The sequence below is a fragment of the Cyclobacterium sp. 10D3-21 genome (assembly GCF_055809755.1).
The window spans coordinates 6,784,727-6,842,397 of record NZ_CM147924.1 but is presented as its reverse complement, the minus strand read 5'-3'; the positions used below and the strand labels follow the sequence as shown (position 1 = coordinate 6,842,397).

At 38.3% G+C, this 57,671-nt stretch carries 51 protein-coding genes and 1 tRNA gene (2 of these 52 running past the window's edge); 31 read left to right on the top strand and 21 right to left on the bottom strand.

Annotation, left to right across the window (positions count from 1 at the left end; translation table 11 throughout):
* Window positions 1–590: the start of a DNA repair protein RadA gene (gene radA / locus AC0L7T_RS26730; RefSeq protein ID WP_473339770.1), read on the bottom strand. It extends 787 nt beyond the left edge of the window; 590 of the gene's 1,377 nt are visible here — the first part of the coding sequence; the start codon lies at window positions 588–590; its stop codon lies beyond the left edge, outside the window.
* 117 nt (window positions 591–707) lie between these two features.
* Window positions 708–3,524, bottom strand: coding sequence for a DNA polymerase I (gene polA, locus AC0L7T_RS26725; RefSeq protein ID WP_473339769.1), 2,817 nt, complete (start codon window positions 3,522–3,524; stop codon window positions 708–710).
* Window positions 3,525–3,770: 246 nt separating this feature from the next.
* On the opposite strand from polA, the gene AC0L7T_RS26720 reads away from it, so the two are divergent.
* Window positions 3,771–4,085, top strand: a complete 315-nt coding sequence (locus AC0L7T_RS26720) for a hypothetical protein (protein ID WP_473339768.1) — start codon at window positions 3,771–3,773, stop codon at window positions 4,083–4,085.
* A 216-nt stretch (window positions 4,086–4,301) separates the two neighbouring features.
* On the opposite strand, the gene AC0L7T_RS26715 is transcribed toward AC0L7T_RS26720, so the two are convergent.
* The 3 genes from AC0L7T_RS26715 to AC0L7T_RS26705 form a co-directional block, all read right to left on the bottom strand.
* Complete coding sequence (locus AC0L7T_RS26715) at window positions 4,302–4,748, bottom strand: hypothetical protein (protein ID WP_473339766.1); 447 nt, start codon at window positions 4,746–4,748, stop codon at window positions 4,302–4,304.
* A 70-nt stretch (window positions 4,749–4,818) separates the two neighbouring features.
* Window positions 4,819–5,271, bottom strand: a complete 453-nt coding sequence (locus AC0L7T_RS26710; RefSeq protein ID WP_473339764.1) for a hypothetical protein — start codon at window positions 5,269–5,271, stop codon at window positions 4,819–4,821.
* Between the two features lie 332 nt (window positions 5,272–5,603).
* Window positions 5,604–6,212 (bottom strand): hypothetical protein, encoded by a 609-nt coding sequence (locus AC0L7T_RS26705; protein ID WP_473339762.1) that lies wholly within the window; start codon window positions 6,210–6,212, stop codon window positions 5,604–5,606.
* A 139-nt stretch (window positions 6,213–6,351) separates the two neighbouring features.
* Between AC0L7T_RS26705 and gltX the strand changes: the two genes are divergently transcribed.
* From gltX to AC0L7T_RS26685, 4 genes are all read left to right on the top strand, one after another.
* Window positions 6,352–7,887 carry a glutamate--tRNA ligase gene (gene gltX, locus AC0L7T_RS26700; protein WP_473339760.1) on the top strand — a complete coding sequence of 512 codons (1,536 nt, stop codon included), beginning with the start codon at window positions 6,352–6,354 and terminating at the stop codon, window positions 7,885–7,887.
* Window positions 7,888–7,923: 36 nt separating this feature from the next.
* A complete protein-coding gene (locus AC0L7T_RS26695; protein ID WP_473339758.1) occupies window positions 7,924–8,127 on the top strand; it encodes a hypothetical protein in 204 nt (67 codons plus the stop codon).
* Between the two features lie 4 nt (window positions 8,128–8,131).
* Window positions 8,132–8,773: a porin family protein gene (locus AC0L7T_RS26690; protein ID WP_473339756.1), complete on the top strand. Its 642-nt coding sequence runs from the start codon at window positions 8,132–8,134 to the stop codon at window positions 8,771–8,773.
* Between the two features lie 463 nt (window positions 8,774–9,236).
* A complete protein-coding gene (locus AC0L7T_RS26685) occupies window positions 9,237–9,368 on the top strand; it encodes a hypothetical protein (RefSeq protein ID WP_473339754.1) in 132 nt (43 codons plus the stop codon).
* A 6-nt stretch (window positions 9,369–9,374) separates the two neighbouring features.
* Here AC0L7T_RS26685 and queG read toward each other — a convergent pair whose 3' ends face one another.
* Both queG and ruvB read right to left on the bottom strand, forming a co-directional pair.
* Entirely contained in the window at window positions 9,375–10,301 is a 927-nt protein-coding gene (queG, locus tag AC0L7T_RS26680) for a tRNA epoxyqueuosine(34) reductase QueG (protein WP_473339753.1), read from the bottom strand.
* Window positions 10,302–10,332: 31 nt separating this feature from the next.
* Window positions 10,333–11,370 (bottom strand): Holliday junction branch migration DNA helicase RuvB, encoded by a 1,038-nt coding sequence (gene ruvB / locus AC0L7T_RS26675; protein ID WP_473339751.1) that lies wholly within the window; start codon window positions 11,368–11,370, stop codon window positions 10,333–10,335.
* 157 nt (window positions 11,371–11,527) lie between these two features.
* Here ruvB and AC0L7T_RS26670 point away from each other — a divergent pair, with 157 nt between their 5' ends.
* Complete coding sequence (locus AC0L7T_RS26670) at window positions 11,528–12,595, top strand: FAD:protein FMN transferase (RefSeq protein WP_473339749.1); 1,068 nt, start codon at window positions 11,528–11,530, stop codon at window positions 12,593–12,595.
* Between the two features lie 12 nt (window positions 12,596–12,607).
* A complete protein-coding gene (locus AC0L7T_RS26665; RefSeq protein ID WP_473339747.1) occupies window positions 12,608–13,342 on the top strand; it encodes a ZIP family metal transporter in 735 nt (244 codons plus the stop codon).
* 806 nt (window positions 13,343–14,148) lie between these two features.
* On the opposite strand, the gene AC0L7T_RS26660 is transcribed toward AC0L7T_RS26665, so the two are convergent.
* The 5 genes from AC0L7T_RS26660 to AC0L7T_RS26640 form a co-directional block, all read right to left on the bottom strand.
* Window positions 14,149–15,660, bottom strand: coding sequence for an ArnT family glycosyltransferase (locus AC0L7T_RS26660; protein WP_473339745.1), 1,512 nt, complete (start codon window positions 15,658–15,660; stop codon window positions 14,149–14,151).
* 207 nt (window positions 15,661–15,867) lie between these two features.
* The gene (locus tag AC0L7T_RS26655; RefSeq protein ID WP_473339743.1) at window positions 15,868–18,291 is read right to left on the bottom strand and encodes an alpha-glucuronidase family glycosyl hydrolase; all 2,424 of its coding nucleotides are present in this window, start codon (window positions 18,289–18,291) and stop codon (window positions 15,868–15,870) included.
* Window positions 18,292–18,336: 45 nt separating this feature from the next.
* Window positions 18,337–18,957, bottom strand: a complete 621-nt coding sequence (locus tag AC0L7T_RS26650; protein WP_473339741.1) for a DUF6134 family protein — start codon at window positions 18,955–18,957, stop codon at window positions 18,337–18,339.
* A 92-nt stretch (window positions 18,958–19,049) separates the two neighbouring features.
* Complete coding sequence (locus AC0L7T_RS26645) at window positions 19,050–19,826, bottom strand: alpha/beta fold hydrolase (RefSeq protein WP_473339739.1); 777 nt, start codon at window positions 19,824–19,826, stop codon at window positions 19,050–19,052.
* A 203-nt stretch (window positions 19,827–20,029) separates the two neighbouring features.
* Window positions 20,030–20,659 carry a GDSL-type esterase/lipase family protein gene (locus AC0L7T_RS26640; protein WP_473339737.1) on the bottom strand — a complete coding sequence of 210 codons (630 nt, stop codon included), beginning with the start codon at window positions 20,657–20,659 and terminating at the stop codon, window positions 20,030–20,032.
* 101 nt (window positions 20,660–20,760) lie between these two features.
* Here AC0L7T_RS26640 and AC0L7T_RS26635 point away from each other — a divergent pair, with 101 nt between their 5' ends.
* Together AC0L7T_RS26635 and AC0L7T_RS26630 are read left to right on the top strand one after the other, a co-directional pair.
* Window positions 20,761–21,606 (top strand): UbiA prenyltransferase family protein, encoded by an 846-nt coding sequence (locus AC0L7T_RS26635; protein ID WP_473339736.1) that lies wholly within the window; start codon window positions 20,761–20,763, stop codon window positions 21,604–21,606.
* A gap of 28 nt (window positions 21,607–21,634) precedes the next feature.
* Window positions 21,635–22,315 carry a class I SAM-dependent methyltransferase gene (locus AC0L7T_RS26630; protein WP_473339735.1) on the top strand — a complete coding sequence of 227 codons (681 nt, stop codon included), beginning with the start codon at window positions 21,635–21,637 and terminating at the stop codon, window positions 22,313–22,315.
* Here AC0L7T_RS26630 and AC0L7T_RS26625 read toward each other — a convergent pair.
* The 6 genes from AC0L7T_RS26625 to AC0L7T_RS26600 form a co-directional block, all read right to left on the bottom strand.
* Window positions 22,249–23,592, bottom strand: coding sequence for a neutral/alkaline non-lysosomal ceramidase N-terminal domain-containing protein (locus AC0L7T_RS26625; RefSeq protein WP_473339733.1), 1,344 nt, complete (start codon window positions 23,590–23,592; stop codon window positions 22,249–22,251). The genes AC0L7T_RS26630 and AC0L7T_RS26625 overlap by 67 nt on opposite strands.
* Window positions 23,593–23,616: 24 nt before the next feature.
* On the bottom strand, window positions 23,617–24,786 hold the full coding sequence (locus tag AC0L7T_RS26620; protein ID WP_473339732.1) for an AIR synthase related protein: 1,170 nt from the start codon (window positions 24,784–24,786) through the stop codon (window positions 23,617–23,619).
* Window positions 24,787–24,831: 45 nt separating this feature from the next.
* Window positions 24,832–26,781, bottom strand: a complete 1,950-nt coding sequence (locus AC0L7T_RS26615; protein ID WP_473339730.1) for a CHU_0125 family OmpA-like outer membrane integrity protein — start codon at window positions 26,779–26,781, stop codon at window positions 24,832–24,834.
* Window positions 26,782–26,803: 22 nt separating this feature from the next.
* A complete protein-coding gene (locus tag AC0L7T_RS26610; protein WP_473339728.1) occupies window positions 26,804–27,292 on the bottom strand; it encodes a hypothetical protein in 489 nt (162 codons plus the stop codon).
* A gap of 169 nt (window positions 27,293–27,461) precedes the next feature.
* Complete coding sequence (locus AC0L7T_RS26605; protein WP_473339726.1) at window positions 27,462–28,256, bottom strand: (Fe-S)-binding protein; 795 nt, start codon at window positions 28,254–28,256, stop codon at window positions 27,462–27,464.
* Between the two features lie 12 nt (window positions 28,257–28,268).
* Complete coding sequence (locus AC0L7T_RS26600) at window positions 28,269–29,600, bottom strand: 4Fe-4S dicluster domain-containing protein (RefSeq protein WP_473339725.1); 1,332 nt, start codon at window positions 29,598–29,600, stop codon at window positions 28,269–28,271.
* A gap of 88 nt (window positions 29,601–29,688) precedes the next feature.
* Between AC0L7T_RS26600 and AC0L7T_RS26595 the strand changes: the two genes are divergently transcribed.
* The 8 genes from AC0L7T_RS26595 (at window position 29,689) to AC0L7T_RS26560 (ending at window position 35,564) form a co-directional block, all read left to right on the top strand.
* Window positions 29,689–29,761: transfer RNA gene (locus AC0L7T_RS26595), tRNA-Phe, on the top strand.
* A 322-nt stretch (window positions 29,762–30,083) separates the two neighbouring features.
* A complete protein-coding gene (locus AC0L7T_RS26590; RefSeq protein WP_473339723.1) occupies window positions 30,084–30,569 on the top strand; it encodes an RNA polymerase sigma factor in 486 nt (161 codons plus the stop codon).
* Window positions 30,559–30,981: a hypothetical protein gene (locus AC0L7T_RS26585; RefSeq protein ID WP_473339722.1), complete on the top strand. Its 423-nt coding sequence runs from the start codon at window positions 30,559–30,561 to the stop codon at window positions 30,979–30,981. Before AC0L7T_RS26590 ends, AC0L7T_RS26585 begins: the two co-directional genes overlap by 11 nt.
* Before the next feature lie 2 nt (window positions 30,982–30,983).
* Window positions 30,984–31,514: a DUF4252 domain-containing protein gene (locus AC0L7T_RS26580; RefSeq protein WP_473339721.1), complete on the top strand. Its 531-nt coding sequence runs from the start codon at window positions 30,984–30,986 to the stop codon at window positions 31,512–31,514.
* A 25-nt stretch (window positions 31,515–31,539) separates the two neighbouring features.
* On the top strand, window positions 31,540–32,028 hold the full coding sequence (locus AC0L7T_RS26575) for a DUF4252 domain-containing protein (RefSeq protein ID WP_473339720.1): 489 nt from the start codon (window positions 31,540–31,542) through the stop codon (window positions 32,026–32,028).
* A 230-nt stretch (window positions 32,029–32,258) separates the two neighbouring features.
* Window positions 32,259–32,873 (top strand): superoxide dismutase family protein, encoded by a 615-nt coding sequence (locus AC0L7T_RS26570; RefSeq protein ID WP_473339719.1) that lies wholly within the window; start codon window positions 32,259–32,261, stop codon window positions 32,871–32,873.
* Window positions 32,874–33,261: 388 nt separating this feature from the next.
* Complete coding sequence (locus tag AC0L7T_RS26565) at window positions 33,262–34,416, top strand: N(5)-(carboxyethyl)ornithine synthase (protein WP_473339718.1); 1,155 nt, start codon at window positions 33,262–33,264, stop codon at window positions 34,414–34,416.
* A gap of 80 nt (window positions 34,417–34,496) precedes the next feature.
* Complete coding sequence (locus AC0L7T_RS26560) at window positions 34,497–35,564, top strand: methyltransferase (RefSeq protein WP_473339716.1); 1,068 nt, start codon at window positions 34,497–34,499, stop codon at window positions 35,562–35,564.
* 4 nt (window positions 35,565–35,568) lie between these two features.
* On the opposite strand, the gene AC0L7T_RS26555 is transcribed toward AC0L7T_RS26560, so the two are convergent.
* Together AC0L7T_RS26555 and AC0L7T_RS26550 are read right to left on the bottom strand one after the other, a co-directional pair.
* On the bottom strand, window positions 35,569–36,561 hold the full coding sequence (locus AC0L7T_RS26555; RefSeq protein WP_473339714.1) for an integrin alpha: 993 nt from the start codon (window positions 36,559–36,561) through the stop codon (window positions 35,569–35,571).
* Window positions 36,558–36,878 (bottom strand): integrin alpha, encoded by a 321-nt coding sequence (locus tag AC0L7T_RS26550; RefSeq protein ID WP_473339713.1) that lies wholly within the window; start codon window positions 36,876–36,878, stop codon window positions 36,558–36,560. The genes AC0L7T_RS26555 and AC0L7T_RS26550 overlap by 4 nt, the downstream gene beginning before the upstream one ends.
* Before the next feature lie 275 nt (window positions 36,879–37,153).
* Between AC0L7T_RS26550 and AC0L7T_RS26545 the strand changes: the two genes are divergently transcribed.
* The 14 genes from AC0L7T_RS26545 (at window position 37,154) to AC0L7T_RS26480 (ending at window position 55,795) form a co-directional block, all read left to right on the top strand.
* The gene (locus AC0L7T_RS26545; RefSeq protein WP_473339711.1) at window positions 37,154–38,902 is read left to right on the top strand and encodes a gliding motility-associated C-terminal domain-containing protein; all 1,749 of its coding nucleotides are present in this window, start codon (window positions 37,154–37,156) and stop codon (window positions 38,900–38,902) included.
* A 39-nt stretch (window positions 38,903–38,941) separates the two neighbouring features.
* Window positions 38,942–39,307 (top strand): VOC family protein, encoded by a 366-nt coding sequence (locus AC0L7T_RS26540; RefSeq protein WP_473339709.1) that lies wholly within the window; start codon window positions 38,942–38,944, stop codon window positions 39,305–39,307.
* Between the two features lie 775 nt (window positions 39,308–40,082).
* A complete protein-coding gene (locus tag AC0L7T_RS26535; protein ID WP_473339707.1) occupies window positions 40,083–41,339 on the top strand; it encodes a DNA cytosine methyltransferase in 1,257 nt (418 codons plus the stop codon).
* Complete coding sequence (locus tag AC0L7T_RS26530; protein WP_473339706.1) at window positions 41,336–43,567, top strand: ATP-binding protein; 2,232 nt, start codon at window positions 41,336–41,338, stop codon at window positions 43,565–43,567. Before AC0L7T_RS26535 ends, AC0L7T_RS26530 begins: the two co-directional genes overlap by 4 nt.
* On the top strand, window positions 43,564–44,673 hold the full coding sequence (locus AC0L7T_RS26525; protein WP_473339705.1) for a response regulator: 1,110 nt from the start codon (window positions 43,564–43,566) through the stop codon (window positions 44,671–44,673). Before AC0L7T_RS26530 ends, AC0L7T_RS26525 begins: the two co-directional genes overlap by 4 nt.
* A gap of 53 nt (window positions 44,674–44,726) precedes the next feature.
* Window positions 44,727–46,154: an ATP-binding protein gene (locus tag AC0L7T_RS26520; RefSeq protein WP_473339704.1), complete on the top strand. Its 1,428-nt coding sequence runs from the start codon at window positions 44,727–44,729 to the stop codon at window positions 46,152–46,154.
* On the top strand, window positions 46,147–48,930 hold the full coding sequence (locus AC0L7T_RS26515) for a Z1 domain-containing protein (RefSeq protein ID WP_473339703.1): 2,784 nt from the start codon (window positions 46,147–46,149) through the stop codon (window positions 48,928–48,930). Before AC0L7T_RS26520 ends, AC0L7T_RS26515 begins: the two co-directional genes overlap by 8 nt.
* Entirely contained in the window at window positions 48,917–49,912 is a 996-nt protein-coding gene (locus tag AC0L7T_RS26510; RefSeq protein ID WP_473339701.1) for a PD-(D/E)XK motif protein, read from the top strand. Before AC0L7T_RS26515 ends, AC0L7T_RS26510 begins: the two co-directional genes overlap by 14 nt.
* A gap of 8 nt (window positions 49,913–49,920) precedes the next feature.
* Window positions 49,921–52,245, top strand: a complete 2,325-nt coding sequence (locus AC0L7T_RS26505; protein WP_473339699.1) for an AIPR family protein — start codon at window positions 49,921–49,923, stop codon at window positions 52,243–52,245.
* Between the two features lie 89 nt (window positions 52,246–52,334).
* Window positions 52,335–52,625: a hypothetical protein gene (locus AC0L7T_RS26500; protein ID WP_473339697.1), complete on the top strand. Its 291-nt coding sequence runs from the start codon at window positions 52,335–52,337 to the stop codon at window positions 52,623–52,625.
* A 34-nt stretch (window positions 52,626–52,659) separates the two neighbouring features.
* Complete coding sequence (locus AC0L7T_RS26495) at window positions 52,660–53,130, top strand: DUF7000 family protein (RefSeq protein ID WP_473339695.1); 471 nt, start codon at window positions 52,660–52,662, stop codon at window positions 53,128–53,130.
* A 350-nt stretch (window positions 53,131–53,480) separates the two neighbouring features.
* Entirely contained in the window at window positions 53,481–53,933 is a 453-nt protein-coding gene (tnpA, locus tag AC0L7T_RS26490) for an IS200/IS605 family transposase (RefSeq protein WP_473339694.1), read from the top strand.
* A 291-nt stretch (window positions 53,934–54,224) separates the two neighbouring features.
* A complete protein-coding gene (gene tnpA / locus AC0L7T_RS26485; protein WP_473339694.1) occupies window positions 54,225–54,677 on the top strand; it encodes an IS200/IS605 family transposase in 453 nt (150 codons plus the stop codon).
* A gap of 485 nt (window positions 54,678–55,162) precedes the next feature.
* Window positions 55,163–55,795, top strand: a complete 633-nt coding sequence (locus AC0L7T_RS26480; protein WP_473339692.1) for a hypothetical protein — start codon at window positions 55,163–55,165, stop codon at window positions 55,793–55,795.
* A gap of 1,596 nt (window positions 55,796–57,391) precedes the next feature.
* Here the strand turns inward: AC0L7T_RS26480 and AC0L7T_RS26475 are convergent.
* Window positions 57,392–57,671 carry the final stretch of an outer membrane protein assembly factor BamB family protein gene (locus tag AC0L7T_RS26475; RefSeq protein ID WP_473339690.1) on the bottom strand. It continues 980 nt past the right edge of the window, so only the last 280 of its 1,260 coding nucleotides appear in the window; the start codon falls outside the window, past its right edge; its stop codon occupies window positions 57,392–57,394.

Here is a 57,671-nt window from a genome sequence, read left to right as displayed (position 1 = left end):
CATTCTCTGACCTGACTGACCGAGCCTGCTGGCGATTCTACATATTGGCTGTGGAGGGTTTGGATAGAATCGATGACCAGGAGGTCTGGCTTCAGCAATTCAATCTGCTGAAAAATATGTTGGGTTTTGGTCTCTGAAAGTACAAAGCACTCATCGGAATGGTGCTGCATGCGCTCACTACGCATTTTTATCTGGGTTTCGCTTTCCTCTCCGGAGACGTATAATACCTTGGTATTTGAAAGCATCAAGGCAATCTGCAGCATGAGTGTAGACTTGCCGATCCCGGGTTCTCCCCCTATCAATACGAGTGATCCCGGGACTATTCCACCGCCCAGTACCCGATCCAGTTCAACATCCCCTGTCATCAGGCGAGATTGTTCCTCAAAGGTTATTTCTCGAAGAGGTTTAGGTTGGTTGGCTTTCTTTGCGCTTTTACTACTTGCTTTCCAACTTCCTCTTTGGACTTCTTCTTTCTGGACAACCTCCTCTACAAAAGTGTTCCATTCTCCACAGGAAGGGCATTTTCCTGTCCATTTGGCGCTTTCTACACCACAGTTTTGACAAAAAAAGGCAGATTTAATTTTAGCCACAGTAATGATTGTTGATGAGCTTTTGGTAATTCAATAAATATATTGGGAATCCGATCCCCTAGGTCTTTTAATTCTAGCACTAAGTTTCAATACTGAACTTAGGTATTTAAAGCGGGATTAATGGGCTTCCAGCCAGTCCTTGCCTACACCTACCTCAACATCCAGTGGTACGGTAATTTTTATGGCATTGGCCATTAGTTGGGGAATTTCTTTTCTTAAAAGTTCCACTTCATCATTATGCGCATCAAAAACCAATTCATCATGTACCTGAAGGATCATTTTGGACTTGAGTTTTTCCTTTATCATCCAGTCCTGAACATGGATCATGGCCAATTTGATCATATCGGCTGCGGATCCTTGAATAGGGGCGTTGATGGCATTTCTTTCGGCAAAACCCCTCATGGTTGCATTTCTGCTATTGATATCTCTGAGGTATCTTCTTCTACCTAAGATGGTTTCCACATATTCGTTTTTTCTCGCTTTCTCTATGCATTGATCCATGTAATCCTTTACTGCAGGGAATTCCTTGAAATAGGCATCAATAATTTCTTTGGCTTCTCCCCTAGGGATCTTAAGCCGTTGGGACAATCCAAAGGCGGATATGCCATAAATGATGCCAAAATTGGCCGTTTTTGCTTTTCTTCGCATGTCTCCTGTCACCTCTTCAAGTGGCACTTGAAATATTTTGGCCGCAGTAGTTGCATGAATGTCACGCCCTTGTTTGAATGCTTCGATCATTGATTCATCCTGAGAGAATGCCGCCATTATGCGCAATTCTATCTGGCTGTAATCTGCTGCCAGAATCGAATGGTTTTCATCTCTTGGGACAAATGCTTTTCGAATTTCTCTACCTCTTGCGGTTCGGATAGGGATGTTCTGAAGGTTGGGGTTGTTGGAAGAAAGCCTTCCTGTGGCTGCGACAAATTGATTGTAGGTGGTGTGAATTCTGCCTGTTTTCGGATTGATCAAAGCAGGAAGTGCATCAACATAGGTGGACTTTAGTTTTACCAATTGTCTATAGTCCAAGATAGCCTGTGCAATTTCATGTTCGCCCGCAAGTCTGCTGAGTACCTCCTCACCGGTAGCATATTGGCCGGTTTTGGTTTTTTTGGCTTTTGCATCCAGCTCAAGTTTGTTAAAAAGTATTTCTCCCAATTGTTTTGGAGAGGCAAGGTTAAAAGTCTCCCCAGCCAATTCATAGACCCTTTTTTCTATTTCCTTGCTTTCTGTTTCCAAGGCTACAGACATCTCTTTCAAGCTTTCTACGTCTATTTTCACCCCTTCAAACTCCATGGCTGCCAAAACACCGATCAGAGGGCTTTCCACTTCTAGCAAGAGTTTTTCGAGATGGTTTTCTTTGATAATGGGATCTAATTTGGTTTTTAATTGCAGGGTGATGTCTGCATCTTCCGATGCATATGGAACCACTTCCTCAGGGTCAACATCTCGCATATTCCCTTGGTTTTTTCCTTTTTTGCCGATTAGGCTCTCTATAGAAACTGGCTTGTAATTAAGGTATTGCTCTGCCAACCAATCCATAGAATGTTTTCCTTCTGGCTCTATCAGGTAATGGGCCAGCATGGTGTCATAGCGTTTTCCTTTTACAGCTATTCCATAATTCATCAGTACAAGGATGTCGTATTTGATATTTTGCCCGATTTTTAGAATATCCTCCGATTCAAATACAGGTTGAAGCTGTGCGAGAATTTTATCCGCAGCCTCTCGTCCCTCAGGGAATGGAATGTAGTAAGCCTCCGAAGTGATGTATGAAAATGAAATACCTACCAACTCTGCCTTATTTGGATTAAGAGAGGTCGTTTCGGTGTCAAAGCAAATTTCCGGTTGTTTCAAAAGGTAACCAACCAATTCAGCAATGGCTGTTTCACCTTCTACTTTGTGGTAATCATGTGGGCGGCTGTAAATTGTGTCCAGGGCCTCAGTGCCAGCTATAGGAGGATCTTGTTCTGTGTCATTGTTGGAAACTTCCTCAGGTTTGTCATTTCCCGTAAAGAGACCCAATTGTTCATCTACTTTTATTTTGGGTTTTTTTAGCCCCTCACCGAACACTCGTTTAGAGAGCGTTCTGAACTCCAATTCAGCAAATAATGCTTTTAAGGTTTCTTCATTTGGAGGTTCATAGGTGAAATCATCTGCATGATATTCTATGGGCACATCTATCATGATGGTAGCCAATTCTTTGGACAGAACTCCCTGTTGGGCAAAGTTTTCTACATTTTCCTTTTGTTTCCCTTTTAATTGGTCTGTATTTTTTATCAACTCTTCGACGGTTCCATATTGTTTGAGCAGCTTAACCGCGGTCTTGGCACCAATTCCAGGGATTCCTGGGATGTTGTCAACCGCATCTCCCATTAATCCCAGCATATCCCTTACCTGGTCCACATTTTCGATGTCCCATTTTTCGCAAATTTCCTTGGGGCCCATAACATCCACTGCATTTCCCATAAATGCAGGTTTGTAGAGGAAAATATGGTCGTCTACCAACTGCCCATAATCCTTGTCTGGGGTCATCATGTAGACGGTATAGCTGCTTTTTTCAGCTTGTTTTGCGAGGGTACCGATGATGTCATCTGCCTCATAGCCGTCCAATTCAAGGGTTGGAATATTAAAAGCTTTAACAATTTGTTTTACCCATGGTATGGCTACATAGATGTCCTCGGGTTGTTCCTGTCTATTGGCCTTATAAGCTTCAAACTGTACATGCCTAAAGGTAGGGGCAGAGGTGTCAAATACTACCGCTATATGGGAAGGTTTTTCTTTTTCTAAGATCTCCAACAAAGTATTGGTAAAGCCCAGCATGACGCCGGTGTTTAACCCTTTGCTATTGATTCTCGGATTTTTGCTGAAAGCAAAATGTGCCCTGTATATCAGCGCCATAGCATCCAGTAAGAATAGTTTTTTATTGCCTTTAGACATTTCTAGGTATGTTTTTGAAGTTTTGCGCTACTATTATTAGGTAAATATACAAACAATTTTAGCCTAAGTTAATTAATTTTAGGGAATGGATGAGCTGGTAAAAATGATGATTTCCATGTCCTTCTAGGATAAGATCAAGGAAATCATTTAAATTGGTAGGATTATTGATAAATAAATGTTTTGTGCCAGATCATTAATGGAGGATTAAATAATTATTAATAAGGTTTAAACAATAAATTTAACAAAATGAAAAAGATAGCTTACTTTTTATCGTTGGTGTTACTCGTTACATCTCTGGCACCTGTAGCCATGGCAAAAGACGGAGAAAAAAATACAGAGAAAAAGGAATTGAGCCCTGAAGACCAGGCAAGATTGGACGAACTGGATAGCCGAATTTTGGAAATCAAAGCCATGGATTTTAAATCAATGGATAAAAGTGAAAAGAAAGAAATTCGCAAAGAACTGAGAGAGATTAACAAAGAAGCTAAGGAGCGTGGAAGTGGGATCTATATTTCTACAGGAGCCATCATCATTATCTTATTGTTGATCCTTATTTTGTAATTGGATACTACACGATTGAATTAAAAAGGTTGCGTTTTTACCATAGAGCGCAACCTTTTCTTTGTCTGCCTAATGGCGTGTTTTTGCCAGTGCTAAATACGAAGGGTGAAATAATTGTGGAAATTCAAGATAATACCGATTCACAGCATTTGGAGTTGGCAAATAAATGCGGAAGTGAGTTGTATAGCATCTAAATTCCGAATCAAAGATTGTTGGTTATTCAGGGAGTGTTTTTAGATATTTTTTTACTTCCCATGCTTTCCACAGCATTATACCTACAAGTACTAGACAGAGGATTTCATTAAAGAAAAGGTGGAAAGCAATCCGTTTGTTCCATTCTAAATCTGGCATATAAAGAAGAAGGAAGGTAAGGAGACTTACAAGTTTTCCAAACCATCCAAGGGCAGTAAGGTAAATCCAGCTTATGGGATAAAAGGCAGACAGTAAAATAATGATTCCTGATATTATGCCAACAATTCCATAAAACCCGGTGGGCATAGTGGTCTCAAAATCAATCCGCATTGACAGCCATGAAAACAATTGTGGACCGAACCATTTGAAAAGAGCAGCCCAAGCAGCGGTATAGATTCCACTTAAGAGCAATATGCCTCTGTTTGACATGGTGAACATTGGGAATTCTTTTGTACTTGAGGGATTATTCATAGCCAAATTTAAAAAGGATACTTTGATAAAAATCAGCTTTTTTGATTTTAATGCAAATAGGGTATAGGTTCTAATTTTTGACTGTATTGGAAAAGTACCTAAAGGACCATAGCGTTTCACTGATGAGGTTGATGGGAGAGCTGGTGTCTTTGATGTTTTTGGGGACAAAGGGTTCCAACGTAATCCGCAAATTTTTAAAGCGGTCCTTTTCCACGATCAATGAAAAGCGGGAGGTAAGTTTGAGTAGTTCTTTTGGGAAAAATATACGCTGTTGCATGTTTATTGTAATAGGAATGCCAAATCTTTTTTGGCTTGCAGCATAAGTTTCCACCGCCATTTCAAACGATTCTGGCCCTATACTCAAACTGGATTGTGCTGTAAAGCGGGGATTAAATGAATGCGTCAGCTTGATTTTGTTTTTTGCAAATACATAGAGCACCTTATTATCGATTTCTTTTTTTAGAAATAGTTGATTTTGAGTTGCAAAGAAATGCCAAAGATTGTCAATTCTTTTTAATTCCATAGCTAGGTTAATTTTGGGTCATTTGATACCTTAATTCGAAATATGAAATAGATTTTCTATAACGAGTAGATCCGCTCAGTTGGCAAAATCAGTCTATTGAAGCCGCTTTTAATTCTACATAGCTTAAATCTTAAATAGCCTGATTTTCTTATGTATACAATATTTAAACAGAAGTAAAACCAGAACAGGCTGAGACAGATCAGGGAATCCTATTGCATATTATTATAAGTTAATAAAAATGTAGTCAATCACAAGGGGATTAAAGAACACCTGAAGCAGTTTGGTTTCATTTTTTACCCTTTTGAAGTTGGATTTTTGTCCTAAATCTTGGGTTACTTATTTGCTGTGATTTTGAGAAAGTCATTGCAGGTGTCAATAAATGCTTCTTTCTGCTTTTTTTCAGGATATAAGGTTAGCCATTTTTCGTTGGTAGAGACTTCTAAAAAGCCATTTTCTTGTTGAAGCCATTCAGCAATTGTTTGTGCAGCTGCTAAGTGTGCGTTTCTGTCAGCAGCCCCGGGTTTAAGTATTAGGGTGTCTTGAACTGGTTGGTTTCCATTTCTTAATTTTAAGGTTTCAAGATTGCTATAATTCCCAAGTGGCTTTAAATAGAGGAAGGCAGTTTGTTTGTTTTTATTAAGGATCAGGTCTAACTGGAAGTTATTTTTGGTGCTGTCCCTATCGAAAGAAGTATTGGTATAGATTTCTATTTTGGCTTCAGGCAAGCGTTGGACTTGGTAATCGATCCTTCTGACGTTGTAAAAAAACAGTAGGCCTGCGTCTTTAATTGTGAAAGTTGGGTCTTCTCCAGAGTTATTGGCCCGATGACCATCGAAAAAAGAAAGAATAAGAACCAGACCCAGAGATGTAAAGCCGAAAATTTTCAGAAGGCGGAACATTTCCTTTTGGGAGTTGTCATTATTTACTGTGGATTTTGCCATGATTGACCTATTAAACAGCAAGCAACGTTTTATAGTTTAGCATATAAGGTAGAATGACAATACATTTGAGGTAGATTCGGGCGATTTCGTTATTTATTGATTATCTTTGCCCACTTAAATTGAAATTGATTGCTGTTTTATGAGTAAGGAAGTACGCGTTAGATTTGCTCCGTCACCTACTGGAGCTTTACATATAGGCGGTGTAAGAACCGCATTGTACAATTATCTTTTTGCCAAAAAAAATGGCGGGAAATTTTTGTTAAGGATTGAAGATACTGACCAAAATAGGTATGTGCCTGGCGCAGAAGATTACATCAAAAAATCCTTGGAATGGATAGGGATTGAACCCGATGAAAGTCCTTGGAATCCTGGTGAGGTAGGTCCTTATCGTCAATCTGAGAGAAAATCAATGTACATGGAATATGCCCAATACCTTTTGGACCAAGGGCATGCCTATTATGCATTTGATACTTCCGAGGAGCTTGATGAGATGAGAAAACGTCTCACTGCGGCAAGAGTGGTTTCTCCACAGTACAATTCTATCACTAGAACACAAATGAAAAATTCGCTCACCCTCCCGTCTGATGAGGTTAAAGCACGTTTGGATTCAGGTGAGGCGTATGTAATACGTATTAAAATACCAAGAAAGGAAGAAGTAAGATTAAACGATTTAGTGCGCGGCTGGGTAATGGTTCATTCCAATTCTCTGGACGATAAAGTATTGATGAAATCTGACGGAATGCCCACCTATCATCTGGCAAATATTGTTGATGATCATTTAATGGGGATTACGCACGTGATTAGGGGTGAAGAATGGCTTCCATCTGCTCCACTTCATGTCCTGCTTTATAAATTTTTAGGATGGGAAGATACGATGCCTCAATTTGCGCATCTTCCTTTATTGCTTAAGCCTGATGGCAATGGCAAATTGTCTAAAAGAGATGCAGATAAGCATGGATTTCCAATTTTCCCTCTGAACTGGACAAATCCTGAGAACGGTGAATTGGTAGATGGTTTTAAGGAAGCTGGTTATTTGCCTGATGCTTTCCTGAATTTCCTTGCCTTTTTAGGCTGGAATCCAGGAGATCAACGAGAGATATTCAGCATTGATGAATTGATTGAAACTTTTTCAATTGAGCGAATTGGTAAATCAGGTACGAAATTTGATATCAATAAGGCAAAATGGTACAATGAACAATACCTGAGAAAGAAGAGCAACAGTGAGTTGTCTGGCTATTTAACGGCAGATTTGGCTAAAGAAGATGTCACGATAAGTGCGGAAAAAGCAGAGAAAATTGTGTCTCTAATGAAAGAGAGAGCCACTTTTCCATCTGATCTTTGGAAAGAAGGACGCTTTATGGTATTTGCACCCAAGGAGTTTGATCAGCAAATAGTAAACAAAAAGTGGAACCAGGATGTTGTTACTCTTTTGACTGCTGTAGAGGAAAAATTGGGGAAGCTAACAACTTCGCTTACTGCTGATATGGCCAGAAATATGCTGGGTGAAACCGCAGAAGAGAAAGAAATTAAATTAGGAAAAATAATGCAAGCTGTAAGACTTGCCATTACAGGAGTAGGGGCAGGACCGGATCTCATGCAGATTTTCGAAATATTAGGTAAAGAAGAATTGATCATAAGGATTAATTTTGCGTTAAAGAATATAACCGTTGCTTAATTATTAGATGTAAAGCTTACTTTAAACCAAGGAGTCATGGCTAAGAATTTAAAAAAGAAAGATATACCCAAAGTCAATGAGGAATTGGAAGGTTTTAAAATGAATATTAATTCATTTGGAGAAATTTCAAGCTCGTTTTCTATTGATAAGATCAATGCGTTTTTGAACAAAAATGTGGATGATAAGAAATTGAGAGATAGAGAGGACAATAAAGAAGAAAAGAAAAAAATAGGTAAATGATCCTATGAAATATGCTTATTTATTATTTCTTCTTTCATTCCTTATTCCTGTAGGCAATTCATTTGCTCAGACGAGTATTGGTTTGAGAGCAGGATTTACCCAATCAAGTGCAAATTACAGGACATCTCTGGGAGCTTATCCCAGGGATGTCACTGGTTTTAATGCTCCTACTTACAGTTTAGTAATTGAACAATTTTTTGAAAAACATGCGGGAGCGCAAGTCGAGTTTCAATTTTTAACTACAGGATATGCTGCTTCTGACTCTATTAATATGGGGAATGAAACCAGGTTTACCTATTTAAAAGTACCTGTACTGTCCAACTTTTATTTGGGAAATTCTGGAAGGTTTCACATTAAAATTGGGCCACATTTGGGCTATCTTTTAAAGACAGACGATGTTGAAAGAGTCATAGAAGGCGATCTGGTGATCCCTACCTATGGACAGGAGGGGGATGAGCCAAGAAAAATAATGTATGGTCTTACGGCTGGAGTAGGTTTGTCTAAATTATTCGGAAAACATACTGTCCAAGGAGAAGTGAGGTATTCCTATGAATTTGGGAATCCGGAAGCTCAGGAAAGAATTTTTGATCTCAATTTTACGCAGCTGGAATTCTCGTTTGCCTATTTATTTAGGGTGGCAGATTAACCATTATATTTTGAGGATGCCTTAAAAACAGAATAGTCTTGAGCATAAAAAGCTATTGTCTGTTTAGGCTTCAGGAAAGGTGGTTTTTGAAAATGGTTGTTTCAACCATTTGAATAACATTTATGAATTCGCTCATTTATCATTGTTCTATTTACTATTTATGAAGATCTTTCTAAAGGTCAAATAGCTAATGGTTGATGAAGCGATAAATAGAATTTTACCCTGTGTAAATTTAGATTATTCGAATACAAATTCATTAATTTAAGGATACTATAATTTAGGAATTTAGCCCTTTATGGCGACAATTTTTCTGACTTATAAGGTGGGTCACGTTTTGTTGAAATGACTGAAATAAATGTTTCAAGTAGAAACCCTTCAGTCGCGTAAGTTATATCCTTAAGAGCTTCTTTAGGAAGTGGGACTACAGTGTTTGGATGGATTACATTGCTTACAGGAACCACCAATGTTGAAATCACAAAGTTGGATAAGGAAACTGTTCTTGTCTCAGGAGCGTTTTCTTTTTGTGGCTTATGATCAGGAAAGTGATTCCATTATAAATGTAACTGATGTGGTTTTTACAAATATTGAATGGTAAGTGATTTTAATTGCTTTTTATAAATTTGATGTTTCTTTGAAAGCCTTCCCATTTTGTTCTTTTAAGGGCTGATCGCTTAAATACCTTATTAAAAGTTTCTTTTGTCATTTCTCCCCATGCTGATTTATCTAAATCAGCATGGGGAAGAAATGCTTCTTCTTTGTGCGGTTTCGAAAATCGGTTCCACGGACATACATCTTGGCATATGTCACAGCCAAAAACCCAGTTTTTCATCTTTCCTTTGAAGTCATCCGGAATGGCATCCTTAAGTTCTATGGTCAGGTAAGAAATACATTTGGAACCATCGATTAAATTGTCCTGAAGGATAGCGTCTGTTGGACAGGCATCTATGCATCGGGTGCAAGTGCCGCAATAATCCTTTGTTGATGGATTGTCATAGGCTAAAGGCAAATCAATGATCAGCTCTGCGAGGAAAAAAAAGCTTCCTGAAGCCTTGTTCAGTAAGAGGCTGTTTTTACCTTTCCAGCCCAGCCCTGATTTTTGTGCCCATTGCCTTTCCATAACGGGTGCGCTGTCTACGAAGACTCTACCGCTTACTTCCCCAATTTCCTCCTTTAAGCACTCCAAAAAATCCTTTAGTTTGTCTTTAATTACGAAGTGATAATCTTCCCCATAGGCATATTTTGCGATTTTGAGGTTATCCCCTGATTCTGGTAGTTTTTGTTGAGGATAATAGTTGTACATCAGACTGACTACTGACCTGGCTCCCTCCACCAATTTGCGTGGATCCAACCTTTTATCAAAGTGATTGGCCATATAGGCCATCTTTCCATGGTAATTTTTATTCAGCCAGTCCTCTAGTTTTGGCGCATCCTCTTCCAAAAAAGTAGCTTCAGCAATGCCACAATAATCAAAGCCTAGTTTTGATGCGGTATTTTTGACAATTTGTGTATGCTTGGCGAGCGTGTTCAAAGACTGCTGAATTAATTATTATTTACAGGTGTTAGGTATCAAATAAATTACCCGACTCTCCGCCTAAGTTTGGTTTTATTTTTAGGTGCTTATACGCCAAATCCGTAGCGGCACGTCCTCTGCTTGTCCTTTTGAGGTATCCCTCTTTGATTAAAAATGGTTCGTATACCTCTTCTATGGTTTCAGCTTCTTCCCCACAGGCCGTGGCTATTGTGGAGATTCCTACCGGCCCACCAGCAAATTTATTGATGATGGTAAGTAAGATTCTATTGTCCATTTCGTCCAGACCATTGCTGTCCACCTCCAAGGCGTTTAGGGCTATCTGAGCAATGTCAAGGGTAATGCGACCATTGCCTTTTATTTCCGCAAAATCCCTGGTTCTTCGAAGCAGGTTATTGGCAATCCTAGGTGTACCTCTGCTTCTACGTGCAATTTCAAAAGCAGCTTCATTGTCCAGTGGTGTTCCCAATATGGCAGCTGACCTTTTGACAATAGTGCATAGCAAATCCGCATCGTAATATTCCAAACGGGCATTGATGCCAAAACGGGCCCGCAGTGGAGAGGTAAGTAGCCCTGATCTGGTAGTAGCTCCTACCAGTGTAAATGGGTTTAAGTTTATTTGAACTGTTCGAGCATTTGGTCCTGAATCCAGCATGATATCGATTCGAAAATCTTCCATGGCTGAATACAGGTATTCTTCCACTATTGGGTTTAAGCGATGGATTTCATCGATAAACAGCACATCTCCTTCTTCCAGATTAGTAAGCAAGCCAGCAAGGTCAGAGGGCTTGTCTAAAACTGGCCCTGAAGTAATCTTTAAAGTTGACTCCAGCTCATTGGCGATGATATGGCTTAAGGTGGTTTTACCCAAACCTGGAGGGCCATGAAGCAAGACATGATCCAATGATTCATTCCTTTTCCTGGCAGCCATCACAAAAATCTTGATGTTTTCCACCGTCTTTTTTTGACCGGTAAAATCATCAAAACTTAAAGGCCTTAGTGCTTTTTCTATTTCCTTATCTCCAGTGCTAAAGCTTTCCTGGTCACCTCGCAGATAATCTTCTCTCATATGAACCTTCTATGTGCTACAAATATAGAAAATTCATTGCAGCTTTACAGGTTTTAGCTGCTTTCCAAACAATCACGGGTATATGGAATTAGCTAAAAACAATGGGCAATTGAAAAAATAGAATTAACTTTGGGAAATTTAAAACTGGCATTGTTTTATGCAAAAATCAGCCAAGAAAAATATCATCTACAGCATTTTGTTACTGTTGGTGGTGTTTATGGTTTACCTTTACCGACAAAATAAAGAAACGGTCATCTCACCTGCTTCAGATAACCCAAAAATGGTTTTTAGTGGGCAGACTATGGGCACTACCTACAGAGTAGTTTACCTGGATCCTGGGGGGAGAAATTTTAAAAAAGACATTGATTCAATTTTGGTTAATTTTAACCAGGCGCTTTCTACCTATATTTCAGATTCCGAATTAAGCAGGTTGAATAAGTACGATTCGTTGGTATTTGAATCTGAGTATTTTTATCCTGTTTTGAAAACCAGTAAAGAAGTGTTTACTGCCACTGAAGGTGCTTTTGATCCCACAATTGGTCCTTTGGTCAATGCTTGGGGTTTTGGGCCTGATGGGCCTTCATTGCAGGACAGTCTTGGGGTCAAAAAACTACTGGAGCGTGTAGGGTTTGATAATATAACCTTTGATGAAAAAGGGGTAAGGAAATCTGCTACAGATGTTTACCTGGACTTTAGTGCCATTGCCAAAGGATATGGAGTAGACGTGGTCGCTGAATTTTTAAGTGACAAGGGTATTCTAAACTTTCTTGTGGAAATAGGTGGCGAACTAAAGGGAAATGGAGTAAATGATAAAGGTGAGCTTTGGAAAGTTGGTGTATCACAACCTGACGAAGAAGGATTGGCCAATGAAATTTATAGTATCGTTGCCCTTGAGAATAAAGGTTTGGCTACTTCTGGTAACTACCGAAACTTTTATGTTAAAGACAGCGTGAAATACTCGCATACCATTAGCCCTTTTACAGGTTATCCAGTGGTTCATGGCTTGTTAAGCGCCACCGTTGTGGCGGATGATTGTATTATCGCCGATGCCTATGCTACAGCTTTTATGGTGCTAGGAATGGACCGTGCCAAGGAAATACAAGAATCCGTGGAAGGTTTAGAGATCTTTCTTATCTTTAATGATGATCAAGGCCAAATCCAATCTTATGTTAGTGATGGTCTTGCACCATTTTTGACTACCGTTGCTGCTGAAGAATCCAAATAACCCTACCTAAATATGTTGTCTGTTCTTTTACTGTTTTTTGCTGCCATGGGTGCAGGACTACTTGCCATATTGGTACCAGGATGGAACGAAAAAAGTTTTAAACTGGCACTGATATTTGCCGGAGCTTACCTTTTTGCAATTACTATTCTGCATATTTTCCCAGAACTATTTGCCAATAAAGAATCCGCCTATTTTATGGGTTTGTATATCCTGCTTGGATTTTTATTGCAGCAAGTATTGGATTTTATGTCATCAGGAATTGAACATGGACATATTCATGACAATGAAGGCCATAGTGCAGGGAATACCGTTTGGACCCTAATGATAGGCTTGTTCCTTCATGCTTTCCTAGAAGGCACCTTGCTTTCAAAGCAACCCATGTTGACGGGGCATCACCACGGTAGTGAGACCCTCCTAATGGGTATGATTATGCACAAAATGCCTGAGGCCTTTGCATTGGCGGCGGTATTATTGACCAGGTTAAATAAAACAAATACTGTTTTATTGTTGGTTTTATTTGCCCTCGCCTCACCATTGGGAATGCTCTCTACGGACTTCCTTTTTGACCGGTCTTTGATAGGGAGGGGAACACTTGATATATTATTTGGCTTGGTAGCAGGTGGCTTTTTGCATATTTCTACGATCATATTTTTTGAAAGCTCACCAAAACATCATTTTCAATTGCATAAGTTGCTGATTATTCTTTTGGCTTCTGCCTTGGCTATTTTGACTGAGTTTATCGTATAGACACTCTATAGGCTCGAAAGCCATAATGCAATTAACCACTGATTACCCATCGATTCTGCAGCTCTTAAATGGAGTGATTTTCAGGAGGGCCCCTTTAATAGATTGATTGCCCGAATGGGCATTGATTTTCCATTGAGCCATTTTACAAATTGTAGGTAATGTTGGATCCAATCATTTAGGCCTAGAAGCTGTTTTTTTGAGCCTAACAAAATGGCTTTAAAGTGAGATGAAAGGATTAAATAAGGATTTAAAAATAGACTGTCAATTGTTCGAAGAGCAATAGGATTAAAAAAAAATGCCAGGGTTTTATTTATCATAAAACCCTGGACAAACCCTACATTAAAAAATAACCAACTTCCGCTACGGTGACCAACTTCTCTTCTCTCCTCACACCGTTTTCATATTTTCTATATGTTAAATGTACTAAAGAAAAATCTACAATACCAATTAATATAAAAGTAAATAGCGATATAAGTGCACAAAGATTTTTTAATTATATAAAATACAATAATATAAGTGTTAAATATGGTGAAATACAGTTAATTGTATTTCGTCCTTATAAAAAACCGCTTTATTTGAACTTGGAGGTTGAAAAAAGAGTATTAAGTGGTTGAAATTAAGTGAATTGCGTCATTTCCCGTATTAAATCACTCTGTTTTCCGAAAAAAAAATGATAATTAATTCTTTATTTATCAAAAAGCTTTGAAATAGAAGTTGGCAAAAGATGTTCTCTTAGGTGTTGTTTTTTTCCAAAGCCATATATCCTAATTATATCGCAATGTGCCAAAGCATAACAGCTTAATGAATTAATAAGTTGTGGGTATAGCTGGTGTGTATTCAATTAAATTTCTCCATACCTGAATCTTTACAGGACGTCTAGGAATATCGTGAAATTTTGAGATAAAAGATTCTTCATGGATTAGTGTTTGAAAAGTTGCTTTTTTTTCCATGGAGTCGTAGTTCCAGCTAACAAAGATTCCGGGGTTTTGTTGACCTAAAAACTGTTCTATTCCAATCCATAGGTCGAACTGGTTTTTACGGGCTCCCATATTCAGGACATAGGTTTGTGGGTTTCCTGACAGGTAAAAAGAAAGTTCCGAAGCCGTGTGATAGGAGTCAGAAAAAATGAATTCATCTCGAATAGCAAGGCTGTCTTTCAGGAAATCAATTCTTTTCGCCAGTTGTTCATGTCCTAGCAATCTAGTGACTACCTTTTGTTCTCTTCTTTGTGCAAGGCCACTCGATTTTATTCCGGTGTAATCTGGGAGAATGAAAATAATGGGTATTGCAATACTTAAATAGATGCCTCCAAAACTGATGATTTTCCAAATCCTGGTTTGCAAAACCATCCACCGAGCCAAAGCAATAGCAAATCCAGTATAGGCAAAAGCAGGCCAATTAACCATTGCCTCTTTAAATAAACTCAAACAGGCGAAAAAGAGAAAAGCAATAATCCCTGGAAGGATAAGATAAACTAAAGCATCACTTTTGTGTTTAAAAATATATTTGAAAGTAGCGAACCATGCTGGGACCAGAAACAACGAAATAATGGCCAACTGCCCTTTAAAATATTCAAAAAAACTTTTGCTTGTAATAGCAAGTGTAAATGGTTTGGCATTGGCTCCTTCAGTACCAGTCAAAGCCAATAAATGTCTAAATGTTTCAAAATCATTTTGCCAGTTCCATATTAATGCAGGGATGAATCCCAATGTACTTATCAGAACAAATAGTAGAAAATTGGCTTGATTCGATTTCCATTTTTTGATGAACAGTAGGTATAATAATAGTACGGGGAATATCAGTAGCATTACATACTTTGCCGTGAGTCCCAATACAGTAGCGATACCTGCATAAATCCACCATATTCTTTTTTCTTCCTTAATTCCCCTATAACTTAGATAAATACTTAAGATCCAAAAAAAGGTTAATGAGGAATCCGTCATATGAAATGTGGATGCAAGCCACCAAGAGGGCATTGCTTGTACGATTAGTGCTGACCAAAAGCCTACTTTCCTTGAGTACAGATAGGTGCCGAAATGATAGGTAACCCAAGCAATTCCTACACCACATAGAATTGCGTTGATGCGTATGGCGATCTCTGTATTTCCCATCAAAGAAGTGCTTAAGAAATTAAGAACTGCTACTAAAGCTGGTTTGGAATAATAATGCCAGGCCAAGTTCTGTGACCATAACCAATACTGTGCTTCCTCAGTAAACAAGTTAATTTCTGGACGAAGGGTAAATAGAATTTTGGATACCGCAAGGGCAAATGTTACTAAAAAAAAATAGCGCGAATATTTTTTTTGGTTGGAAACCATAAAAAAGCGACCTTGATAAATATAATTTTACAGAACAACTGATAATTTAGCTCTAATAGTTCAATAGCCCATATCCAAGGTGTTAAAATCACTTAAATTAGCGGGCTGCAGTTATTCTATATTTTTCTAACCTTGCTAATCCCATGCAGGTAATTTTTGGTTGTCTTAGGCTCAATTAGTGTCTTGACATCATGTATGGTCGTAAAATTAATGCTTTGGAACAATCCATATTTCTGCGACTTGAGCGCCTCTTTCACCTTCTCCGCAGGTCCAGTGAAGAACCAGATTGCCATCTGAATAAGTACTGATGGGCAGTTCAAATTCATACAATGGTTTAACTCCCGTTTTAATAAAATCATGAATCACATGGCCATCATCGGTGGTTAGTTTCATTTTAGCCCTAAACCTACCTGTATAGGCGATCTTTATCGTGTAGGAGACTTCTGGGTTAAGCTGGTCATAAATGATGATCAGGGGTGTGTCATAAAGTGTGGTTACTTGGTTCATCCACGCCAGTGGGGTAGCAGTCCCTCCGAAGCCTACTGCCTGGATTTCATGCACCCATTCTTCTCCCCTCAAGCCTACACCGAAACTTGCCCTAGGGCCATAGAGACCTCCAGGATCTTTATTCCATGCTTTTGCCTTTAAGACCCTTTCCCAGCTTTTTCCTTGCCCGAAATTGTCATAAAAACCTCCAGGGCCAGGATTGGTACGGTTAAGCAATTGCGCTATTTTCTCTAGTCTATTCTTCTCATCTTCCTCTTTCTCAATTTCATTAAGATTGGCCAAAAGCCATGGCGCATCATTGAGCACCACATCTAGATTATCTACAAAGTTTCCCCTACCGGAAGCCGCTCCATGCTGGCTAACGGTGAGTTGTGCCCCGATACTGTTGAAAAGTGCATCTGCCAACTCCAAACATCTTTGCTTTAATTGGGCAATGTAGGGATCTACCATTTGTTCATTCAATAGGGCCGTGGCCACCTTTATACTATTCAGGCTTCCTTCTGTTTCAGCCCTGCGGAGCACATTTTGCGCCTTTTGTTCTTGTTGGGTTTCAAAAAGCAACTTTTGCTGGATATAGGCATCAAAATAGGCTCGGATCAAGCCCATTTGAAACCTGAAATTATCCATTAGTTTGGTGTCCGCTCTTTTTTCCATATCCTGCCATTGTGCCAGCGTTTGCTTAATAACAGCATTGGTGAGCAGTGGCCCCTGAAGGTTTTTTTCCTCCGCTAAAAAACCATTAGCTGTTGCATCTACCCATTTCGGGCCAAAGAAAAATCGAGAATAGTCTCTAAGCGTTTCTATTACTTCTGTTTCAGGATTCCATTCCTGGTCGGTCCATATAAATTTATTTACATCGTCATTTGTGCCTTCAGAATAGCTCAAGCTTCCATTGGCATATTGCGCCAGGGAATTGTGGATGGTTTTTTGATCCATCGGACGGGGATTAATGGATTCCCTCCCTAAGGTCATCGCCATGGCCAAATCCCATTCTGGAATTGGGTATTGAGAACTCAGGTTATGGGTAATGTCCGGATACCTGCGAATAGGGATAGAAGCATCGGTTAATTGTCGTAATTCTGGTAATGGGATTTTAACCCAAGGGCCGAAAACTACGCCTCCAAACCAATCATACTTTTGGTTGACATGATAAAAAAACTGATCAAACCAGGCCTTTGTAGGCCTAAACACCTGTGGGGAAACCCATATTTTGGCGCTTGGGTGAAATCTATGAAGCTTGGTTGCCACTTCTTCTAGCCAATGAAACAATACATCCGGTTCAAGGTCCCCGGGGTCTCCTCCGGGAACAAAAAGATGGTCCAACCTTGGAATGGAGGCAAATACATCTTTGCGTTGTGTTAGTTCTATGATTCTTGTTTGCGGGTCTTCATAGTCTTTGGCCATATTGGGAAACCACATCCATACATCCAGGTCCAACTCATCGGCAATACGGGATTGCTCCCCAATCATGTCTATTGCTGGTATAGTCATGTGAGGGGAGTTAAAGTCATCATCCGTACGTGGAGGCATAATTTCAATACTATTGGCACCAAAGAGTGCCAATTCTCTAATGTATTGGTCAAAACGATCTACCGTAAAGGCATCATAAGCATTGGTCTTGGGGCGGTAACCTAGTTGGTGCCCTCTTAAGGAAGACTTTGGTGAAGTTGATTTCTCAATGGCCTTGGTCAATAAAAGCTGGTTTTCTGACCAATTCATTTTTCTTAGTATATGCCCTATTCCAAACAATAGTCCTCTGTCATCTTGCCCTATAATAATGACATTGGGTTTGGTTGAGGTGTTGTCAATAATAACTTTGAACCCTTCCTCAGGCATTGGCTGTACTCCACTAAGCAATTTCCTCCACTTTTTAGGAAGGTTTGGGATATCCTCGAATTGCGTCAAAAGAATGGAGGGTTGTTTGCCTTTTGTACTCTTCTGTATAAGAAATGGCTTTTCTATTCGCTTTGTCAGTTCTTCGTGGAGTACGGTTGCATATTTTTGCATCCGCTCACTATTGCCGTGAGGAACTATTACAGCATCTGAAAAATCAAGGTCTTGGCCATAAGAAAGGCCATTTATTATTAAAACAAAAGCAATTAATAGGGATCGTAGTAGCATCATTATTTGGGATTATCACCCAATATACCTTTTTGCTACACATATAGGCTATTTCGATTGCTTGTCTCGTCGCCTTACTTCATAATTTTTTATCGGATTATGCATGCTGACTTTTAGCATCTTCCCATCTTGATAATAATATTTGTTTTGATCGCCTTCTATATGGGTGGTATATATGCCATCCCCATGAGCCCTTATTTCTGAATATTTCCCCAAATTTTCGGCCATCATTACTTTAACTCCTTCCGGCTCTTCAAAAAATAGGCGGACAGCACTATGATAGATTGGCTCATTGATCGTGCCTGAATTTTCGTATTTATACCCGTTTGCATCAATTTTATACTGATCCCCTTCCATCCAGATTCTCGAAACAAAGTCACCTCTGTTAGTCTTAGAGCTTACTTTGGAACCAATGAAAATGCCATCCAGGTATTTCACCTTGGTATTGTAGTCCACATTTATAGTTCCGAACAGCCAAAAACTAACATTGCTTTTAAGTAAATAGATAGTTGTGTCCCCTTTAATGACTTTGTTGGCTTTCATCTCTCCTATGGTAAAGCCTGCCAAGGTAATGTCAAAATCGATTTGGTCTTGAGCTTGCAAGGAAGATGTAGAAAAAAAGAGGAGTATACTGAAGCAGCAGGCAATATAAATTCCTGTTTTAGGCATTGGTTATTGGTTAAAATAATGAGCAGATAGTAAGGTATAAAAAAGAGTGGTGCTGTTCAAATTCCTATTACAATATTAGGAGAGGGATGAACCTAGATTGACGTTAAAAACTTTAAGGCAATCCTATTGAAAGCTTCTGGGCTTTCTACATTGACAACATGTCCGCAAGAGGGAACTACCTCAAGCTTGGCTGATTGATGGGTTTTTACCAGCTTTGTGATGGTTGGTAGAAACATATAATCTTCTTCTCCCATTAAATAAAGGGTAGGGATATGGGTTTCCTTAATCCTGAAAAAATCTAGAAGCGGATTGACACGGGAAGCAAGACTAAACCAGCGAATAAATTCTTTTTGATACAGTTTTTTTGCTTCCTGTACAAACAAATACCTGGAAGCCTTGTGATTTTTCCTAGGCATTATTATAAATGCAAAAAGCTTGTAAAGTAACAGGTAAGGAATGACTGATTTTAACAAGATACCCATGCGCATCAATACCTGTCCTCGTACATTCAGCTTCATAATGGCACCTGCCAGAATCATACTGGACACCCTTTCAGGATATCTTTCCGTTATTTCCCGAATGATAATTGTACCCAAAGAGATGCCTATAAAATGAGATTCTTTAATCTTCAAATGATTTAAAACCTCCATTACTTCATCCGAAATAACAGGGAAAGTATAGTTTTTTAATTTTTCGTAAACCTTGTCTTTTGATTTCCCATGCCCCCGCAAGTCCACCAACAAAACATTGAAGGATTTTTTGAAATCCCGAATCTGTTTAAACCAAATAGCGCTACTTCCTCCTGCACCGTGCACAAAAGTAACCCAGGGGGCATCTGTTTTTAAAATATAAGTGGTGTAATGGAGCATAAGTTAAGATAACACGTGTTTGGCCTATTTGGTTTAAACCTTGTAGATATTCATTGGTTAAGTGGGCTGGCATTCCCTTTACTTTGGTATACACCTTGCCTTTCCAAATTCTTGGGGTTTCTTCCAATTAAAGCCTGTTCCAAGATAAGTAGGAACAGGCTTTAATGGATTTTATAGTATTGTATGTAGCGCAGAGTTTGGCTTTAGCGGATCGCTTTGGCGACTAATTTTGCCATGATCTTGTTTCCTTTCTTATTTGGGTGAACACCGTCTGCAAATAATTCCCCGTGTTTTTCCATTGGCTGGTGTAGATCAAGAAGTATGGTGCCTGTTTTTTCAGCTACCTGGCGGATTAGTGGCACCATCTCGTTGACAATAATTTCCTCGGTGATATCAAAGTTGGTTTTGAAAACAGGGACTGGCAGGCAAACATAGATTTTGCCGTTTTCTGGCATGCTTGCTTTATAGGTCTCAATCATTTCCACATAATTGTCCACAAATTCATCTTTGTATTTCCAATTTTGAGGCTTGGAATCATTGGTACCCAATTTGATGACCAGGATATTAGGCGCAAAAGTTTTTACAGCCTCAAATTGTGGTTCGTTCCAATAAGGGTAGTCACCATTCTTTAATAAGGTACGACCACTAACCCCAAAATTGATCACTTTATACTTCTTGCCTAAATTTTTTTGCATTTGAAGTGGATAGCTGTCAGGGTTTTCTCTTCCTGGCCCCTGGGTGATGCTATTGCCTACGCAGGCAACTTTAATTGGTGCTTGGGCGAAAACTTCCTGCCCTATAAATAGCAATAGAATATAAAATAACTTGTTCATGAATTTTGGATTTGCTTAGAAAGTGGAAATTACATAATTTTTAAAGGTTTTGATCCTTTCATTTCTTTAAATTGCCATCCAGTTGGAATTTTTCCGGTACAATGAAATTGAACTACTTGGTCTTTAATGAGAAATTTAACCTCCTTTCTTTGGATGTGGTAGCAGGGGCATGCGCAGGAATGTATTTTTTTGCCGACTTAATGAAAGTGAATTTGTCATGGAAGATTTATTTGCTTTTGGGGCTAGCCGTATGGAGTATTTATACTTTTGACCATTTATTGGATGCTAAAAAAGTCCAAGGTCCCGCCTTGTCTCAAAGACACAGATTTCATCAAGACCATTTTATCGTTTTATTAATATTATTGTTTGTGTCGGTAATTTCCGGAGCTGTTTTGGCACTATGGTTTCTGCCTTCTCTAAAGATGCTCGGTTCAGGATTTATTCTTGCCTTTCTTATTGTGTTATCCATGGCCGGACTACGACTTACAGGAAGAAAAACGGCAGCGATTAAAGAGTTCTCTACTGCCTTATTTTATGTGGCGGGGCTTGTTTTAATTCCCCTTTTGAATATAGACTTTTTCTATTCCTCCTATGATTGGCTATATTTTTTAGGTGCATACCTACTATTGGCATGGTACAATTTGGTTTTTCTTTCTTACAGTGATGGAGAACAGGATTTGGCCGAAGGGCATGCTTCAATTAGGACGGTTATTGGCAAGGTGAAAACGCGAAGATTACTATGGGTGCTTACCTTTATTGGCTTAATCTATATTGTTGTCCTTTTCCTTCTTTTGCCTTCTTATTACCATATCTATACCTTGATTTGGGGTTTAATGTTTTTGATTCATGTCATCAGTTTTGTAGAATCACCGGCAGATAGCAACATAAAAACGAGAAAGCGACTTGAGTTGGCCTTTTCACTACCTTTGTTGCTGTTGCTATTTTAAATTAGACATTGGCTGATCCACTCCAAAAATGAAAGAAAAGAAGGCCGTAGATTTTAAGGATAAATACCATTTAATTGCTTCTATTTATGACCCCATGGCTGCCGTATTTTTGGGAAGGAGATTTCATAAAAGCAAATTAGAATTTTTATCCATTATTCAGCCAGGCGACACGGTTTGGATAATAGGAGGTGGAACAGGAGCCAATTTGCCTGACATTTTGAAAAAATGCGGAAAAAAAGGTCGGGTAATATTTATGGAGGCATCAAGCAAAATGCTGGATAAAGCAAAAAAAAGAATTCCGCTTGATTCAAAAAACCAGGTGGAGTTTATTTGTGCGGATGATTTTAAGCTTTCCAAAAAGGATAATATTGATGTAGTCATCACCCAATTTCTATTGGATGTATTGGCAGATGATTCCATTAATGGGTTGTTTGAAAAAGTAAGGCAAAACGTGTATTCAAACACTTGTTGGCTGTTTTTAGATTTTTATCCTGTGAAGAACAAAATGTGGTTGATACGATTAATGATTACTGGTTTCAGTTTGCTGGCCAAACATCCGAGAAAAGAACTTCCTGATTATGATAAATTCTTTAAAGCCTGGGGATGGAAAGAAATGAAAGGTATTTCCTTTAAGAAAGGATTTTACAGGGCCAAGGTTTTTAAATTGGCACCAAAATCTATCAAATCAGATACGATTTCTTTAAAATAATCACCATTATAGGGGCCATAGAAATTCATGTCCCTTGCCTCATAATAATCGCCTGAATAGTATTTGTCAGGGGTGATGTATCCAATATAGCCGCCGTTGAAAGTGGTGATAAATAAGGAAAGGCCAAGCGCTTCCGCTTGTTCTTCCCAAGCCTTATAAAAGACGCCTGAAACTTCACCCGAAGAGGAGATGAACAAAGCATCCCCCATTCTTACCACATCGAAGTAAGCTGGACTTTCTCCAATGGCCCAGTTAAAAAGCCAAGGCCTCAATCGCAAATTATCACTGATTCTGTAATGGGGTGAACGCAGTTTTAAGGGTAATTTTGCAGCCATTACCTGGGTGCCGATTACTGTTTTATCTATCTGGTTATTTTTTACAACGGAATCTAATGAGGAAGCATACTGCTTAATGCTCTTGATATCATTCCCAGGGGCTTTAGGGCGATGGCTTCCCACTGCCCCAGCGGCAAAAATGGCAAAGTCATGCCTTTCTTCCATGGATTTCGACAGGTAAAAGGGGTAATCTCCCGAAAGCCCCATAAACTTGCTACTAAGACAAGTGGCATGTGCACTGTAACTCAAAAGTGAACAAGTCTCACCATTACCTTTCTCTAAAATTAACTGCCTCATATAAGGGTCGATTGGGTCTGAGGCGATCAGTCGATTGCTCACAAAATCTGCCGCTTCTGACCTTTTGGTGCGAAGCGTTACTGTATCCATATTGCTCAAGGCATTACTTATGGCCGTAAGGGTTCCATCTGTAACATGGCTGACCAAAGATTCGTCCCATCCTCCCATGGCCAATTCTCCTACAGGCCCGGGAATGGTTCCTCCCATGCCACTGTGTGTATGGGTTGCTGTGAAATAAACATGGTTTACTGGAAGTTGTTGTTTTTTTATTGCTGCTCTCAGGGTTTGAGCCAGTTCCGGATGAACAATCAGCAATTCATAATTAAGGAAAGCCACCTTAAATTGGTCATTTCCTACGATGATGGCTTTCACAAAACTGCTGTCTTCAACGTATTCATAAGGCCCTCTTGGTTTATAAGCGACTAGATTTACTGGTGTTTCAGCTGTTATATTGGCTTTGCCCCAACCTCCTAAAAAGTATCCATTGTCTGCTCCCTCAAAAGTCAGGCTATCAAGTGCTTCGAGGGTTTCCTTATAGTAGGCGGTTTCTTTGTACGGTGTCCAATCAACAGTGGTGATGGTCAATAATGCCAGTGCCAATAAGAAAATGAAACACCCAATGACAATTTTTATAAGGACTTTCATTTGCTTTAAAATTAAATGGACACCTTAACCATCATAGGTGAAAGTACCATGTTGACTATTAACAGTAACCTTTTTGCCTTGGTGATCCGTAACCCGACCGATAACTTTGGCCTCTACACCGAAACTAGCAGCAATTGCAATCACCTGATCTGCCCACTTTTCGTCCAGGTACACTTCCATTCTGTGGCCCATATTGAAAACCTTGTACATCTCTTTCCAGTCAGTACCACTTTCTTCCTGTATGATTTTAAAGAGAGGAGGTGTATCAAAAAGGTTGTCTTTGATGACGTGCAAGTTGTCTATAAAATGCAGCACCTTTGTTTGTGCTCCTCCGCTGCAATGAACCAATCCATGTATTGCCGCTCTATTTTCTTTCAATAAGGCAGCTATAATAGGCGCATAGGTTCTGGTAGGAGACAAAACCAATTTCCCCATGTCTAAGGGAGTGCCAGGTGCTGGACTGGTTAAGTCATAGCTTCCAGAGTATACTAGCTCATCAGGTACGGAAGGGTCAAAACTTTCTGGATAAACAGATTTTATATTTTTTCCAAAGACATCATGTCTGGCAGAGGTAAGGCCATTGCTGCCCATTCCTCCGTTGTATTCGGATTCGTATGTCGCTTGGCCGAAAGAGGTCATTCCCACAACTACATCTCCAGCTTTAATATTGTCATTAGAGATGACTTCATTCCTTTTCATTCGGCAGGTGACAGTACTGTCTACAATGATGGTGCGTACCAAATCTCCGACATCTGCAGTCTCGCCACCAGTAAGTACCGTGTTTACACCATGATCCCTAAGCATTTGAAGCACTTCTTCTGTACCATTGATTATGGCAGCAATGACTTCTCCTGGAATAAGGTTTTTGTTCCTTCCTATGGTGGAGGAAACCAATATATTATTGACAGCACCTACGCAAAGCAGGTCGTCTATATTCATAATTATAGCATCCTGAGCAATGCCTTTCCAGACACTCAGGTCTCCTGTGGCTTTCCAATAGAGGTAAGCTAGAGAGGACTTGGTTCCAGCACCATCCGCATGCATGATGTTACAATAGTCTGGATCATTTCCCAATACGTCTGCTACTATTTTGCAGAAGGCTTTGGGATACAGTCCTTTGTCTAGGTTTGAAATTGCTTGATGTACGTCTTCTTTGGAGGCGGAAACCCCCCGCTGCATGTACCTATCGTTCATAAACTCAGATTTGGAAAAAACAGATAAGGGGCAAAGGTAAGCATTTTACTCCGTGATTTCTATAACCTTAAACTCTGTTCTTCTGTTGACTTGGTGCTCTTCTTCAGTTTGGGCGTTCTCTATGATTAACTGCCTTTCTCCATAGCCCTTGGCTTGTAGCCTGTCCGCAGTGATTCCTTGCGAAACAATATAGGCTACTGCAGATTCAGCTCTTCTTTGAGAAAGGTCATCATTGTAGGCATCCGTTGCCCTTACATCCGTATGGCTACTCAACTCAATGCGTATTCCAGGATTGTCTTTTAGAATTTTGACTAGCTTGTCTAATTCAACAGCAGCGTCAGGTCGGATATCTGCCTTATCCAGATCATAATAGATGTTTTCAAGAACTATTGCCCTTTCTAATATCAACTGGTCTAGCACAATGGTGGTGTCCAGGGTAATGTTCGTAACATCCTGGATCAGGTCCTCTTCTGCAGGGGTTTTTCCAATGGTACTGTAAGGGACACTTTTGGTAAAGTAACCGCTTTTAGATGCGATCATTGAATATTCTTTTTCCGGCTCGAGCGGAAATCTCAATTTCCCACTTTGACTTGTTAGGTTGCCATCTATGCTTTTGTTTTTGTCATCATAAAGCATCACACGTACCTGAGGGAGAATTTGTTGCTCTCCATTTTCAGCCGTTGTTTTTGTTACCACATTTAACAATACATTGACCACTTTGGGAGCAGGTGTCATGTCTTTGAAATAGTAGATATCATCATCCCCTTTGCCTCCCTCACGATTGGAGGTGATAAAGCCTTCTTCAGGGTATTTGGTAAAGAAAATCCCAAAATCATCGGCTATAGAGTTAAAGTTCGGCCCAAGGTTCAATACTTTGCCTTTGCCATCGACTTCCTTGTAAACAAAAATATCTAGCTTGCCATATCCCGGATGACCATCTGAGGCAAAGTAAAACTCTCCATTTCCCAAAGGCCTTGGAAACATTTCATTGTCTGGGGTGTTGATTTCAGGGCCCATATTTACGGCGCCTCCAAAATTTCCGGAAGCCATAATTGTGGCCTTGTAAATGTCTGTTCCACCAAAACCCCCAGGTCTGTTGGATGCGAAATAGAGGGTTTGACCGTCCAAACTAAAGGCCGGGGTGGAATTCCAATATTCAGCTTCACCATTTACACCCATGTAAACAGGCTCGGTAAATCCGCTACCATTGAATTTGGAAGAAAAAAGACTTACATCAGGAAGGTCATTTTTACTGGTGCTGTTGCCCCTTGCATAGACGATCATATTACCATCTGGACTTATCGCTATGGCTCCCTGGTTTAGTCCTGACTCATTTCGAAACTCAGTAAGGGTTTGGATACTTTGTACGTCTACATTGATTCCCTCTGCCCTTGTTTTAAATAAACGGGTATATCCTTGTCCTGTCCCTGCATACATGCCTCCCGCACCTCTTGAGCTTGTAAAGAAAAGTTGGTCTTCACTTACAATAGGAGCGTAATCTATGCCTGTTGAATTGAGTAATTCATAATTTTCCAATTCATGATTGGGCCAAATGGGAGTTATGGTCCCTATTTCGTCAATGTTTTGTATTTCTTTTGTAGCAAGCGCGATTTTTTCATCGTCCATCGTCAGCGTTTTGGCCGCTTCGAAAGCTTCTTTTGCTGCCTCGTAGTCCCCTTTTCCTTTTAGACTTTTCCCCTTGTGGTACTGGCTCTCAAAACTTGCATCCTCACCTGTGACTTTTTCATAATATTCGGCCGCTTTTTCTATTCGGTTAGAGAGTCTGTAGCTTTCTGCAATGTAAAAATTTGCCTCACTGTTTGCCGAATCATTTTCTAATAACTTAGAATAAGAAGCGATTGCCAGCTGATATTCTCCTGTGTTGAATTGCGTTTGGGCCTTTTGTTGCAGACTGGTACACGATGCTTGGAATACAAGCAATAAAACAGGAAGTAAACAGCGGTTGATAGGGAAGGTGGACTTTATGTTTCTCATACTATATTTTTCTCTTGCAGCATTAATTAGCAAAATATTTTTTTAGCCAACTTTTGTCAGCTTCAATCAGCCATTTGTCATCTAAGTCCGCAATTTTATTTACGCTAGGATTAAACATTTTACTAGTGGACTGTAAAGAGCCATCTACCACATGATTTTTGATCTCTGGCAAAAAGGCAACCTTTACTTTTTTTCCATCCAGGTAGGCAACTTTGCCACTGTCCAATAAATTTATATTTAATTTAACTTCTATTTCTCTAAGAACCCTTACCGAGCTGTCAATAGAGCATCCACTGGCACCCATTTGGCTCTCATCAACAGAAAGAATGATAAATTGGTCATACTTCAAGTCAAAGGAACTAGGCATCTCGGCTCCATGTGTATTCCACTGGTTACAGAAAGCGACTAATTTAGATATAATCCAGGTCTTTTCCTGTTCATCGAAAGGGCGATCAGACTGATAGATCCAAATTTTCGCATCTTTTGGCATTTTATCAAATGGTACGTACATGATTGGCTCTTTTAAATATATATCCTTTACAAATTTACAAATATTGGCAGGGATTACCCGACAATAATATTAAACGAAGATAGATTTATTATGATACAAAATTTTTTTAAGTTGTCTTAAAAAAAGTTCTAAAACAAAAGGAAAGTGTAATTCTAAACCTACTAGGGGTCTATAACTGCTGGTCTTTTGCGATCAGTTCAGCCAAATCGAGGACATTAACTTCCTTTTCTTTCTCCTTGTTTTTTATGCCATCTGTCATCATTGTAAGACAGAATGGACAACCTACAGCGATGGTTTTTGCCCCTGTTTGCAGCGCCTCTTCTGTGCGTTCTACATTGATGTCTTTTTTCCCTGGTTCTGGTTCTTTAAACATCTGGGCACCGCCAGCTCCACAACAAAGCCCCTTGGACTTGCATCGCTTCATCTCCACTAATTCCATGTCCAGGGCTTTGATTACCGCTCTGGGTGCTTCATATACATCGTTGGCCCTACCGAGGAAGCAACTGTCATGGAAGGTGATTTTTTTACCTTTAAATTCTCCTCCTTCTTTCATGACAATCTTGCCATCGTTGATCAACTCTTGCAAATATTGAGAATGATGGACCACCTCATAATTGCCGCCTAAAGCCGGATATTCATTTTTTATGGTATTGAAACAGTGGGGACAGGCTGTTACAATTCTTTTTACCTGATAGCCATCCAATACCTGGATATTGCTCATGGCCTGCATTTGGTACAAAAATTCATTGCCAGCCCTTCTGGCAGGATCTCCCGTGCATGTCTCCTCATCTCCTAGGACAGCAAAGTTAACCCCTACTTTATTTAAAATTTTGACAAATGCCAAGGTTACTGCCTTGTATCGCTCATCAAAAGAGCCAGCACAACCTACCCAAAATAAAATCTCTGGAGCATCTCCGGAGGCCATCTTTTGGGCCATTGTAGGGGCTTTATAGGTATCACTCATAATTATCGAATTTTACTTTTTTTCTTTGTTTAAATCAGATGCCCAGTTAAATCTGTCCGTTGGAGGGAATTTCCAAGGGGCAAAACTGGTTTCAATATTTTGGAACATGGCATTCCACTGTGCAGGGCTGCCACTTTCTTCCATTGCGGTATACCGCCTCAATTCTATGATAATGGCCAAAGGATCGATATTCACCGGACAGGCTTCTACGCAAGCATTGCAGTTGGTACAGGCATTAATTTCTTCCTGAGAAATATAATCTCCTAAAAGTGACTTGCCATCATCGAGGCCTTTTTTGCCTGCGAGTAGGTTTTTACTCACCTCTTCGGCCCTGTCCCTCGTGTCCATCATGATTTTCCGGGGCGATAATTTTTTACCAGTAATATTTGCTGGGCATTCGGCGGTGCAGCGACCACATTCGGTACATGAAAATGCGTTCAATAAATTGACCCAGGACAGGTCATTGACGTCCTTTGCTCCAAATCTACCCACCTCAGCCGTTTCAGTAGGTTGTGGATCGGTTGGCATTCCCAGCATCATTTTCACTTCATGGGTTACAGCTTCCATGTTAGGCATTTTCCCCTTAGGTTCCAGATTGGAATACCAGGTATTGGGGAAGGCGAGGAATATATGCAGGTGTTTGGAATAGGTAACATAAATGGCAAAGCCTAAAATGCCAATAATGTGAAACCACCAGGCAAATCTTTCGATCAATACCAAAGTACTGGATTCCAGCCCTTCAAAAAGTCCATGGATGCTTCCACTTATCCAAAGACCTCCAAGTGGGATGTATCCGCCAACACCCCTGTAGGCTAAAATCTGGTCCGTAGCATTCATGGTCAATATCGCCATCATCAAGACAATTTCAATTACCAGAATCAGGTTGGCATCTAATTTTGGCCAGCCTTTTAGTTCGATCATATTGAGTCTTGGTACCTTGGTAATGTTCCTACGGATAAGGAAAATCACGCAGGAAACGAGTACACCCATGGCCAAAAACTCGAAGAAATTCATGGCAATGGAATAAAAGCCTGCCAGAAAAGGGGCGAAAACCCTATGCGTACCCACTATTCCATCTATAATAAATTCCAAGACCTCGAGGTTGATGATCACAAAGGACACGTATATGACCAAATGGAGTAGGGCGGGGATCAGGTTTTTGAACATCTTCTTTTGTCCAAGGGCTACCAATAACATGGTTTTCCATCTTTCGCCAGGATTGTCATTGCGTTGAATGGGTTTGCCCAGTTGGATGGTTTTTAGGATATAGTTTATTCGTTTGTACAGAATATACCCTGCTGTTCCTAAAACCAATAAAAAAAGGATTTGCGGTAAGCTACTCATATTGAATGTGTTATTATTTATCCTCGATTTTTTTATTAAAATTGCTTGTACAAAAGTAACAAATAAGTACCTTTGCATCACTTTCAGCGGTGATGTAGCTCAGTTGGTAGAGCATCGGACTGAAAATCCGTGAGTCGGTGGTTCGAGCCCACTCATCACCACAAGCCCTGGTTTTACCAGGGCTTTTTTTTTGTCCTTTATTTTTAGCAAATGATTTCCGGTATTTTGCATGCTTTGATTTTTTCTATTCTTTGAATAGGCAAATTAATAAATAGTCAGGAGGCAAACTATATATTTTATTTTTAAACTGGGATTATGCAAAAGGGTTTGTGGTAGAATGGCCTTTGCCTATTTCAAGATAAACCCTTGGCGTAATTGGCTTGTTTGCGCCGAACAGGATTAATTTTGTGATTAACCCTTATATTCAAAAAAGTTTTTTACCAAAAGTGTAACCTTTTTGTTTCCCGATCATCATCTTACTACATGAAGTCCTTTTTTGAATCACAGATTTGGCCCTTGAAGAACAGGCTCTACCGGTTCGCCATACTTTGGCTGAAGGACAGGGATAAAGCGCAGGATGCGGTACAGGAGACAATGACCAAAGGATTTATGCAACAGGAATACCTTTCTTCTATTGAGAACCCTACAGGGTGGATGGTGAAGACCTTGAAAAATGAAGCACTCCAGCAAATTAGGGAAGCAGGAAAGTGGGGGACAATGGATGAAGTTGGCGATATGGCAATGGAGATAACTCCTGAGGTGGATTATAGTCAGCAGACCAAGATGGTTTTCAGGTTTATCGAAAAACTTCCTGAACGACAAAAGGAAATTTTCTTCCTGCGGGAAGTAGAAGGACTTACGCACAAAGAAATGGCCGCTTACCTGGACCTTAACGAAGGACAGGTAAAGGTGGAACTGCACCGGGCCAGAAAAAAATTGAAATCATTTCTGGAATACTATGGAAAATAAGCACGAGGAATTGTGGGAGAAATACTGGAAAAGTGAAACGACCCTGGAAGAGGAAAACTTCCTTTTCAGTACGGTTGAAGCAGATCAGGAGGATGAAAGCCTTAAGGAATTCTATTCAGGGATTCAATCGATCCGTTCAGAGAAGCCGTCAGGGATTCAAATACCGGTCCAAAGATTTCCATGGCACAAGCTGGCTGCCATACTGCTGTTTTTCCTCACCGTAAGTGCTTGCTGGTGGGGTTACAAGGAGTATGAGCAACAGCAACAGGAATTGGCTTACCAACAAGTGGTGGAGGCAATGGGCAAAATTCAGCTCAACCTTAGAAAAGGCACAAGCCACCTGGAAAGCATGGATAAGATCAAATACCTCAATTCAGGTGTGAATTGGTATGATAACAATAAAAACAATTAGCGATGAAAAAGATATTATTGCTTTCACTGTGCTTATTGCCATGGCTGGCACAGGCCCAAACAGAAGTCATAGAAAAGTTTTATGAAAAATACAGGCAGGATGAGCGCTTTTCGAGGGTTTACATCAGCCCCAAGCTGATGCAAATGGCCGGTGGGTTCCTGAGTTCCAATACAGATCAGAAGGATGAAGATGCAGAAAATCTGATGGAACTGATCACCAAAATCAAGGGCATAAGAATTCTTTCTGCCGAAAAAATTGGTGGTTTAGCCCTGTTCAATGAGGCAATGGGAGACCTGAAAAAAGGCCTGTATGAGGAACTCATGGATGTGCGGGACAAAGAAAGCTCACTGAAATTTATGGTCAGGGAAGAAGGAGGCAGGATCAAAGAACTGCTTATGGTATCGGGATCTACCAGCGAATTCACCTTTATGAGTATGCAGGGAGATTTCACCTATCAAGACCTCAATATGCTTTCCGAAAACACCAATTTGCCTGGTATGGAAGAATACGGACGGGCAAAAAAAAATAAATAACCAATTAACATTTAACACCAGTACCATGAAAATTTCAATAATTGTAATCGCATTGACACTGTTTTTTAGCCTTCCCTCAGCACTTCATGCCCAAAGCAAAAGTGTAGATCAGTTGTACCAACAATACAAGGGGCAGGAAGATTTCTTTCATTTAGACCTTGCGGGAAACTTTCTGGACTTCGCCAAAGGATGGAACCTTGAAATCGAGGAAGCCAATCTGGATGCCATTACCGAAAGCATAGAAAGAGTTAAGTTTTTCAAGTTACCAGTAAACGGTTCACGAGGCAAGGCAGATTTTCACAAGCTAAGCAAAGGATTGAACAGAGAACGTTATGAATTGATGATGGATGCCACAGACAAAGACAGCGGACTTGCCATTTATTCCAAAGGAAAGGATTCTATGGAAGGGTTAGTGCTGATGATCAGGTCAGACAATGACAGCGAATTTATGGTGATTGAACTGGAAGGTCGCTTTGACCAGAAAACTTTGGCTAAAATAGGAAAGGGGATTTGATTTCCCAATGTATTTAAATAGCCAGGACTTTTCGGTATACGCCAGTCCTCATCTAATAATCAAATCCCAAAAGTTTATTTTGGCAGAGATAAACTAAGGAAAAAGATTACCATATAATTAATCCTATATAAGTTTTATTAAATCTGTCTATTATTATAAAAATAATTAAAAGCCTGCAGGTTTGGCATAGTTTTTTCTTGAATAGTAATTGAATATTTAAACCAACTACTATGATGATGAAAAAAATTAATTATTTCCTTTTTATTGGGGCGGTATCCATGGCTATGGCCTGTGGATCTGGCGCCAATAATTCCGAGAGAGATGCTACCGATAGCCTTGAAATGTCAGAAAACCAAATGGGTAATATGGCAATTGAAACGGAGAGGACGGAGAAGTCAGCAACAGCTTTGCTTTCAGCCGCAAGTGGTAGCAATGTTTCAGGTACTGCGACTTTTACCCAGGAAACCGATGGAAAGGTTAGACTGGAATTAGCAGTAGAAAATTTGACAGCAGGAGAGCATGCAATACACCTTCATGAAAATGGAGATTGCAGTGCAGCAGATGCTACTTCTGCAGGAGGCCATTGGAACCCAGCGGGGGATGAACATGGCAAAAGGGGTGAAAATGAATACCATGCGGGTGATATAGACAATTTGAAAGTAGGCGAAGATGGTAAAGGAAGCCTTGACATGGTGATCGAAGGTTGGTCTATCGGTGATGGACAGGATTCGGATATCCTTAATAAAGCGATTATCATTCATGCGGATGCCGATGATTTCACTTCTCAACCTTCTGGTGCAGCTGGTTCAAGAGTGGCCTGTGGAGTGATACAGGAAGCAGGTTAATCAGTAGCTGCAAGATAAAATACTCAATTTGTACCTTTTGAGTATAAATTCGGGGTAAAATAATTTCTGCATTTAAGGCCCAATGGTGTTATCCATTGGGCTTTTTCATGAAAAGGGCTTGCACTCAGGTTAATAGTTTTGAATAATGCCTGTAATGGATTTAATTAAGGTACCTTTGTCACCTTATTATTGATCTGAAGCTCTTAATTATCCCTTCGCACTTATTCAGCGAATTGCTGATGCTTACTTTTTTATAAATCTTTATTTCAATTGTTTAAACTCCGTAGCCAACTTAATGCCTGGGTGCTGGAAATTACCTTTTATAAGTAATTTTAATCTTGCGTTTTGCACCTGTCATTACCTTGCAATGCGCCACAACGCAAAAAATATGGCTTTATTAAAAATGGGAGTAATTGGTACTTCTAAAAAAGAAGATGAAAGACGTGTACCTATTCATCCAGCACATTTAGCAAGACTTCCAGAAACAATTCGCAAGCAACTAATTTTTGAAAAAGGCTATGGCCTGCCTTTCAATATAGCCGACGAAGAGATCAGTGAACTGACCGGAGGAATCGCAAGTCGAAGTGAAATCCTGACAGACATTGGGGCAGCCATTATCGCCAAACCTATTCTTTCAGATCTGGAAGAACTGAAAGAGGGCGGCTTGCTTTGGGGTTATCCTCATTGCGCCCAACAAGATCATATCACCCAAATAGCAATCGACAAGAAATTGACCTTGATCGCTTTTGAGGACATGTATGTGTGGAGCCCGAGCGGACAAATAGGGAGGCATACCTTTTATAAAAACAACGAAATGGCCGGCTATTGTGCTGTTATTCATGCCCTTCAATTAAAAGGGATAGATGGGCATTATGGAAATCAAAGAAAAGTTATCATCTTTAGTTTTGGAGCCGTTAGTAGAGGGGCAATTTATGCCCTAAAAGCACATGGATTTAGGGACATTACCATCTGTATACAGCGACCAGATCACGAAGTAAGAGAAGAAGTGTTGGACGTTCATTATGCAAGACTCAGAAAGGGGAATGAAAATGAACCCAGGCTAATGGTAGTAGAACACGATGGCACAGAAAGGCCTTTATTGGAATTAATCAATGAATCCGAGATCATCATTAATGGAACCTATCAGGATACAGATGATCCCATCAATTATGTAATGGAAGAGGAGAAATCTATGCTAAAGCCGGGTTCCCTGTTTATCGATGTGAGCTGTGATGAAGGGATGGGCTTTTATTTTGCCAAGCCGACCACTTTTAAAAACCCATTGATTGCCATTGATACCATTGATTATTATGGCGTAGACCATACGCCAAGTTATTTTTGGGAAAGTGCTTCAAGATCTATTTCTGCGGCAATGATTGTACATTTGCCCGTTGTGATCTCGGGACGGGAAAGTTGGAAGGAAAGCCAGACAATTACAAATGCGATCAATATAGACAATGGGATCATTGTAAAAGACACTATTTTAAGGTTCCAGAACCGAAATGCAAACTATCCTCACCCCATAAATCCGGTACTTAACTAATCCGGTGTGGGGCAGGTTTAATTTTATATATAAGAATCAGTAATGGATTATTTCAGGGTAGTCCAAGCACAAAGTAAAATATGACTGCAGCAATAAAAATAAACAAACCGGAACCGATTGCTTCCGCGAAACCAGAAGTCGTCTTCGATGGCACCACCGACATAAAGCTTGCTATCGAAGCATTAGAGGCGGGCAAGCAGGTGTTGATTACAGCCTTTTATAGCAATGGTTTGTTGCTTCTGAAGGAATTGAAAGAACACCTTCAAAACAAACTTCCCAACACGACTTTCAAGGAGCAGCGTGAATTCCGGGCAGCCTACCGCAAGCTTTCCAATCTTGTTTTGATTGAAATTGTAGCCAACAAATTGGCACTTAAAAAGGCACCATTTATTGGCTGGTTGGAAGAATTGTACCCAGACGATAGTTATTTCTTATTGACCTTCCCTCAAGTGCAGGGGCTAAACAGCTCATGGGAATGGTATAAAAATGGGATGACTATTCCTGTGCTTAGAAATAAACTACATCCCTATTATGGGACTTATTTCCCTACTCGATTTGACCATTTATCGGTTTTTGACCAATGGCTTAAGCGATATGAAGGCCCTAAAAAAACGGCCATAGATGTAGGGATTGGGAGCGGAGTGCTTGCCATGCAAATGGTGCAGTATGGCTTTCAGAAAGTCTTTGGAACAGACACCAATCCAAATGCGATTGTTGGCTTAAAAGCCTTTATGGGAGACACCAAATTGTCTCGTAAGATTGAATTAGATTATGGCAACCTATTTGGAAAATGGGAAAAGCAAACCGAATTAATTGTTTTTAATCCTCCATGGTTGCCCGCATCCTATGCTCCAGAAAGCCTGGATGCAGGTATCTATTACGATAAAAAGCTGTTCCCAGCGTTCTTTGCTGAGGCCAAGAAAAGGCTTTTGCCAGACGGTAAACTCGTGCTCTTGTTCTCCAACCTGGGACAAATTACAGAAGCTACGAAAGAACATCCCATAGAAAAGGAACTGGCTGAAGGTGGCCGTTTTAAATTGGAAAGATGCTTTAAAAAATCAGTGAAAGCTGCCTCAAAGAAAACCAAGCGTGACCAGAACTGGCGGGCTGAAGAAGTGGTAGAGCTTTGGGAGCTGACGCACAAATAAACCTTTATTGTGGCCTGAGAAAAAGGGTGTAGAGCGTTCCGGTGCCTCCGGCACCACCGCCAAAATTGATGGCTATAGAACCATCGCCCTTTAAATCGCCTACATAAGAAATGGAACGGGAGAAGCGGCCCTCTGCAGTCAGTTGCAGGTCAAAGCCTCCTTCTGTATTGTTAATTCTGGTAAAGGATTTTACCGTTTTATCCTGATTCAGGTAGAGTAGGTAGCCCCAACCTTCGGATTGTTGGTTGGCCCCTGTTATCAAATCGCTTATTCCATCCCCATCAATATCCCCAACGGCACATAGTGCGTGTCCAAAATTGGCACCGCTGGTTCCGTTGGGGTTTATTCCTGTAGTCAATGGATCTGTGAAGCCCCCAATTCCCTCAGTGATCTTGACTTTGGAAACGACCTCATGCGTGCCATTGTCCAAAGACAATATCCAAATTGCCCCTTTTCCTCCATCCGACATAAAAGCCCCGACGGCCAATTCATTGATGCCATCATTGTCGATATCTCCCAATAGGGCGACCTCTCTGCCACCAAATTGATCTCCATCTTCAAGTCCTTCACCAAAGCCACCTTGGGTAGTGCTGATTGTTACTTTTTTGCTATATTCCACCTCCGAATTTGCATTTAAAAACAAAATGTCAATGGCTCCCCGCTGCGCTCCCCCATCGTCAGAACCTGGATTACAAGCCACCAAATCTATGCGGCCATCAAGGTTGATATCGCCTATAGCAGACAACCCATTGGCAATGATATTGCGGTTTTTCACATAGTCTTTCACTGTCCCATCCGAATTTAGATGGATTATGTACAAGGAATTGTTAGGAGGCACAGGAGAGGCTACGGCAATGTCTGGTATGCCATCCCCATTGTAATCCCCAATCCCTGCTACTCCATAGCCGAAGAAATTTCCTGCGTTTAAATTGTCCGTAAAGTTTCCTTCCAGCATAGAGATCTTTTGATTGGATTGGACTGATCCATCCTTGTTCATAATAAAATATAGACGGCTCCAGCATCCACAGCCCCATCGTCATCAGAGCGTGCGCCTACCACATAATCTATGATGCCATCTCCGTTCACATCTCCTATTTTGTCATGATCCCGACCAAATCTATCTCCCCCTTCTAATCCGGCATAAAAGCCTCCGGAACCTTCGTTTATGGCAACATACCCTTCCGCTTGGTACGGATAATTTGCGCCGGGAGGATTAGTGTCTGTTGTATTATTGCAGCTAGAGAGCAGTGCAGCAAACGTAAAAAAGGTCAATAACAGGCCATGCTTGGTAAAAAAAAGTGGTCGAAAATTCATAAGGATTAGGTGATGTGATTTCAAATTAGACCTTGCCAAGGGGGAAAAGTTTAATCAGGAGGATTTTTTGGTTAATTTTGGTCAAAGCAACAGGCAAAATAGCCATTGCGATTCCTTCTAATGAAATTGATAAAGGCGTTACCAGTATAGCGCTAAAAAGAAAAGCATTTGCAGGTTTTGGATCGTTTTTTTTGTTAAGTTTATCTTATATCAAAATAAAGTTTTAGGTTTATCAAATAAATAAGTGTTTGAGGGTGATTTTAATACAATATTTCATGCAATGTCTAAAACAAAATTGGTTGTGGAGGCTGATTTTTCTGATCCTATTGTTCCCAATGGTGACCAGTGTTTATGGACAATGCAATCAAAATTACGATTGGGCAATTTGGGGCAGTTTTTCAGGTCAAAGTGCTACCGGACTCATCAAACATGGCGAAAAGAATATTTCTATGGAAATGACAGCCAACTATGAATTCAGCTCCACCAATGTTCTTTTTAACCATCCCATATTTAATGATTTCAATAGTATAATTCCAAACCGAAAGGTGCCCTTAACTACCTGGACAGCAGGAGAAGGGGGAGAAACGACCATGTGTTTTTCTGAAGTTGTTACAAATCCGGTATTGCTATTGTCTTCTATCGGAAGACCTAATTTGCCCGTAACTCTTGAATTGTCATTGCCTTTTGTCCCTTTATTTGATGGTGGGGGAATGACTTTTGTAAATGAAACCACCATCATCGGAAATGAAGGGTATACCATTTTACTTTTTCCTGGGGAGTTTGAATGCATTACTATTTATTCATCCACTCCAGAATATTATACCAATATAACATGGGGATTAAATCCACCATTATTTCCGGTCACTTTTAGCGGAGATACCGAGGCCTGTGAAAGCGCTACCATTACGGCCTCAGGAGGGAATCGCTATGAATGGAGTGGAGGAGAAAACCCTGATGCTGCAACCAATACTTTCACAGCCTCAGGCACTTATTTTTTAACAGTAACAGATCTCAATGGCTGCGAAGTGACGACCTCTGTTGAAATTGAAATTGCTGAGGAATATTGCAATGACTGTGAAGGCACATTGAATGGAACTGCGAAAATCGATGAGTGTGGTGTTTGTTTGCAACCGACAGATCCTACCTTCAACCAGTCCTGCCTTGATTGTGCAGGAACCATAAATGGAAATGCAGTAATTGATGATTGTGGTGAATGTTTAACACCTTCAGATCCGGCTTATAACCAGTCTTGTATAGATTGTGCTGGGACAGTCAATGGTATTGCTGTCCTCGATGACTGCGAAGTTTGTTTGGAACCAACAGACCCAGCATTCAATCAATCCTGCTTTGATTGTGCAGGAACTGTAAATGGGGATGCAGTAATTGATGATTGTGGGGAATGTTTAATTCCTTCAGATCCGGCATATAACCAGTCTTGTGTAGATTGTGCAGGAACAATAGATGGTACTGCTGTATTTGACGATTGCGAAATTTGCCTGGAGCCAACAGACCCATCCTTCAACCAATCTTGTCTTGACTGTACCGGAACGATTAATGGTACAGCAGTGCTTGATGACTGTGGTGAGTGTTTAGAACCATCAGATCCCTTTTTCAATCAATCTTGTGTTGATTGTGTTGGAACGATAAATGGCACTGCAGTACTTGATGATTGTGGGGTTTGTTTGGAACCAACAGACCCATTGTTCAATAGATCTTGTAAGGATATAGCTGTAATTCGCATACCCGATGCCTTTACACCAAACGGTGATGGTAAAAATGACACTTTCGAAATTGTAAAAGGTAGCTATACGAATGCTAAGGTCTTAAGTTATTCTATTTTTAATAGATGGGGAGAATTGGTATATCATGCCAGCAATTTCGATTTCAATTCACCGAATCTGTGGTGGGATGGCAAAGTTCAAGGGAAAAAAGCCTCTTCCAATAATTTTGCTTATTATATTGAGGTTGAATTTCAATCTGGGGATATCAAAAGATACAAAGGCAGTGTTAAACTGATCCTTTGAAGAGTTTGTTATGATTTACTAGGGAAAAGAGTGTAAATTATGGAACATAAAATCAAGTCAATCCGACCATTTATCGGGGCCAAAGATTATAAGGTTTCCCGTCAATTTTATACCGATCTGGGCTTTGCCGAAATCGTCCTTTCCAGCAAGATGTCCTACTTCAAATCTGGCACTTTCGGCTTCTATCTTCAGGATGCCTATGTGAAAGACTGGGTAGACAATACCATGGTCTTTATGGAAGTGGAGGACCTGGGCAATCACCTTGCACAAGTAAAAAACCTCAATCTCCCCCAAAAATACAAAGGCGTCCGCCTATCCGAAATCGTTTATAACGACTGGGGAAACGAGTTTTTTCTACATGATCCTTCGGGCATTTTATGGCATATTGGGGCGTTTTTGGGGTAGTTTTTATTTCTACGAGCAATATCTCTTTGCTTTTATTCTCAGGTGAAGAACTTTCTAAACATTTAATAAAACCTTGGTAGCCAATGCCCGGAAACCAGTTTGCGGAGGAAAAACCCATTATTCCCCTTAAATATGCGGTGATTAGGTGGTGTATTTGCCTTAAGAGACAAAAAGGATTTAATTGAAAAGGATATTTTAAAGCAATAAGATTTTAGAGGAAAAAGTACAAATTACGAATTGACTGAAAATTGAAAGCTCTAAACCCGTCCTAAGAATACAAAGGCTTTGAAAACTCAAAAAATGTCTACAATCACTTGAGGATGAATGCTTCCTATACGACACTTCGGAGATTTCATGGCATAAAAGGGTAGGGAGGGCTTTAACACTTTTCAACTATTCTTATAAATGTTTTACAAAATCGATTTGTGAGAAATATAAGACATTATTCTTATGCGGAACCGTAAGGGTTTTATATTAATTAGGGATTTTTTAATTTAGAGTAATTTTAATTTGGAATATTTTATTGGTTCTAGAAATTATTATTTCAACTATTTTTATAGTAAAAAAGAGCTTAGTAAAAATTATAGTATTACCTTAGTTAGATTTTCTATGATTGAATTGATGTAATTAATAAGTTAGTTCAAAAAATGATGAAAAATGGTTGAAAGTTATTTGGGTAATCGATAAATACCACGACTAAAAATGATTATGGTTATAGAAAAAATAGTTGATATAGATATAAACAGATTTAAAATACCGAATTAGCTTCAAAAACATGGATGAGAAGTTGAACTTCATAGATTTATTTGCGGGTGCAGGAGGACTTTCAGAAGGTTTTATTCAAGCTGGATTTGACCCTATTGCACACGTTGAAATTGAGAAATCTGCCTGTAATACATTAAAAACGAGAGCAGCCTTTCATTACTTGAAGACAAATAAACAATACAACACGTATATAGCATATCTTAAAGGAGAAATTACTCGTTATGAATTGTTTAATAGTGTGCCTATTGAAATATTAGATTCAGTAATTAATTTGCCTATTGGTGATGAGAATAATAATTTAATTCAGCAAAAAATTGACAAATGTTTAGGAAATAGAACAGTTGATTTGATTATTGGTGGTCCACCATGTCAAGCGTATTCAATAGTAGGAAGATCTAGGTCTAAAACAAAAATGGAAGGTGACCCTAGGAATTATTTATTTGTCCAATATGCTGATTACTTGGAAAAATATAAGCCAAAAATGTTTGTTTTTGAAAATGTTCTGGGCTTAAAATCAGCAAAGGAAGGTCATTACCTTGCAGAAATGGAAAAGCTTTTTGTTATGAAAGGCTACCAAATCAAACTTTTTACGGTGGAGGCAATTAACTTCGGTGTTCTACAAAATAGGAAGCGAATTATTATTCTTGGCTGGCAAAGAAATAGGAAGCTTAGAATTCCAAATTTAGAAGAAATTAAGGTTGATAACCAGTTTGTTGTAAAAGATTTATTAAAAGATTTACCTAGTTTAGAACCTGGTGAAGGGTTAGATAAATTTTCGAACTACAAAACGGAAACTACTGAATACCTAGAGACTCACGAATTGCGAAATGGTATTGACATTTTGACACAACACGTTGCACGACCACACAGAGAACAGGATAGGGAAATATATAGAATCGCTGTTCAAAAATGGACGAGTAAAAAAGAGCGATTAAATTATAATGACCTGCCCGAACATCTAAAAACACACCAAAATCGAACTTCTTTTTATGATCGATTTAAAGTAGTTGCCGCTGATTTACCCTACTCGCAAACAGTTGTTGCTCACATAGCAAAAGATGGTCATTACTACATCCATCCGGACATTAAGCAGAATAGATCATTAAGTGTTAGAGAGGCAGCGCGTTTGCAATCTTTTCCAGATAACTATTATTTTGAAGGAGAAAGAGAAGGAGCAAACCGAACTGCAGCATTTAAACAAATTGGTAATGCTGTTCCACCTTTAATGGCGAAAGAGATTGCTGAAAAGATTAAGGAAATATTATGAGTGATGATTTAACATACAAAATTAGGCCAGCTGCAAGATTAATACATACAATAGGAAGTGATTTAATAGGTGACCCGTATGCTGCATTGGTCGAGCTAGTTAAAAATTCCTATGATGCAGATGCTACAAAGGTCGAAATTTTATTTAAATATACTGAAATCGATAATGAACCTGCCCTTGTTATTTCCATTAAAGATGATGGGCATGGAATGGATTTCGATACGGTCATTAATAAATGGTTAGTCCCGGCAGCTGATGACAAATTAAAAAGAAAAGTAAGTAAAAAAGGAACTAGAACTTTACAAGGTAGAAAAGGAATTGGTCGTTTTGCTTCTTCTATTTTAGGGCAAGAAATGACACTTTCAACTGTTGATAAAACTGGAGAAAAATCTGAGGCAGTAATTGATTGGAGAGTTTTTAAGACAGACCAATTTCTAGAAAACATAGAGCTACTTGTCGAAAAAAAACAAACCGAAGAATCCGCTGGAACGGAATTACTTATTATTGCTAAAGATGAAAAGTATACAGAATCATTTTTTAATGGTGAGGGAAAGGAAGAGACTTTAAAAAAAACTGATTCAAAACTATCTTACTGGAATAAAGGTAGTCTAGAGCAATTAATAAACGAGTTAAGGAAATTAATTTCCCCTTTTGAAGAGCCAATAGATGATGAATTTAAAATTAACCTATCTTTTGAAAATTCTCCTTTTCCTGAAATTGATGAAAATATTAAAATTGACACTTACCCAATCATTAAATTTTATGATTATAGAATATCTGGAACTATCTCTGAACAAGGTAAATCAAATCTTTTATTTGAAAATAATGTAGCCCCTCAGGCAGTACAGAATGAAAGAATTACAAAAACATTTGATTTAACTGGGGATAATAAATATTGCGGCTTAATTAAGGTTGATTTTAGAGTATTCGATAGAGAACCAGAGGCAATTGATAATTTAATAAATAAAGGCTTAATTAATCCTGTCTCTAAAAATCTAATGGGCAAAAGACAAGCAAAAAGATTGCTAGATGAAGTCTATGGAGTAAATGTTTATAAAAACTTCTTTCGTATTAGACCTTATGGTAATGGTGGTATAGATTGGTTAGACCTAGATAAAGACAGAATTCAGAATTTCTCCTTAAAAATTAGTAACAATCAAATTCTTGGTTTTGTAACTATCCAGTCTGAAGAAAAATCAGGTCTAGAAGAAAAAAGTGCAAGAGATGGTCTTAAGGAAAATGAGCATTATTTTGGTTTAAAAGAACTTACACAAAAAGCTCTATTTGAACTAGAAACTAGAAGATTAGCTTATCGAATTAAAAGTGAGAAAAGTCGTGGACAACGAACAAAGGTTCAAGACACAATAAATCTATTATTTAGTTTGTCGGAAGTTAAATCCACAATTGGGAAGAAACTTTCTGAATTTAAAATTGACAAAAAAGCCATTGATGAAATTGATGAAATTTTAACTAGAGAAGAAGAAAAAAAAGCACAACTAAAAGAAGAAATTGAAAAAACTATTGCGATTTACCAGGGTCAAGCAACTTTAGGTAAGATTGTAAATTTCATTCTACATGAAGGCAGAAAACCATTACAATTTTTCAACTCCGAAACTAGGGTAATGGAAAGATATTTAAATTTTTATAGAGCTACAAAAGATGAGGAAAATCTTGATGAACTAACTAAAAGCATTAATGGGTTTAAAATAAACAGTAAGTTTATCTCTAATTTGTTTAAAAGAATCTCTCCATTAGCTAAGCAAAAAAGGGAGAAAAAATCTGACTTTAGAGTTGTTAATATTATTGAAGATAGTTTGGATGTTTTCAAATCTCATTTGGAAAATGAAAATATAGATGTTACAATTTCAGGAAATAAGGATATTATCATATTTGGATGGTCTGAAGATCTTTACATAGCATTAACAAATTTAATTGAGAACAGCATTTACTGGCTTGAATTATCTAAGTCTGGTAATAAGGAAATCACAATTACAGTTCTAGAGAATGAGAATTCTGTTATAATTGACTTTAAAGATTCAGGGCCGGGATTATCAAATTTGGAGATTGAGTCAGGTGCAATCTTTGAGCCCGGATACTCTAAAAAATTAAACGGAACAGGTTTGGGCCTTGCAATAGCTGGCGAAGCAATCGATAGATTAAATGGTGAACTTTCGGCAAGAAGTTATTCGGACGGTGCATATTTTCAAATTGAAATAAATAAAATATGAAAGAGTTAAAATTACTTATTGTTGAAGATGATACTAATGTAATAGAAACTTACACAAGAGATATAAACTCTTATAATAAAACCAATAAAAAATTAAATATTAGTGAAACAATAATTTCAGATAAGGACCAAGCATTAGCAATACTAAAAAATTCAGATAATAATTTTGATGGAGCAATTATTGATTTAGATTTAAAGCAATCTGGTGGAAGTGATAGTTCAGGAAATGAAGTTATTAAAGAAGTTAAAGAAAATTTGAGGTTTCCTGTTTTTGTAATATCTGGTACAACTCATAATCTTGATGCATGTTTGAGCAAAGAAACATCTTTTTTTAAGGTAAGGGATAGAGATGCTGATTTCGATTTCATTGAAGAAATTGTAGCTATTTATGATACAGGTATAACAGAAATTATAAATCGAAAAGGGATAATTGAAAATTATGTAAATGATATATTTTGGAATCATTTATCCAATTCCCTTGATCTGTGGACTAATGACACTAAAAGAAATCCAGAGGAAAAACAAAAGTCTTTACTTAGATATACATTATTACACCTACAGGAATATTTAGAAATAACAGAAGACTCTTATTTTGAAAACTATCATCCCTCAGAAATATACATTACCCCTGTTATAAAACCACGAATCTTTACTGGAGATATTGTACAAAGTAATGAAGATAGTTCAAAGTACATAGTTCTAACACCTTCTTGTGATTTAGCTCAATCGAAAGCAAAAGATATTTTATTAGTTTCTATAGAACCCATAAAAAATACAATAGAGGGAGAAAAAATAAATGTCATAAAAAAAGGAAAATTAGATATCGGAAAATATGAGGAAGCCCAACTAGTATTGGAAAAACTTATTCATAATGCATACTCAAATAAATATCATTTTTTACCAAAATATAAAGACATTGAAGGAGGATTAGTTAATTTTCAAAAGCTACATTCATATCGGGCTAAAGAAGTTGAAAATAAGTTTACCAGAGTTGCATCAATTAATGGAAGTTTTACTAAAGACATTGTTGCTAGATTTTCATATTACTATTCAAGACAAGGCTCACCTGATTTTGAAACTGACGAAATCATTAATTCATTGTTTTAGTGATTGACTACTCCAACATACAATCCACTTCCGCCGAACCAGATGCAAGTTCGATGATTGAAACCTTTCGTGCGATTGGTTATTCCATTGAAACTGCTGTTGCTGATATAATTGATAACTCAATAACGGCAGGTGCAAAAAATATTTGGATTGATTATGATTGGAAAGGTTCAAAAACTACTTTGTCTATTTTGGATGATGGTATAGGAATGAACAATGAGCAACTCGTCCAAGCTATGCGACCTGGGAGTAAAAATCCTTTGGAAGAAAGAAATCAAGATGATTTGGGACGGTTTGGATTAGGGCTAAAAACCGCTTCTTTTTCACAATCTAGAAAATTAACAGTTTTTTCAACAGCAAAAGGTAACAACCCTTTTTTTTGGACTTGGGATTTAGATTATGTGAACCATGAACGAGCTTGGAAATTAATCAAGTATATTCCAAATGAAGACAACTGGCTAAAAAAACTCGGACGCATAGAAACAGGAACTTGTGTCATTTGGTGGGACTTAGATAGACTTACTTCGGGCTCAGTTGAAGACAATGAGGAAGCAAAAGCCAAGTTTTTAGGAATAATGGACTCAGTTAAATCTCACTTATCCATGGTTTTTCATCAATATATGGATGAAGGGTTAACGATTTTCTTTCGAGAGCGTGAAATTAAACCTTGGGATCCCTTTATGATTGGTGCCGAAGGCTTGCAAACCAAACCTGAGACAAAATTAGAAGGTGGTTCAATTAAAATCAAAGGCTTTGTGTTACCACATCGCTCAAAGCTTTCAGCCGAACAATATAATTATGGAAAAGGGCCTAAAGACAGTTGGACAGCTCATCAAGGCTTTTATGTTTACCGAAATCGAAGGTTATTAGTTGCAGGAGATTGGCTAGGACTCTTTAAAAGAGAAGTACATTTTGATCTTTGTAGAATTAAAATTGATTTACCCAATAATTTTGACAATGATTGGCAAATTGACATTAAAAAATCAATTGCTAGGCCACCTTCTATCTACCGTGAACAGATATTAGCATTATCAAAGGAAGTTCGAAATCAAGGGCTTGAGGTTTATCGGCATAAGGGAAAAATATTAAAACGAAAGTTAGCTTCAAATGAATACTTCCCTTTTTGGGAAGAAAGGGCTAGGCATGGTAAGCGCTTTTACAAAATCAACCGCAACCATCCTCTTTTAAATGAATTGCTTTTCAAATCTGGTGATTTGAAAAGGGATATTGAAAAGGTAATTCAGTTTATTGAGGAAACAATACCTGTCCCTTTAATTACCCTTCAAGAAAGCGAAAATGAAAAGCCACACGGACAGCCTTTCGAAGGAATTGACCACAATGCGATAAAGGAAACAATGGAAAAGCTTTTCAATGGATTTGTTGCTAATGGGCTTTCTATTGAAAAAGCAAAGGCAAGAATATTAAATACCGAACCATACAATTTCTATCCAGAATATATTGATTTTTTGAAAAATGAGTAAAAAAGACCCGATAAAAAATATTAGACAACTTTTATCCGACAGTTCTTCATTTACTAGAGAAGAAATTGAAGATGCGGTTGATGAAGTTCTTAAAATGAAGTATTTCGTAAATGAGAATCGTGAAATGCTCATCAGAAGGATTGAAGAACTTTATACAATTAGACAAGATGAGTTTGGAACAATTTTAAAGGAAGATGAAAATAATCCTTGGTTAAATGAAAAAAGAGCTGAAATTGATTTCGAAAATGGTTTTTGGGGAAGGTATAGGGAGTATTTAGAAATTGAAAAGAATTTTGCCCCAGAAGTCATAAATAAACTGGACAGAATTACGGATAGTATTCTTGACAACTTTTTTGACCCTTCAATTAAAGCTACAATTAACAAAAAGGGATTAGTAGTTGGGCAAGTGCAATCTGGTAAAACCGCAAATTATACAGGGCTTATCTGTAAAGCCGCTGATGCTGGTTTTGGATTAATTATCGTTTTAGCCGGAATTCATAATAACCTCAGAAGTCAAACTCAAATAAGGATTGACGAAAGTTTTTTAGGGTTTGATACACAACACACAAGAGCATTTGACCAAAGAAGTATTCAAATTGGAGTAGGTGACCCTTACTTTGGCTCCCCAATAGTTGCCCATTCTTTAACCTCAAGCATTGAGAAGGGAGACTTTACGCAGGGTGCAGCCAACGCATTAGGTTTAAACTTTAACACTTCTGAACCTATTGTAGCAGTAATAAAAAAGAATCCGCACGTGCTTCGTAGAATTTATCAATGGTTGGGAGCACAAGCTAATGAAGATAGTGAATTTGGACGTGTAATACGGAATAAATCTCTTTTACTTATTGATGACGAGGCAGATAACGCTTCCATTAATATTTCAAACGATCCTGAAAGGCAAAGTTCAATTAATGGATGGATTACTCAAATACTTAATCTCTTTGGTAAAAATGCCTATGTCGGTTATACTGCCACTCCATTCGCTAATATTTTTATTCCATTGGATGACCAAAACTTATTCCCAAGGAATTTTATTAAGAATATACCAGCACCTTCAAATTACATTGGACCTGAAAAAATTTTTGGTTTTAGTCCATTGGAAGAAGATGATATTTCCAATGACGTTCTACCGATTGTAAATAGAATTAATGATTATAGAGATTTTGTACCGGACAGACATAAAAAAGATGACCAGAAACCCTCTTCTCTACCTGAATCTTTAAAAAAGGCTATTCGTTGTTTTATAATTACTTGTGCTGTAAGACGCTTAAGGGGGCAAACAAACGTGCATAACTCAATGCTTATACACGTTTCAAGATTTGTCTTGTGGCAGGATCATATTACGGAATTAGTAAGGAATCAATTCATTTATTATAGAAGAGGAATTGACCAAAATGATCCAATTATTTTAAATGAATTTAAAAAATCATTTGAAAAGGACGAAAATGGCTATAAATCGTATGTAACTGTTACTCAACAAATATTGGAATCTAAACTCAAAAATTTAGATTCTCAAATACAAGTTCACTTATGGAGTGATGTAATACAACATTTGAATGATGCTGCTGCACGAATTGAGGTGAAATCAATCCACGGTGGTTCGGGCGAAGCCCTTGACTATTTTGATCACAAAAATGGACTGTCAGTTATTGCTGTAGGTGGAAATAAACTTTCTAGGGGGTTGACCTTAGAAGGCCTTTCTATAAGTTACTATTTACGAGCATCAAGGATGTATGACACCTTGATGCAAATGGGGCGTTGGTTTGGCTACAGAAGTGGGTATGTTGATTTATGTAGATTATTCACGAGTAGAGAATTAAACGAGTGGTTTTGTCATATTACACAAGCATCCGAAGAGTTAAGAGAAGAATTTGATTATATGACGGATGTTGCGGGTTCAACTCCTGAGCAATATGCCTTAAAAGTTAGAACACACCCTGGTGTTCTTCAAATATCGGCAACAAATAAAATGCGATCGGCAATTACGGTTCAAATTTCTTGGGCAGGAAGATTAGTTGAATCTTATGAATTTAAAAAGGATGTTTTAATTATTGATAATAACTTTAAAAACACTCAAAATTTCATAGCTACCCTACCTTCAAACTTTCTTACCAAGCCAAATGCTTTTGTATGGTATAATATAACTGCGGAGCAAGTCATCAACTTTTTTGAAGGAATACAATCTGTGGAAAATCTCAAAAAGGCTGAGCCAAGAAAAATAATTCAATTCATTAGCAATCAATTAAGAAACCGTGAATTAACCGATTGGCGAATTGCTCTTATGACTAAGCCTGACCCAAAAAATAATTCAATTATTGAAGTAAATGGTAATAAAGTTCAAATTGGTCAATGGAAACGAACGGAAGATGATAAGAACTCAAATGAGCAGATATATTATTTAAGAAAATCACATATCATAAGTCCATCAGATGAATTTATTGATTTTTCGGAGGAAGAAAAGACAAGAGCAATGGAATTAACTAACCTTCATAGAAAAAAAGCAGGTGAAGCGATGTATCCAAATGGTCAAATAGTTAGAAATGAGTTAAGAGATCCCAAAAAGCCGTTATTAATAATCTACTTGCTTGACCCTGAAGAAAGTATTGACCCAAAAAATCCTTTACCAAAAGGAACTAATCCTTTTGTAGGCTATGCCATAAGTTTCCCAAAAAGTAATTTTAAGGCTCCAGTATCGTATGCTGTAAATGAGGAATTACTAGACAGGTTTGATATTGTTGAAGAAGATTCTGAAGATTATGGAGATGACGAAGATTGAAAATATTTGGATCGGTCTGGAGAGTGATAATTTTAGTCATTCAGGATTGCTTTATAAGCGTTATTCCGCAGAAGTTTTGCCGGATATTTTTATTGCACTAAAAGCCCCAGAAAAATTAAGATGTATTGCTTTTAGAATAAGTATTGGCTTTTTTTTTGATGAAAACCAATGGAACAAACTCAAAGACATCAAGATTGAAACGATTCCGGATGAGCGGGATAAAACAAAGAAGTTTTTACTTATTCTGTTACTCAACAAACAACACAAAGACATTTTTTCTATTCTAGGTGAGAATTTGATTTTTGTAGTGTCAGAGGTAACAACAGAACAGACTTTAGTAGAAAAGCTATTAGAACGTTTGGCGAAATGGGAATCGTTATTTGAAAAAGTTGGTAAGCAAGGCCTTTCAGATGAAGCACAAAGAGGCCTTTATGGTGAAATTTATTTTTTACGGTTTTTCTTGAACAATACACCAGATAAAAATTACTGCCTTAAATCTTGGCTTGGCCCTGAAAAATCAATACAAGACTTTCAATATTCTAATTGGGCAGTTGAAGTGAAAACTACTCACGGGAATAATCATCAAAAAATTCATATTACCAGTGAACGACAATTAGATGATTCCATAATTGAAAAAATATTTTTGTATCATCTCTCGCTTGACATAAGAGTTGGAAATGGAGAATCCTTGAATTCTCTTGTTGACGAAATTTCGGAATTGCTGAATGACAACACAATGGCTTCCAATCTATTTAAACTAAAATTATTGGAATCTGGATATTACGAAGTTCATAGGCCACTATATGATGATAGAGGTTATACTATTCGACAGGAGAATCTTTATCGTGTTACTGGTAAATTCCCAAGAATAACTGAAAATCAAATTCCAATAGGTGTAGGTGACGTGAAATATTCCATTGTTCTCTCTGAATCAGAAGAATGGAGAATCGATCAACCAACATTACTAAACGAAATCCAATAAGTGTTCAAATGGAAAATAAGGAGTTAAATAAGTTCTATATCGATGTTCAAGAGGAAATAAATGCAAGTTTAGTTTCAGAAGAAGGAGGAAACAATCCAGAACAAGTTTTTACTGAACTTGCATTATCATTCTTATCAGATGCTGGTGAGACAGAGAATTATCGTGTTTGTTTTGATGAAAAGATTAGTAAAAGAGGTGTTGAACACAAAATTAACGGGTATTCTCTTTATGAAAATTATGAAACGCTGGATTTATTTGTTACTATTTACAATGGAGACATTGGCGTTCAAAATGTGTCTAAAATAGATGCGGAAAAGACGTTAGAAAGAGTTGTTAAGTTTTTTAGAAATGCTGTTTACAAAGAGTATGTAAATGAAATAGAAGAAAGTTCAGAAATATTCGACTTGGCTCAGACCTTATCAAATGTTCCAGAAGTAAAGGAATATTTAACAAGAGTCAATGTTTTTCTGATTACAAATGGTGAAATAAAAGCGGACTTAAAAATTTCTGATAAAGTTGCCGGATTTCCCATATTTTACAGAACAATTGACATCAATTACCTATTTAATCTTTCAGAAAAATCACGAGTACCGATTGAAATAAACTTTGAGCAATTCGGATATAAAGTGCCTTGTATAGTAAATGAAACTGAAAACACAGATTACCAATCATGGTTGGCAATCATTCCTGGTCTTGCCTTAGCAGATATTTACGAGCAATATGGTGCAAGACTTCTTGAACAAAATGTTCGCTCATTTCTCCAATTTACTGGTAAAATAAACAAAGGTATTCGGAATACTATTCTAAAAGAACAACATATGTTCATGGCCTTTAATAATGGTATTGCAGCAACCGCAGAGGAAGTTACCATAACAAACTTACCAGATCATGAGGGAAAGGCAATTGCTCAAGTAAAAGACTTTCAAATTGTTAACGGAGGTCAAACAACAGCATCTATTTATCATACTTGGAAAAAAGACAAAGTTGACATTTCTAAAGTTTTTGTTCCTGTGAAACTCACCATTGTAAAAGACAGAAAGAACTTTTCTGAAATAGTAGGGAGAATCGCAGAATACGCGAACACACAAAATAAAGTTTCGGCATCAGATTTAAGCTCGAATCGTGAAAATCACGTTTTATTGGAAAAACTCTCTAGGACTGTTTGGGCTCCACCTATTTCAGGTGAAACCATTCAAACTCGTTGGTTTTTTGAACGTTCAAGGGGCCAATATAAAAACGAACGAATTCGGTTTGGTGTAACACCTTCAAAAAGGAAACAATTTGATAAGCAGAATCCTAGAAATCAAATGTTTACAAAAGAGTCTTTAGCTAAATATATCAATACTTTTGAAGAAGTTTATAACGGAAAAAAATTAGTGATTGGCCCTCATATTGTGGTAAGAGGAAGTCAAAAAAACTATGCTCAATTTTTAAATTACAATTTCAGTCTCAAACCTGATAATATTTGGTTTGAAGATGCTATTGCCAAAGCAATCCTGTTTTCAACTTCTGAAAAAATATATGGGGTAAAACCAAACGCTATCGGAGACATGCGTTATATAACCGTACCTTATTCATTGGCTTGGTTAGGGTTTAAATTGGATTACAAACTTGACTTATACAAAATATGGAAACAACAAACTTTAAGTGATTCATTAAAAAGTAAGCTTCACGAGATTATGTCAAAGATTGAGGGGTTTATAAAATCTAATGCGCCAGGGTCTTTGTACGGCGAGTGGGCAAAGAAAGAAGAATGTTGGGATTCTATAAAAAAAGAAGATTTAAACATTAGTTTGGAATCTTTTAAAGTGGATTTAGAAAATAAGTTATCAGAAAAAAGAAAGAAATTAACGTTAGATGATACTCAGAAAGCAGAGATAGAGTCCTCCATCGATAGATTGAAATCTATCCATAATAAAACTTGGAAAAAAATTGAAGGCTGGGGGAGAGAAACTAAAAGCATAAGTCAATACCAGTTTGATATGGCGTCAACATTGAGTAGTAAGATTAGAAACAATAGAAGTATAACGGATATTGAGAGAATCCAAGGTGAATTAATCCTAAATATTGTTGCTGACTTAAATCCTGAATTATTTTTTGATATGGAGGATTTCTTTAATGAGGATAAATCTTCTAATAATAAAGAAGTTGAAATAACTATTGAGCTGATTGAAAAAATTGTTAAGTGGGATAAGAAAAACAAAAGGCTGGATGCCTATAAATATAGGTTCATGCTTGATTTGCTTGAAGGTAGAAAGGAACTAAGCGAAAGGAATAAATTTTTAGCTGAATTAAACCTAAAAACTATTAAAAAATGGGGATTTACGATATAATCAACGTTACTTATAATCGTACTATGTAATAAATTTCTCAAAAACCCCAATTCCCATTTCTTTCCCAATTCTCAAAGTACCTTTAGGCCGTGAAAATTTTAATAATCGAAGACGAAGCACAACTTCAGAAAAGCATAGTAGAATCCCTGGAGAAAGAAAACTTCATGGTAGAACCAGGCGGACAAGCCTATTCAGGAAAATACGTTGTTACCGAACATAGCCCAGAAATTGAGGTCAATACGGAAGGGTATTTGGACCAAAGGGCTGCAGTATCCTTCCTGCTTTACCCCAAGCCTTATGCGCATTCAGGCACGGTTGAAGTTTTGATGTATAAAATTCCTCTTCTTATTTTTGATTTAAGGTTTTACCTATTAAATTAAAATTCATTAACACCTTAAAAGAGAGATGGAACCGATGCATGAAAGTTTTTCTGAATACCAAAATCAAATCCAGACGGGAGATATAGTGAAGGTTTACAAAAGCGTAATTGCGTATATGCAGTCGCTTAGAACTTATTTCCGGAATAACCATCGGGAATACATTATTGGTAGTTTTTATCAAGGAGCAATGGACTTTACTTATTTTCCCATTAGTACAAAGGAGTTGAAAGAGAAGAAACTAAAGCTCGTCATCATTTTTGATCACGAAAAGGCAAGTTTTGAAATTTGGTTGGCAGGGCAAAACAAACAAGTTCAAAGCCATTACTCTGGGTTAATTACTGACAAGGAAATGGGAGGCAATTACAGGGCATCGACCCATCCTCATTCCATCCTTGAGTGGGTGGTTTTGGAAGGTCCTAACTTCAAAGACCTGAATACAATCACTAATCGAATAGAGGAAAGCGTGAATGTGTTTATGCAGGACTTGAACAGGGTGATTGGCTAATTAGTATAGGGTAAAAAGGGGTGATTTGTGGGAATGGCCGTAAAGAAAGATTGAATGTCACCCTTTCAGGGATTGGAGGTTAGAGATTGGACTTAATCACAGGGCTGACACCCTGTGCTGATTTATGTCACCCTTTCAGGGCTAGGAATGGATAATCTGGAAAAATGTAGGAAATGTGGAAGTATAAAGGTTAAAATAATTTCTTGATCAGAATTATCTTGTAAAAGGAGTTTAATTGTGGATTTCGAAAAATCAAGCCCTGAATGGGCGGTGTAAAATAGGGATGGGTGTAGCCCATCCATAATTGGCAAAAACGAAACCTTAAAAGCCCTGGAAGGGTGTAGTAAATTATGGGACAGTCACTGGTACAAAACTTTATTCACATAATATTCAGCACAAAAAATAGGACGCCAAAAATACAGCCACCTATTGAAAAGGAATTACATGCGTACTTGGGAGGTGTTTGTAATAAGATGGATTGTCAGTCAATTATAGTTGGGGGTTTCACAGATCATGTACATATTTTATGCAATCTTTCTAAAAAAATTGCACTTATGAAACTTGTAGAAAGTGTAAAATCGCATTCTTCCAAGTGGATAAAAACCAGGGGAGAAGACTATAAGGATTTTTATTGGCAAGATGGATATGGTTCTTTTTCAATAAATCCAACACAAGTTGAGGCAGTGAAGACTTATATAGCTAATCAACATGAACATCATGCAAAAAAGACTTTTCAGGAAGAATACTTAGGGTTTTTAAAGAAATACGGTGTAGAATATGATGAACGTTATGTTTGGGATTAATACAGTTTTTTATGCCACCCTTTCAGGGCTAGGAGGTTGGGGATTGCACTTAATCACAGGGCTGCCACCCTGTGCTGATATATATCGCCCTTTCAGGGCTAGTAATGGATAATGACTCGTCCTGAAAAAAGTTTACAGTTTTAAAATTTATTGCTTGTTAGTACTACCCCAAATTTACATAACTATAAAAATTGGAGCCCTGAATGGGCGGTGTAAAATAGGGATGGGTGCAGCCCATCCATAAATAACCAAAAACGAAACCTTAAAATCCCTGGAAGGGTGTAGTAAATTATGGGACAGTCACTGGTACAAAACTTTATTCACATAATATTCAGCACAAAAAATAGGACGCCAAAAATACAGCCACCTATTGAAAAGGAATTACATGCGTACTTGGGAGGTGTTTGTAATAAGATGGATTGTCAGTCAATTATAGTTGGGGGTTTCACAGATCATGTACATATTTTATGCAATCTTTCTAAAAAAATTGCACTTATGAAACTTGTAGAAAGTGTAAAATCGCATTCTTCCAAGTGGATAAAAACCAGGGGAGAAGACTATAAGGATTTTTATTGGCAAGATGGATATGGTTCTTTTTCAATAAATCCAACACAAGTTGAGGCAGTGAAGACTTATATAGCTAATCAACATGAACATCATGCAAAAAAGACTTTTCAGGAAGAATACTTAGGGTTTTTAAAGAAATACGGTGTAGAATATGATGAACGTTATGTTTGGGATTAATACAGTTTTTTATGCCACCCTTTCAGGGCTAGGAGGTTGGGGATTGCACTTAATCACAGGGCTGCCACCCTGTGCTGATATATATCGCCCTTTCAGGGCTAGGAATTTGCCAAGGATAGAAAATTAAGATTGGGATTAGCTAATTATAGAAAATGGTTAACAATGAAAAAAATGACCATTAAAAAAAGCCCTGAATGGGCGGTGTAAAAGAGGGATGGGTGCAGCCCATCCACAATCGGCGAAAACAAAACCTTAAAGCCCTGGAAGGGTGTAGTAACATTATGGGACAATTTCATTTTAGCATATTATTAAGGCCTTGACAAGATGTCACCCTTCTACCCACAAAGGAATGGTCCATCAATTGAGCTCCTTTAAAGAGTTAAAAAAAAATCAACTTTAAGGTATAATGGAAATGAATTGCCCATAGGTTTTAATTGCCCCTAGAATATGTTTAAATTTGGCAAGATTTTTAAAATAAAAAAACCATGAAAAACTTAAAACTAATTGCCTTAAGCCTTTTGTTGCTTGCTAATTTTAGTTGTAACAATGCCAATAAAAGCGCTGAAACGGAAACAGAGGCTGTTGCGGAAAGCAACTTCACTTTGGTAGAAGATTCTACTAAAGTTAGCTTTGTGGCTTATAAGACCACAGACAAAGCGCCTGTAGGTGGACAATTCACCAAAATCAATGTCACCAATTTCGGTGAAGGAGCGACCGCTCTTGAAGCCATGAATGGTACCAAGTTTAGCATCCCTGTAAGTAGCTTATTTACCAACGATGCTACGGGAACAAGAGACCCTAAAATCCTTGAATTTTTCTTTGGCGTTATGGAAAATACAGAGCTGATCTCAGGTGTATTTAAAGTAGAAGGTGGAAACAAATGTTCTATCGACGTAACCTTGAATGGATCTACGCAAAACATTCCTTTGGAGTATTCTACTGTCAATGATACCCAATTCATCTTTGACGGTGTAATGGACTTAGAAAACTGGGATGCTTTAGATGCTGTAGCTTCTATCAATAAGGCTTGCGAAGCTTTACATACTGGTAAAGACGGTGTGAGTAAAACTTGGAGCGAAGTAGCTGTACATGCAGAAGTATTGTTGGAGAAAAAATAAATTTCCCGCATACATCTAGAAATAGGAAACCCCACAACAAATGTTGATTTGTTGTGGGGTTTTTTGTTTGGTTCGGATTGGGAAATAGGGTGAAATATTAGCCTCAGTCAGTTCAGTTTAGTCGTGATTTTGTCAGTATTGTTGCAGAAAAAAGCAACAATACCGCCAAAATCAATTTGCGTTCAGGTGCTTATCCGCGGGTTTTCACCCGCGTCTACAAAAATATCACCCCTGCCGGGGTTCTTCTGTAATTCTAAGATGTAACAATTTTCATGGATAGAAATCAAAAACGAGTAGGCGTTTGTTGGAATTCTAAGGGTCGGAAAAAGTGGAGATTTTGTCAGTATTGTTGCAGAAAAAAAGCAACAATACCGCCAAAATCAATTTGCGTTCAGGTGCTTATCCGCGGGTTTTCACCCGCGTCTACAAAAATATCACCCCTGCCGGGGTTCTTCTGTAATTCTAAGATGTAACAATTTTCATGGATAGAAATCAAAAACGAGTAGGCGTTTGTAGGAATTCTAAGGGTCGGAAAAAGTAAGGAAGACTAGCGAATCAGGTGGAGATTTTGTCAGTATTGTTGCAGAAAAAAGCAACAATACCGCCAAAATCAATTTGCGTTCAGGTGCTTATCCGCGGGTTTTCACCCGCGTCTACAAAAATATCACCCATGCCGGGGTTCTTCAGTAATTCTAAGATGTAACAATTTTCATGGATAGAAATCAAAAACGAGTAGCCGTTTGTTGGAATTCTAAGGTTCGGAAAAAGTAAGGAAGACTAGCGAACTTAGGTGGAGATTTTGTCAGTATTGTAGCAGAAAAAAGCAACAATACCGCCAAAATCAATTTGCGTTCAGGTGCTTATCCGCGGGTTTTCACCCGCGTCTACAAAAATATCACCCCTGCTGGGGTTCTTCTGTAATTCTAAGATGTAACAATTTTCATGGATAGAAATCAAAAACGAGTAGCCGTTTGTTGGAATTTTAAGGTTCGGAAAAAGTAAGGAAGACTAGCGAACTTAGGTGGAGATTTTGTCAGTATTGTAGCAGAAAAAAGCAACAATACCGCCAAAATCAATTTGCGTTCAGGTGCTTATCCGCGGGTTTTCACCCGCGTCTACAAAAATATCACCCCTGCTGGGGTTCTTCTGTAATTCTAAGATGTAACAATTTTCATGGATAGAAATCAAAAACGAGTAGGCGTTTGTTGGAATAATCAGGTCGGAAAAAGTAAGGAAGACTAGCGAACTTAGGTGGAGATTTTGTCAGTATTGTTGCAGAAAAAAAAGCAACAATACCGCCAAAATCAGTTGATATTCAAATGTTTATACACGAGTTTTCACCCGTGTCTACAGAAATTTCACCCCTGCCTGGGTTCTTTTACTTTTCGTTCAATCCGATAGGACCTTATGGAATTAATTTGGTTGAGGTCCTTCAGACTTCTTTAGTTTCCGTTCTATCAACCATTTCTAAGATAACCTGAAATTTGACGAAATCTAATAGAATGATCTTCGACAGGAAACTTAGAGAGCGTTTTGGTGGGAAAATTAATCTGAGGCGTCCCCTGAGCTTGTCGAAGGGGACGCCTCAGATGAATGTTAATCTAACCTCGCTGAAACGAGAAGGCTTTGTTCAGTGGTGTAATAGATTTCATCTCCATAAATTTTGAAATACCTTTCACCAAAATAATCTTCTAAACGATTGATGGAAAAGGGAATGATTGAAGTGTCGAAAGGATAAAGCTCCTTTATCTCCCTTTCTGAAATGGTCTGACCATTTTCCACATTGATTTCATAGAGGAAGTTGTTTTTTGTATAAAGAAAGAGCCTATCCTTTACAAGAAACAATTGGCCAATATCCCTGTTCTGAATCTGAGAT

Bases quoted from the DNA above. Each gene is read 5' to 3' on its own strand.
- polA (WP_473339769.1), bottom strand. From the start codon at position 3,524: ATGTCTAAAGGCAATAAAAAACTATTCTTACTGGATGCTATGGCGCTG.
- AC0L7T_RS26645 (WP_473339739.1), bottom strand. From the start codon at position 19,826: ATGCTCCATTACACCACTTATATTTTAAAAACAGATGCCCCCTGGGTT.
- AC0L7T_RS26630 (WP_473339735.1), top strand. From the start codon at position 21,635: ATGAAAGAAAAGAAGGCCGTAGATTTTAAGGATAAATACCATTTAATT.
- AC0L7T_RS26535 (WP_473339707.1), top strand. From the start codon at position 40,083: ATGGATGAGAAGTTGAACTTCATAGATTTATTTGCGGGTGCAGGAGGA.
- AC0L7T_RS26565 (WP_473339718.1), top strand. From the start codon at position 33,262: ATGGCTTTATTAAAAATGGGAGTAATTGGTACTTCTAAAAAAGAAGAT.
- AC0L7T_RS26625 (WP_473339733.1), bottom strand. From the start codon at position 23,592: ATGAAAGTCCTTATAAAAATTGTCATTGGGTGTTTCATTTTCTTATTG.
- AC0L7T_RS26695 (WP_473339758.1), top strand. From the start codon at position 7,924: ATGGCTAAGAATTTAAAAAAGAAAGATATACCCAAAGTCAATGAGGAA.
- AC0L7T_RS26480 (WP_473339692.1), top strand. From the start codon at position 55,163: ATGAAAAACTTAAAACTAATTGCCTTAAGCCTTTTGTTGCTTGCTAAT.
- AC0L7T_RS26580 (WP_473339721.1), top strand. From the start codon at position 30,984: ATGAAAAAGATATTATTGCTTTCACTGTGCTTATTGCCATGGCTGGCA.
- AC0L7T_RS26665 (WP_473339747.1), top strand. From the start codon at position 12,608: ATGTTGTCTGTTCTTTTACTGTTTTTTGCTGCCATGGGTGCAGGACTA.
- AC0L7T_RS26605 (WP_473339726.1), bottom strand. From the start codon at position 28,256: ATGAGTGATACCTATAAAGCCCCTACAATGGCCCAAAAGATGGCCTCC.
- AC0L7T_RS26650 (WP_473339741.1), bottom strand. From the start codon at position 18,957: ATGCCTAAAACAGGAATTTATATTGCCTGCTGCTTCAGTATACTCCTC.
- AC0L7T_RS26585 (WP_473339722.1), top strand. From the start codon at position 30,559: ATGGAAAATAAGCACGAGGAATTGTGGGAGAAATACTGGAAAAGTGAA.
- AC0L7T_RS26720 (WP_473339768.1), top strand. From the start codon at position 3,771: ATGAAAAAGATAGCTTACTTTTTATCGTTGGTGTTACTCGTTACATCT.
- AC0L7T_RS26705 (WP_473339762.1), bottom strand. From the start codon at position 6,212: ATGGCAAAATCCACAGTAAATAATGACAACTCCCAAAAGGAAATGTTC.
- AC0L7T_RS26655 (WP_473339743.1), bottom strand. From the start codon at position 18,291: ATGATGCTACTACGATCCCTATTAATTGCTTTTGTTTTAATAATAAAT.
- AC0L7T_RS26495 (WP_473339695.1), top strand. From the start codon at position 52,660: ATGCATGAAAGTTTTTCTGAATACCAAAATCAAATCCAGACGGGAGAT.
- AC0L7T_RS26685 (WP_473339754.1), top strand. From the start codon at position 9,237: ATGTTGAAATCACAAAGTTGGATAAGGAAACTGTTCTTGTCTCAGGAG.
- AC0L7T_RS26560 (WP_473339716.1), top strand. From the start codon at position 34,497: ATGACTGCAGCAATAAAAATAAACAAACCGGAACCGATTGCTTCCGCG.
- ruvB (WP_473339751.1), bottom strand. From the start codon at position 11,370: ATGAGAGAAGATTATCTGCGAGGTGACCAGGAAAGCTTTAGCACTGGA.
- AC0L7T_RS26520 (WP_473339704.1), top strand. From the start codon at position 44,727: ATGATTGAAACCTTTCGTGCGATTGGTTATTCCATTGAAACTGCTGTT.
- AC0L7T_RS26505 (WP_473339699.1), top strand. From the start codon at position 49,921: ATGGAAAATAAGGAGTTAAATAAGTTCTATATCGATGTTCAAGAGGAA.
- AC0L7T_RS26715 (WP_473339766.1), bottom strand. From the start codon at position 4,748: ATGAATAATCCCTCAAGTACAAAAGAATTCCCAATGTTCACCATGTCA.
- AC0L7T_RS26550 (WP_473339713.1), bottom strand. From the start codon at position 36,878: ATGAATTTTCGACCACTTTTTTTTACCAAGCATGGCCTGTTATTGACC.
- AC0L7T_RS26545 (WP_473339711.1), top strand. From the start codon at position 37,154: ATGCAATGTCTAAAACAAAATTGGTTGTGGAGGCTGATTTTTCTGATC.
- AC0L7T_RS26640 (WP_473339737.1), bottom strand. From the start codon at position 20,659: ATGAACAAGTTATTTTATATTCTATTGCTATTTATAGGGCAGGAAGTT.
- tnpA (WP_473339694.1), top strand. From the start codon at position 53,481: ATGGGACAGTCACTGGTACAAAACTTTATTCACATAATATTCAGCACA.
- AC0L7T_RS26710 (WP_473339764.1), bottom strand. From the start codon at position 5,271: ATGGAATTAAAAAGAATTGACAATCTTTGGCATTTCTTTGCAACTCAA.
- AC0L7T_RS26555 (WP_473339714.1), bottom strand. From the start codon at position 36,561: ATGAACAAGGATGGATCAGTCCAATCCAATCAAAAGATCTCTATGCTG.
- AC0L7T_RS26610 (WP_473339728.1), bottom strand. From the start codon at position 27,292: ATGTACGTACCATTTGATAAAATGCCAAAAGATGCGAAAATTTGGATC.
- AC0L7T_RS26615 (WP_473339730.1), bottom strand. From the start codon at position 26,781: ATGAGAAACATAAAGTCCACCTTCCCTATCAACCGCTGTTTACTTCCT.
- AC0L7T_RS26540 (WP_473339709.1), top strand. From the start codon at position 38,942: ATGGAACATAAAATCAAGTCAATCCGACCATTTATCGGGGCCAAAGAT.
- AC0L7T_RS26525 (WP_473339705.1), top strand. From the start codon at position 43,564: ATGAAAGAGTTAAAATTACTTATTGTTGAAGATGATACTAATGTAATA.
- gltX (WP_473339760.1), top strand. From the start codon at position 6,352: ATGAGTAAGGAAGTACGCGTTAGATTTGCTCCGTCACCTACTGGAGCT.
- AC0L7T_RS26510 (WP_473339701.1), top strand. From the start codon at position 48,917: ATGACGAAGATTGAAAATATTTGGATCGGTCTGGAGAGTGATAATTTT.
- tnpA (WP_473339694.1), top strand. From the start codon at position 54,225: ATGGGACAGTCACTGGTACAAAACTTTATTCACATAATATTCAGCACA.
- AC0L7T_RS26690 (WP_473339756.1), top strand. From the start codon at position 8,132: ATGAAATATGCTTATTTATTATTTCTTCTTTCATTCCTTATTCCTGTA.
- AC0L7T_RS26635 (WP_473339736.1), top strand. From the start codon at position 20,761: ATGAAATTGAACTACTTGGTCTTTAATGAGAAATTTAACCTCCTTTCT.
- AC0L7T_RS26515 (WP_473339703.1), top strand. From the start codon at position 46,147: ATGAGTAAAAAAGACCCGATAAAAAATATTAGACAACTTTTATCCGAC.
- AC0L7T_RS26530 (WP_473339706.1), top strand. From the start codon at position 41,336: ATGAGTGATGATTTAACATACAAAATTAGGCCAGCTGCAAGATTAATA.
- AC0L7T_RS26600 (WP_473339725.1), bottom strand. From the start codon at position 29,600: ATGAGTAGCTTACCGCAAATCCTTTTTTTATTGGTTTTAGGAACAGCA.
- AC0L7T_RS26660 (WP_473339745.1), bottom strand. From the start codon at position 15,660: ATGGTTTCCAACCAAAAAAAATATTCGCGCTATTTTTTTTTAGTAACA.
- AC0L7T_RS26590 (WP_473339723.1), top strand. From the start codon at position 30,084: ATGAAGTCCTTTTTTGAATCACAGATTTGGCCCTTGAAGAACAGGCTC.
- AC0L7T_RS26670 (WP_473339749.1), top strand. From the start codon at position 11,528: ATGCAAAAATCAGCCAAGAAAAATATCATCTACAGCATTTTGTTACTG.
- AC0L7T_RS26570 (WP_473339719.1), top strand. From the start codon at position 32,259: ATGATGATGAAAAAAATTAATTATTTCCTTTTTATTGGGGCGGTATCC.
- AC0L7T_RS26620 (WP_473339732.1), bottom strand. From the start codon at position 24,786: ATGAACGATAGGTACATGCAGCGGGGGGTTTCCGCCTCCAAAGAAGAC.
- AC0L7T_RS26575 (WP_473339720.1), top strand. From the start codon at position 31,540: ATGAAAATTTCAATAATTGTAATCGCATTGACACTGTTTTTTAGCCTT.